This window comes from Psychrobacter sp. CX97 (genome assembly GCF_057396285.1).
Map to the genome: position 1 here is coordinate 1 of NZ_JBXYJE010000004.1, position 57,671 is coordinate 57,671.

44 protein-coding genes (1 of these 44 running past the window's edge) are annotated in these 57,671 nt (G+C 37.3%); 23 read left to right on the plus strand and 21 right to left on the minus strand.

Annotation, left to right across the window (positions count from 1 at the left end; genetic code table 11):
* Positions 1-265: 265 nt before the first annotated feature.
* The 20 genes from AC2SLL_RS04195 to sdhC form a co-directional block, all read right to left on the minus strand.
* A complete protein-coding gene (locus tag AC2SLL_RS04195; RefSeq protein WP_486530433.1) occupies positions 266-3,076 on the minus strand; it encodes an SGNH/GDSL hydrolase family protein in 2,811 nt (936 codons plus the stop codon).
* Positions 3,077-3,095: 19 nt separating this feature from the next.
* Entirely contained in the window at positions 3,096-3,794 is a 699-nt protein-coding gene (locus tag AC2SLL_RS04200; protein WP_486530434.1) for an acylneuraminate cytidylyltransferase family protein, read from the minus strand.
* Positions 3,791-4,846 carry a nucleotidyltransferase family protein gene (locus tag AC2SLL_RS04205; RefSeq protein WP_486530435.1) on the minus strand — a complete coding sequence of 352 codons (1,056 nt, stop codon included), beginning with the start codon at positions 4,844-4,846 and terminating at the stop codon, positions 3,791-3,793. The genes AC2SLL_RS04200 and AC2SLL_RS04205 overlap by 4 nt, the downstream gene beginning before the upstream one ends.
* 2 nt (positions 4,847-4,848) lie before the next feature.
* Positions 4,849-6,006 (minus strand): UDP-N-acetylglucosamine 2-epimerase, encoded by a 1,158-nt coding sequence (gene neuC / locus AC2SLL_RS04210; RefSeq protein WP_486530436.1) that lies wholly within the window; start codon positions 6,004-6,006, stop codon positions 4,849-4,851.
* Between the two features lie 56 nt (positions 6,007-6,062).
* Positions 6,063-6,791: an SDR family NAD(P)-dependent oxidoreductase gene (locus AC2SLL_RS04215; protein ID WP_486530437.1), complete on the minus strand. Its 729-nt coding sequence runs from the start codon at positions 6,789-6,791 to the stop codon at positions 6,063-6,065.
* 2 nt (positions 6,792-6,793) lie between these two features.
* Positions 6,794-8,146 (minus strand): AMP-binding protein, encoded by a 1,353-nt coding sequence (locus AC2SLL_RS04220; protein ID WP_486530438.1) that lies wholly within the window; start codon positions 8,144-8,146, stop codon positions 6,794-6,796.
* 19 nt (positions 8,147-8,165) lie between these two features.
* Positions 8,166-8,423 (minus strand): phosphopantetheine-binding protein, encoded by a 258-nt coding sequence (locus AC2SLL_RS04225; protein ID WP_486530439.1) that lies wholly within the window; start codon positions 8,421-8,423, stop codon positions 8,166-8,168.
* Positions 8,424-8,442: 19 nt separating this feature from the next.
* The gene (gene neuB / locus AC2SLL_RS04230; protein ID WP_486530440.1) at positions 8,443-9,453 is read right to left on the minus strand and encodes an N-acetylneuraminate synthase; all 1,011 of its coding nucleotides are present in this window, start codon (positions 9,451-9,453) and stop codon (positions 8,443-8,445) included.
* Positions 9,450-10,109, minus strand: a complete 660-nt coding sequence (locus AC2SLL_RS04235) for an acetyltransferase (protein ID WP_486530441.1) — start codon at positions 10,107-10,109, stop codon at positions 9,450-9,452. The genes neuB and AC2SLL_RS04235 overlap by 4 nt, the downstream gene beginning before the upstream one ends.
* The gene (locus tag AC2SLL_RS04240; protein WP_486530442.1) at positions 10,106-11,248 is read right to left on the minus strand and encodes a LegC family aminotransferase; all 1,143 of its coding nucleotides are present in this window, start codon (positions 11,246-11,248) and stop codon (positions 10,106-10,108) included. The genes AC2SLL_RS04235 and AC2SLL_RS04240 overlap by 4 nt, the downstream gene beginning before the upstream one ends.
* Complete coding sequence (locus AC2SLL_RS04245) at positions 11,248-12,453, minus strand: UDP-N-acetylglucosamine 4,6-dehydratase (protein ID WP_486530443.1); 1,206 nt, start codon at positions 12,451-12,453, stop codon at positions 11,248-11,250. The genes AC2SLL_RS04240 and AC2SLL_RS04245 overlap by 1 nt, the downstream gene beginning before the upstream one ends.
* Before the next feature lie 126 nt (positions 12,454-12,579).
* Positions 12,580-13,455 (minus strand): succinate--CoA ligase subunit alpha, encoded by an 876-nt coding sequence (gene sucD, locus AC2SLL_RS04250; protein WP_486530444.1) that lies wholly within the window; start codon positions 13,453-13,455, stop codon positions 12,580-12,582.
* A gap of 27 nt (positions 13,456-13,482) precedes the next feature.
* The gene (sucC, locus tag AC2SLL_RS04255) at positions 13,483-14,661 is read right to left on the minus strand and encodes an ADP-forming succinate--CoA ligase subunit beta (RefSeq protein WP_486530445.1); all 1,179 of its coding nucleotides are present in this window, start codon (positions 14,659-14,661) and stop codon (positions 13,483-13,485) included.
* Between the two features lie 171 nt (positions 14,662-14,832).
* A complete protein-coding gene (lpdA, locus tag AC2SLL_RS04260) occupies positions 14,833-16,284 on the minus strand; it encodes a dihydrolipoyl dehydrogenase (protein ID WP_486530446.1) in 1,452 nt (483 codons plus the stop codon).
* A 129-nt stretch (positions 16,285-16,413) separates the two neighbouring features.
* Positions 16,414-17,649 carry a 2-oxoglutarate dehydrogenase complex dihydrolipoyllysine-residue succinyltransferase gene (gene odhB / locus AC2SLL_RS04265; RefSeq protein WP_486530447.1) on the minus strand — a complete coding sequence of 412 codons (1,236 nt, stop codon included), beginning with the start codon at positions 17,647-17,649 and terminating at the stop codon, positions 16,414-16,416.
* Between the two features lie 206 nt (positions 17,650-17,855).
* Positions 17,856-20,723 carry a 2-oxoglutarate dehydrogenase E1 component gene (locus tag AC2SLL_RS04270; RefSeq protein ID WP_486530448.1) on the minus strand — a complete coding sequence of 956 codons (2,868 nt, stop codon included), beginning with the start codon at positions 20,721-20,723 and terminating at the stop codon, positions 17,856-17,858.
* 733 nt (positions 20,724-21,456) lie between these two features.
* Positions 21,457-22,167, minus strand: coding sequence for a succinate dehydrogenase iron-sulfur subunit (locus tag AC2SLL_RS04275; protein ID WP_486530449.1), 711 nt, complete (start codon positions 22,165-22,167; stop codon positions 21,457-21,459).
* A gap of 149 nt (positions 22,168-22,316) precedes the next feature.
* Positions 22,317-24,167 carry a succinate dehydrogenase flavoprotein subunit gene (gene sdhA / locus AC2SLL_RS04280; RefSeq protein ID WP_486530450.1) on the minus strand — a complete coding sequence of 617 codons (1,851 nt, stop codon included), beginning with the start codon at positions 24,165-24,167 and terminating at the stop codon, positions 22,317-22,319.
* Positions 24,168-24,392: 225 nt separating this feature from the next.
* Positions 24,393-24,767, minus strand: coding sequence for a succinate dehydrogenase, hydrophobic membrane anchor protein (sdhD, locus tag AC2SLL_RS04285; protein ID WP_486530451.1), 375 nt, complete (start codon positions 24,765-24,767; stop codon positions 24,393-24,395).
* Positions 24,767-25,144, minus strand: coding sequence for a succinate dehydrogenase, cytochrome b556 subunit (sdhC, locus tag AC2SLL_RS04290; protein WP_486530452.1), 378 nt, complete (start codon positions 25,142-25,144; stop codon positions 24,767-24,769). The genes sdhD and sdhC overlap by 1 nt, the downstream gene beginning before the upstream one ends.
* Positions 25,145-26,216: 1,072 nt before the next feature.
* Here sdhC and gltA point away from each other — a divergent pair.
* Positions 26,217-27,497, plus strand: coding sequence for a citrate synthase (gltA, locus tag AC2SLL_RS04295; RefSeq protein WP_486530453.1), 1,281 nt, complete (start codon positions 26,217-26,219; stop codon positions 27,495-27,497).
* Between the two features lie 504 nt (positions 27,498-28,001).
* On the opposite strand, the gene AC2SLL_RS04300 is transcribed toward gltA, so the two are convergent.
* Positions 28,002-28,502, minus strand: coding sequence for a type IV secretion protein Rhs (locus tag AC2SLL_RS04300; protein ID WP_486530454.1), 501 nt, complete (start codon positions 28,500-28,502; stop codon positions 28,002-28,004).
* A gap of 135 nt (positions 28,503-28,637) precedes the next feature.
* On the opposite strand from AC2SLL_RS04300, the gene AC2SLL_RS04305 reads away from it, so the two are divergent.
* The 22 genes from AC2SLL_RS04305 to AC2SLL_RS04410 all read left to right on the plus strand — a co-directional run.
* On the plus strand, positions 28,638-29,981 hold the full coding sequence (locus tag AC2SLL_RS04305; protein WP_486530455.1) for a replication-associated recombination protein A: 1,344 nt from the start codon (positions 28,638-28,640) through the stop codon (positions 29,979-29,981).
* A 176-nt stretch (positions 29,982-30,157) separates the two neighbouring features.
* The gene (ribBA, locus tag AC2SLL_RS04310; RefSeq protein ID WP_486530456.1) at positions 30,158-31,273 is read left to right on the plus strand and encodes a bifunctional 3,4-dihydroxy-2-butanone-4-phosphate synthase/GTP cyclohydrolase II; all 1,116 of its coding nucleotides are present in this window, start codon (positions 30,158-30,160) and stop codon (positions 31,271-31,273) included.
* Positions 31,274-31,355: 82 nt separating this feature from the next.
* Positions 31,356-32,387, plus strand: a complete 1,032-nt coding sequence (locus AC2SLL_RS04315; RefSeq protein WP_486530457.1) for an alpha/beta fold hydrolase — start codon at positions 31,356-31,358, stop codon at positions 32,385-32,387.
* Between the two features lie 208 nt (positions 32,388-32,595).
* The gene (locus AC2SLL_RS04320) at positions 32,596-34,809 is read left to right on the plus strand and encodes an ATP-dependent helicase (RefSeq protein WP_486530458.1); all 2,214 of its coding nucleotides are present in this window, start codon (positions 32,596-32,598) and stop codon (positions 34,807-34,809) included.
* A gap of 352 nt (positions 34,810-35,161) precedes the next feature.
* Positions 35,162-36,319, plus strand: a complete 1,158-nt coding sequence (locus AC2SLL_RS04325) for a polysaccharide biosynthesis/export family protein (protein ID WP_486530459.1) — start codon at positions 35,162-35,164, stop codon at positions 36,317-36,319.
* A gap of 52 nt (positions 36,320-36,371) precedes the next feature.
* Positions 36,372-36,803, plus strand: a complete 432-nt coding sequence (locus AC2SLL_RS04330; RefSeq protein WP_486530460.1) for a low molecular weight protein-tyrosine-phosphatase — start codon at positions 36,372-36,374, stop codon at positions 36,801-36,803.
* A 62-nt stretch (positions 36,804-36,865) separates the two neighbouring features.
* A complete protein-coding gene (locus AC2SLL_RS04335) occupies positions 36,866-39,118 on the plus strand; it encodes a polysaccharide biosynthesis tyrosine autokinase (protein ID WP_486530461.1) in 2,253 nt (750 codons plus the stop codon).
* Positions 39,119-39,142: 24 nt separating this feature from the next.
* Positions 39,143-41,176: a polysaccharide biosynthesis protein gene (locus AC2SLL_RS04340; RefSeq protein ID WP_486530462.1), complete on the plus strand. Its 2,034-nt coding sequence runs from the start codon at positions 39,143-39,145 to the stop codon at positions 41,174-41,176.
* Between the two features lie 71 nt (positions 41,177-41,247).
* Complete coding sequence (gene tviB, locus AC2SLL_RS04345) at positions 41,248-42,537, plus strand: Vi polysaccharide biosynthesis UDP-N-acetylglucosamine C-6 dehydrogenase TviB (RefSeq protein ID WP_486530463.1); 1,290 nt, start codon at positions 41,248-41,250, stop codon at positions 42,535-42,537.
* 28 nt (positions 42,538-42,565) lie between these two features.
* A complete protein-coding gene (locus tag AC2SLL_RS04350) occupies positions 42,566-43,597 on the plus strand; it encodes an NAD-dependent epimerase/dehydratase family protein (RefSeq protein WP_486530464.1) in 1,032 nt (343 codons plus the stop codon).
* Between the two features lie 29 nt (positions 43,598-43,626).
* Complete coding sequence (locus AC2SLL_RS04355; protein ID WP_486530465.1) at positions 43,627-44,577, plus strand: Gfo/Idh/MocA family protein; 951 nt, start codon at positions 43,627-43,629, stop codon at positions 44,575-44,577.
* Positions 44,578-44,599: 22 nt separating this feature from the next.
* Complete coding sequence (locus AC2SLL_RS04360; RefSeq protein WP_486530466.1) at positions 44,600-45,181, plus strand: acyltransferase; 582 nt, start codon at positions 44,600-44,602, stop codon at positions 45,179-45,181.
* Positions 45,182-45,183: 2 nt separating this feature from the next.
* Positions 45,184-46,278 (plus strand): DegT/DnrJ/EryC1/StrS family aminotransferase, encoded by a 1,095-nt coding sequence (locus tag AC2SLL_RS04365; RefSeq protein WP_486530467.1) that lies wholly within the window; start codon positions 45,184-45,186, stop codon positions 46,276-46,278.
* A gap of 30 nt (positions 46,279-46,308) precedes the next feature.
* Positions 46,309-47,547 carry a lipopolysaccharide biosynthesis protein gene (locus AC2SLL_RS04370; RefSeq protein WP_486530468.1) on the plus strand — a complete coding sequence of 413 codons (1,239 nt, stop codon included), beginning with the start codon at positions 46,309-46,311 and terminating at the stop codon, positions 47,545-47,547.
* Positions 47,548-47,649: 102 nt separating this feature from the next.
* Positions 47,650-48,732, plus strand: a complete 1,083-nt coding sequence (locus AC2SLL_RS04375) for a hypothetical protein (protein ID WP_486530469.1) — start codon at positions 47,650-47,652, stop codon at positions 48,730-48,732.
* A complete protein-coding gene (locus AC2SLL_RS04380; RefSeq protein WP_486530470.1) occupies positions 48,725-49,810 on the plus strand; it encodes a glycosyltransferase in 1,086 nt (361 codons plus the stop codon). Before AC2SLL_RS04375 ends, AC2SLL_RS04380 begins: the two co-directional genes overlap by 8 nt.
* Before the next feature lie 11 nt (positions 49,811-49,821).
* Positions 49,822-50,958, plus strand: coding sequence for a glycosyltransferase family 4 protein (locus AC2SLL_RS04385; protein ID WP_486530471.1), 1,137 nt, complete (start codon positions 49,822-49,824; stop codon positions 50,956-50,958).
* 14 nt (positions 50,959-50,972) lie between these two features.
* Positions 50,973-51,581, plus strand: coding sequence for a sugar transferase (locus AC2SLL_RS04390; RefSeq protein WP_486530472.1), 609 nt, complete (start codon positions 50,973-50,975; stop codon positions 51,579-51,581).
* 4 nt (positions 51,582-51,585) lie between these two features.
* Positions 51,586-52,662 (plus strand): GNAT family N-acetyltransferase, encoded by a 1,077-nt coding sequence (locus tag AC2SLL_RS04395; RefSeq protein WP_486530473.1) that lies wholly within the window; start codon positions 51,586-51,588, stop codon positions 52,660-52,662.
* 384 nt (positions 52,663-53,046) lie between these two features.
* Positions 53,047-53,706, plus strand: a complete 660-nt coding sequence (locus AC2SLL_RS04400) for a NeuD/PglB/VioB family sugar acetyltransferase (RefSeq protein ID WP_486530474.1) — start codon at positions 53,047-53,049, stop codon at positions 53,704-53,706.
* A gap of 100 nt (positions 53,707-53,806) precedes the next feature.
* Positions 53,807-54,877, plus strand: coding sequence for a DUF4184 family protein (locus AC2SLL_RS04405; RefSeq protein WP_486530475.1), 1,071 nt, complete (start codon positions 53,807-53,809; stop codon positions 54,875-54,877).
* A gap of 569 nt (positions 54,878-55,446) precedes the next feature.
* Positions 55,447-57,671: the 5' portion of a right-handed parallel beta-helix repeat-containing protein gene (locus AC2SLL_RS04410; protein ID WP_486530476.1), read on the plus strand. Its footprint extends 400 nt past the window's final position; 2,225 of the gene's 2,625 nt are visible here — the first part of the coding sequence; its start codon is at positions 55,447-55,449; its stop codon lies beyond the right edge, outside the window.

Here is a 57,671-nt window from a genome sequence, read left to right on the forward strand (position 1 = left end):
GGGTAGTCGTCTTTAGCTTCAATTAGCATACGGACGGCTCGCTCTTTTATTTCAGGGGTATAGTTTCGTGTTTTCATTGTCGTATTCTCTCAGAAAGTTAGGTCTCCGACAATCACGGGGCGGTTCAATTTCCAAAATATACTAAAATTTGAATTCAGGTAATCTACTTTTAAAAATAAAATCATTAGTTTAGACCGTACTACCCTATAAAACTATTTCAAATCTTAAACTTTATTATTTATCAAAAATAAAGAACAAAAACTATTTAACCTAATTCATTAGAGACTGACTTCAAGGACTCCAATTTATTGATAATAGCTGCACTTAAGGCTTCATGCCCTCTATCTAATAAATGAAATTTATCAGAAGAGACTAGTTGCTCGTAATTGTAGTTTCTTAATAAATCTTGAAAACTTATTAAGTTAATATTATTTTGTGAATCTACAACAGTATTTATTACATCATTAAAAATAACAAACTTATCATATTGTGATTGAGAATAACCTGATGTAGACCCGAAAGCTTGATGTAAATTAATGAATGTTATGCTAGCTACTTCTTCGCTTTTTAAGCGATCAACAATCATCAATATATTTCTTTTAAAGTTTTCATGATTATTTTCACAATCAATCAACCCTCTATTCATAAGTTCCTTTTTGAAGAAGTCTGCGTGCTTAAGAATTTTATTTCTTACACTTTCTTGAAGTAAGCTCAAACCGATTCTATGAACTTCCAAAAAAATATGTTCAACACATTCAGATGAGCCTAAGTGTATAACTATATGCTTATTCTTCACATTTTTAACAATATCAGCCCAATATTTTAATAGTTTCTGAGTTGTAAAATACCGCTGTAACCAACTTTGCATCGTAAATTTATTATAAGGATTTGTCTTCATTAAATTGTTGAAATGCCAACTTGTAGTTTTCTTAATGTAATTAGGTGAGCTTGGTTTGACATTGTAACGAGGTAATTGGATAGAATCACTTATTAATAATACATTTGCGTCTTCTAAACTAAACTCTTTTCTGAGCTCTCTACTAAAAACTCTAGCCTCGACAGCATGATTATTGTTTTTGACATCTTGTTCGTTAGTCATCAACTCCATAGTAGATAAATATCCACGTAACTCTAAAAACCTATTAAGCGCTTCTTCAAAATCATTATACTTTTTGTAGACTTCTATTTGCTCTAAAAGTTTAGCTACTTGTTGTCTATATTTTTCTATACCATATATATTATCATAACAATAGGGATTGCCATTTGGTTGTTTACTACCACTTAGATGCATAACTTCTTGTAAGAATTCATTAACTGGCCGATGTGAAAAGACGTTAGAGATTAGGATCTTGTCTTTTGAAACAACTTTATCTACGACTATATCAAATTCATTGACACTTCGAATAAAGTCAAAAACATTATCTTTAATCTCTTCCTTAAATACAGAGTATCCAGTTTCAGAAAAAACAATACCTCTAGCACCATAATAAGTACCTTCAAGTGCAAGTGAAGATCCCTCGGAAATTGTAATATCTACGTATTTAAACAACTCACTGATTATTGCACTATCAACCTCATCGCTAATAATCACATCGTGCTTTGTTGAAAAGTCAGAGTGATCAAAAACTTTTCTTTTTGTAGGATGATGTCTAACAATCCATAAGATATCGTGTTTAGTTTCTGTAATAATCTCTTTATACAAACTCGGCAACTGTGATTGATCTCTTAATATTATTAAAGCTACTGTTTTATCAGTCTTTAGTTTTGTTCTAACACTTTTAGATAAGGTATCAGGAAAACTTTTTAATTTATTTAACCATGGGTTGCCCATAAGTATAGGGCTGTGCTTTCTAGTTCTTTTAAAATTTCTTTCTATTTGTTTATACTCTTTTATTCCCCATACAGCAAATAGATCAGGGTATGCTTGATAACCATCAAATGGTATTTCTTGGTGGTTATTATATAGAACTCCATTATTACCGTAGACACCATGTTGTACATCCACAGTCAGTATGCCTAACTCATGTGCTGCAGAGATTAAAGCACCCCAGTAGTGATAGCAGGCTACAAAAATAACTTTGGGGTTTAGCTGTTTAAGCATATCCTTCATCCAATCTCTTGAGTGTAATTCAAAATCGATTACCTCTTTGACTAATTCAGGAGAAGGTGTATTTAAGCTAACTAGATTTGATTCATATTTCTCAAAAAAAAGTTTATCAAGCTTTAAGTTTTTGGAGTAGCCTGTAACGCCTACATCAGGTGCTAAAACGAAAAGGCTTGGGTATCGAAGTTTATGCCATGTATTAAGAAATTCAAAGTTTTTTCCTGCTTGAAGAATCTCGATTTTTTTGGAAGGTATGCCTATTCTAATTGTTTCTTCATATAAAGAGTCAAAAAGCCTGTGATAAATGAAGTCTTCAATCTTTACTCTCCCAAAACCGTTGTTTTGAACAAAAAACAATATATCAGCAGACTCATTTCCTAAGTCATTATAATCCTTAGCATGAAACTCGCTTTTCATTTTTTGTCTGAAGGTTAATGGAAGGTTTGAATGGTACCAAGTATTAACAGACCGAGGATTAAGTGTATTAAATCGGTCTCTTCCCATCCAACTCGAATATAGATCAACTAATAGATGGCTTCTTAAATAAGGCCATATATATTCATTACCTACCTTTAATGAGTTTACAGGATAGCTAGAAACTAAATCGTAAATTTCGCTTTCCGTCTCAAGCAAGGTTTTATTATTTCTAACCCCTATATTAGTATAAGATTTATGTGTTGTATTTATTTTTATCGACTTACGACTCGTCTTATCCTCAGCTTTGCCAACCACTTCAGGTTTCTTAATAACTTCGGAAGGCTCAATAAGACTATCTGGCTTTAAATTATTAAATTTATCAAAAACAATATCTATCCCTTGATGTGTTTTATTACTAAGATCATTTATTTTAGAATTAAAAAAGATATTTTTTGTAATAAACATATTCAGTCTTTTTTCAACTACATCATGACAAAAAAGCCTAGGCTTGTTTTTTAATTTTTTTATATTTCTTCTGAATTTATCGTTGCTCATTAATAATCTCTTCACATATCTAAGAACCTAATGAATGAATATTATTTTCCATTATAAGCTCTGCAAGTTTAAAATCTAGTATAGTGTCAATATCGATTGAATCATGAGGGTGCATTTCGTATGCATATACCTTATCATTGAAAAAAATTTCTTTATTTTTAATGATTTCACTTATCTTTAATACATATATAGAGCCATTTAATCTGTAATATTGTGGTAAATCTTGACTTCTTTTACCTATCAAATTGAGGTCTACAAAATTCGACATATTTCTATCTTGAGGTAATGTATTACACCATAACGGACTATGCTCACATTCACAAACTGACAACACTCCATCAGCCTCCTTATCTATATACATACCTATAGCTTCATTGATATGTTTAGAAGTTCTAAGTGGACTTGTTGGTTGTAATAAAACAGCTGTTTTGTGCTCTTTGAACCTATCAAGAACGTGCATTAATGCATCGAATGAAGACGCTGTATCGCTGGCTAAATCTGCAGGCCTTTTCATAGTTTTGACGGGATAGGCTGATACTATTTCTAGAATTTCATCCGAATCACTACTGACGACCACATCATCAATATACTTACTATTCAGAGCAGCTTCAACAGTCCATAAAATAAGTGGTTTATTGTTCAAGTTTAAAATATTTTTATTTGGAAGTCTTTTGCTTCCCCCTCTCGCTAATATTACACCAACATTACTATTATTCATTCCCCAAAGACCTCTTCGTACTCATCGTTAGCTTGTTGAAACTGTTCTATCCTTCCAATATCTAACCAATATTCATGCACAGGAAATGAAACAGCATTTAGACCTTCAGATATCACATCTTGAAATAAAGTCGGCATATCATAAAACTTATCCTCTGGAATGAAATCAAGCACTTTAGGATCACACATATAAATTCCAGCACTAACAAAAAATTTATGAGTAGGCTTTTCAGTTACTGCTTTAATCTTGTAATGGTCATATATATCTACTACACCAAAGGGTACTTCAAAGTTAAACTCTCTCACGCACATTGTTGCTACTGCTTTAAAGTCTGTATGATAATTTAATAGATTTTTTAAGTTAATATTAGTTAATAAATCACCATTCATAACAAAAAAGGGTTCTGTTAATTTATTCTTAATCATGCTTAGCGAACCCGCGGTTCCCATTCTTTTCTGTTCTTTTATATACTCAATCTTTAAACCAAAATTCTTACCATCACCAAAATAATCTTCAATTACTTCAGATTTATAATTCACACATAAAATAATATCCGTAAAGCCATGTTTCTTAAACTGGTATAGAATAGTTTCCAGAATCGGTCTATCACCAACCTTTAGCATAGGCTTCGGGGTTTTATCCGTCAAAGGACGTAGCCTTGTACCTAGTCCACCCACCATTAATACCACTTTATTGCTTTTAGTCTTACTTTCAATAAAATCCTCAATACGCTTTATATCAATAACATGTAGATGCTGATCTACAACAGGGAGTTGATAAACTTTATTACGAATAGCTATTTCCTTAGCTTCTTCCTCACCGGTGTTAACACCAATATAAATAGGTTTTAATGACATTATTTCGGAAACGGGTCTATCTAAAGGTATGCTTTTTAGCAACGCTCTTCTAATATCACCATCTGAAACCGTGCCAATCAACTTATCATCTTCATCTATTACCAAAGCCAAATGCATTGCCCCATCCTCAATAACCTTGAGGGCTGCTTGAATACTACTCTTACCTTCAATTTTGATTTTCTCGGCTTGGTTCATAACTAAACTTCCATATTATAAAAACTTTTCTTAAGGAGATTTTTACCAAAGTTTGGGTTTTTCAACTTCTCTATAATCTTTTTACTGGCGAATCCATCAGATTCGTATGGATTTCTAGAAGTTTCCAAAACCTTTTTAAATGTATCAGAATATAAAAAATTGAGACTTCTAGATATATCTGAAGTAGTGGGCTTACAATCAATAACACTTAAAGACTTCAAGCGACCTTTTTGACGGTCACCTATATTGATGGTACCTATATTAAAGCTCGGGGCTTCTGAAATACCACTAGAACTATTACCAACGACTGCATCAACAAACTTTAAACAACTTAGAAAACGAAGTTGACCTAATGATACAAATCCAGCAGCTTTACTGCCATTATTGGATACATACTCATCTATCATTGAATTAATCAATCTTCCATCAGTATCGCTGTTGGCTTTAGTGAAAATCAATCTAGTGTTTTCAAGAGCATCCAGTGCTTGTAATAACTCCATAAATTGATCTGCGGCACTATTTTGCTCAAGAGTCACAGGGTGGAAAGTCACTAATAAATTTTTCTGAAGAAACTTAAATCCTAATTGTTCTTGTAACTGCTCTTTATCAAGAAGCTTCATGCGTTTTATATTTTCAATACCCATCCCGCCAACATTAAATACAGTTTGAGGATTTTCTCCCAATTGAATTACCCTATTCCTGTATTCTTCTGCCGCAGTAAAATGCAAATGACTCATCTTGGTAATTGCATGCCTTATTGACTCATCAAAAGCACCCTCTGTTGTTTCACCGCCATGCAAATGCACGATTGGTATATTAGCAATCATTGCTGCAATAGCAGCAGACAGTATTTCATATCGATCACCTAAAAGAACAACAAAATCTGGCGCTAATTCATCGTATGCTTCAGCAAATGAGATTTGAGCTAATCCTGTAGATTTTGTAACTCCTACTGAAGTATCACTAGAGAGTAAAATCTCAATCTTTTTATTTATCTTAAAATTAATTTCTTTATATGTTAAACCGAACTCTGGGCTAAGGTGGGCACCTGTTGCTATCACTTGCAATTCAAGATCAATATCTTCTGATATTTCTTTCATTAACCAATACAGCAATCCATACTCAGCTCGAGTGCCAGTCACAACACATATTCTTCTCATGAGACCTTCTTAATTATATACTTAGTTTTTTCCGATTTAAGTCATACACTACATATTTAAGCCGTACTACCAGCATCTACTGTAAATGTTGTACCGGTAATATTTTTTGCATCATCTGAAAGTAAATATGAGACCGTTCCTGCAACATCATTAACTGTTGCTAATTGCCCTAAACAGCTTCTACGTTTAATACTTTCTAACTTTGACCCTTGAAGACCACTAGTCATAGCTGTCTGCATATAACCAGGTGCAACTGTATTTACGGTTATTTTTGCTTTACCAAGCTCTCTTGCTAAAGAACGTGTAAACCCACCCATTGCAGACTTAGTTGCTCCATATACTGATAGGCCATTAAATCCTGTTGACCCAATAATTGAGCCAATGTTTATGATACGTCCCTTCATTTTCATCAGCATTGAGCGGCTAATATATTTGGTCAATAATATCGGTGCTTCAACATTAACTCTTATTAGCTCTGCTATTTGACTGTCATGCATAGTACTTAATACACCATCATGACCTAAAGCAGCATTATTTACTAAACCATAAATAGCACCATGCTCTTTAGTTATTGATTTAACCAAGTCATGAATACCATCTAAGTTATTAAAGTCATAACTATAAAAAAATATACTGCCCTCAAAAGAAGCTTCAAGCTCTTTGAACTCATCTGTTTGTTTTCTGCTGATACCAACTACTTTATATCCATCATTTAATAAACGACCAGTGATTGCTAAACCCAGTCCTTGAGAAACACCAGTAACAATAACCAAACCCTTACTCATACTTAGCCTCTTTTTATTTTTCCACTCTGTGTAATTTCAATTTGTTCAACGAACTTTATAATTGCAGGTACTTTATATGGTTCAAGACTACGCTTGCATTGAGAAATAATGTCTTGCTTTATAGATTTCTTATCTTGTGTGGAATCTTTTAGCACAACATTTGCACATACTAGAGACCCTAGCATTGAGCTTGATTTTCCATAAACAACAACTTGGTTTACCAACCCTGTTTCTAAGATACAATGTTCTACCTCTTCTGGTTGAACTTTACTACCTCCAACATTTATTGCTCCAGACTCACGCCCTAGGAAAACAACTCTATCGCCTACTACCTCTACCAGATCACCCGTTTTAATATACCCATCTTTTTCGTACATTAGCATACCAGACATGTAATGCTGACTCTTTTTATTCGGTTTGATGCAAAGCTCACCAGATTCATCAAGTTTTAAACTAACTCCCGACTCCGTTGAGTTTAAGTAACTTAGGGGAAAACCCGCTTTACAGTCATTAACAGAGAATCCTACCCCAGCTTCAGTTGATGCATAGATATGTCGAATTTTAGCCTGTGGAAATTGCTGTTGTAAGGATTTAAGTATTTGATTGTCAGCAATCTCACCGCCCAAAGTCAGGTTTAATAACTTCAAATCTTTAATAACTGGAGACATTAAAGCTTTACGCCAGAATGAAGGGGTGGCAGATATAGTGTTGCAGTTACTTTGTGCAAAGAATGATAGCATTGAGCTCATAATCATATCAGACTCTGGTATAGCTAAAGCAGAACCGCCTAGCAGTGCTTGTAAATATACTTGAATACCTGCAAAACGATAAATATCGTATACTAAGCCCCACGTAAACTTTTTACCTACCTCGGCATTTAATTTAATAGTCCTTGTTAAACTATCTAAATTATGAGCTACTAATTTGGGGATGTTAGTAGTACCTGAAGTTGGAATAATCCAGCTTGTTTGGTGATAATTAGCTAACTTAGTAGAACCATTACTATCGATAGATTTGACTGGAGTTAATAGAAGACCCTTTTGATTATCGTATTCTACCTCAAATTCAATATTGACCTGATCAATATACTTTTTATATAGGTCTTTATTTATATCTGTCGGTAAAAAAAGAATATCTGAAGCCGTGCCATCTAAAAGGTAAAGTAATAATGCAAACTCTTTTCGTGACCTTCCATAAATGACAACTTTTCTACCTTGTAATTGGTTGAGAACTTCGCCATGTTCGTCTTTACGACTCCTAAGCATACCATGGGTAATATTAGGCTCAGAAGGAAGAATAAACGCCGTTTGTTCAGCTGGTATCTTTTTAGTAAGGCTTTGTAAAGTATTATGCATATCATTAATCTATTATTAGTTATGAATTGGGATTCATTTTTTCGTAAATAGCAACAAATTCGCCAAAAGTAGTAGGGTAGACAGGCTCATCCATCATTGTAAATGGATCAAAATCTAATTTTTCTTCCAGAGTCGCAACTAAAATTGCGAACCCTAAAGAACTCAACCCACTTTCAAGTAAAACCGTGTCATCGTTGATCCCATCAACTGATAGTTCAGAATCAGTTTGCTCTAAAATTTCAAAATACGTATCAATAATAACTTGTCTAATGCTCATAATTACTCCTAAACTCTATTTACAGCTCAATTAACTCATCTGGTTGGTAGTTTTTCTTAGCGATTTGCCCAACCACATTATCCCATTTCATAGGCGATATACCAGTAGCTGGCCTTTTAACAGTCAAGTTATCTTCTGTCAAAGTTTCGCCCTTTTTTATAACACATTTACTTACAATGCTTTTTCGTGCCATCTGAATATTTTTCTTCTCAGATGCCGAAGGTTCTTTTAATCCGCTACCACTAATTGCCAATTCAATGTTTCTTATAGATCGAACCATTGCTTTTAACTCATCAGGCTCCAAGGAGGCAGCATGGTCTGGACCAGCCATTTCTCTGCTTAAAGTAAAATGTTTCTCTATGACGGTAGCGCCAAGAGCAACTGCTGCTGTCGGCACTTCAATTCCTAGTGTATGGTCGGAATAACCTATATTTACCTTAAAAATATCTTTAATATGCATCATGGCATAAAGATTTACATCGCTCATAGGAGTGGGGTACTCTGTATTACAATGTAATACCGTAAGCTTCTCTTTACTTACACCCTCTTTTGTAAGAACATCTACTGCTTCTTTAATCTCCTCAATGCTAGCCATTCCGGTAGACATAATCACTTCATCAAAACAGTTAGCAATCTTGCGAAGGTATGGCAGGTTTGTTATTTCTCCTGACGGTATCTTAGCTAAATTAAACCCTAATGATTTTAAATAGTCCAAACTATCCAAATCAAAACCTGTGGAAAAGAACATGATGTCTTTTTGCTTACAATACTTAATTAACTCCTCATGATCTTCATGAGATAACTCAAGCTTTTTTAACATTTCAAACTGGCTATCACTTGACCCAGTTTGGCAAATCTGATAGTCAGCTTTTGGTGCCGTTTTAACTACACAATTTTCAGTAACAAATGTTTGGAATTTAACTGCATCAACACCTGCGGAGGCAGCAGCATCAATCAATCTTTTAGCAACTTCGATTGAACCGTTATGATTAACACCAGCTTCGGCAATGATAAATACGGGCTTAATCATTTATACATCTCCATTGTTTTTATTTTTTGCATTGAAAAAACAATTGAATTATTTTTTATATTTTTGGTTATTAACAAACCTGCTTGGATTTTATTATTATCTCCTATGACTATAGATGGCATCGTTCCAGTGGAAACACCAAAAAAATTATTGCTCCCTATCTTAGTATAACCAGTAACGTGCACATTAGGTGAAAATACATTTTTATCACCTAATTCACAGTTATGGGGTACAGCACATTGATAGTTAATTAAATTATAGCTACCGACTTTAGTCATAGGACCAATTATACTGTATGGACAAATAATAGTACCTTTGCCAATATCGCTACTAGACGCTATAACGCATGAGTGATGGGTAAAGCTGACAATATTTGCAGGTGTAGTTTCTAAATAGTCAATTACCTTATTTCTAGTATCTAAGTCCCCAATTGCAATCAAGACGTTATCCCGTGGAGTGAAGTTGAAATCGCGCTCCGATCCCAAATAAGGCGCATTAAATTCATTAGAATTATACGACTCATCATCAATATCAAAAAAACCTTCAATAATGATTTGATTCTCAAGGTGACGATTATTATCATCTATATATTCAGCTAGTTCCATTGCGAAACCACCAGCTCCAATAATTTTTACTCTCATATTTTCAATACTCATAACTTTACACTACTCGGTAAGTTAACTAATCTTTGGGCAAACCACCTGCTATTATCTAGGTTAGTTTTGATAGAATCAGAATACATTGGTAAGTCACTCATTAATTCCCATACTGGGCGTGTCATAACACCATTTTTATTTGTATATTCTAATAAGCTATCTCGTGCCGCCATATCTTCACAGACTATTGCATTTAGCCAATAATTTGAACGTGCATATTTAGGTTCTTTAACAAATTCATACGGCGAGTTGCTAAATAATTGCGCATAGTCATTCGCAAGCGCTCTTTTGTTCTCCACAAACATAGAAAGTTTTTCAAGTTGGGCACAGCCCAATGCAGCATTTAAATTTGGCAGTCTAAAGTTGAAACCCGCCTTATCATGGAAAAATTTGTACGGATGGGGCTGTTTAGCGGTCGTGGTAATGTACTTTAAATCCTTACAATCTTCTTCTGAGCGGCATAAAACTGCACCTCCGCCACCAGTCGTTATAATTTTATTACCATTAAAACTAAGTACCCCATAACGACCAAAAGTTCCGGTGTGCTGATCCTTATAATATGATCCTAGTGACTCAGCGGCATCTTCGACTAAATTTAAATGCCATTTGTCACATATCTTAGAGATAGCATTAATTTCAACCGGATGCCCAAATGTATGCATTGGGACAACCGCCTTAATCTGCTGACCCGTTCGTTTTAAATAGCAGTCTCCATCATCATTTAATATAGCATTGCCATCTAAGAACTCATCCAATGAATCAGGACACATACCCAATGTATCTTTAGCAACATCTACAAAAACACATTTTGCATGCAATTGATTAACAGCATTAGCAGTTGCAACAAAGGTTAATGCTTGGGTAATCACAATATCATTAATGCCCACACCACAATGATAAAGCGCTGCATATAGGGAACTCGTGCCATTTACTACTGCGATTACTTTGGTAGCATTTGTATAATCTTTGAGCCCATATTCAAATTCGTCTACATATTTGCCAACACTTGAAACAAATGTACTTTTAATAGTATTTAGGACAAGCTCTTCTTCCCTATGATCAAATCTAGGCTCATGTAATGGAATAAATTCATTTGTTTTATAATGCTCTCTAACAAACTCAATAATATGATCCTGCATTACATTTTTCCATCTAAGTATTTGCCAGTTTCTTTATGACCGAACTCAGGCAACATGTAAAGGAATAACTTCACAATTTCATCTTTTGTCCAAGTGAGTGAAGATTGCATTCGATTAATTTCATTTGTGAAATGATCGAGCTTATCTGTTAAATCCTTATTCACATTATCAGTATTCTTGATGACACCGAGGTTATGAAAGGTGTTAAAGTCTAGAACTTCTTTTTCTGTATAGAATTCTTCGAAATCTTTTTCGCCAGTCGTATCACTTTCAGTGAATAAGCAGGGCCAAGTATTGCCGTTTAACTGAGTATGGCTGCCAAAATAGTCTCTAGCCTCATCTTCAGATTTACATAGATGTGGCGTCAGACCTTTACTATGCAAATACTTAATTGCAATGTCAGAAAAGGTAATCAAATGAAGCTCTTCACTTAATTTTGGAAAGAAAATATCTCCCTTTTTACCAAAAATACATGACATCAAACACAACTCACCGGATTCTTGAGGTGTTACAAAATAGCGTCTAATATCAGAAGGAGCAACAATAGGCTGATTTTTCTTGATTCTTTGATCAAAACCATGAAGTAGCGATCCATCACTGAAAGCAACATTAGCAAATCTAGCCGTTGAAATCTCAATCTGCTCTGAGTATTTCAACAAAAACATTTCCATAATGCGCTTACTAGCACCCATCATGTTAACTGGATTCGCAGCTTTATCCGTCGATACGCAAAAATATTTCTTAGTACCCTTTTTAATGGCCTGCTTAATTGTTTTTTCAGTATTAAATATATTCACATTAATCATTCTCATTAATGTGAAAGGATCTTTTTCACTACGCACATGCTTAAGAGCAGATAAATTTAAAACATAGTCGTATTTACCATCACTTTCTATAAAGGCATCGTACTCAAGCGAACCGATATCTAGAGCAAATGTTTGAAAGTCCCCATCGATATAGCCATAACTACTACGTAAGTCTCTAACCAGCTCTACTAAATTATTTTCACTAATATCGACAACATGAAGTTTTTTTGGTTGTCTTTTAAAAATCTCTTTAGTCACTGCTTGACCGATAGATCCTGCGCCACCAATAACCAAAAAAGTTGAATTATTAATCGTTGAGGTTAGTTCTGCTTCATGATCACTAATATCTTTATCGAAAAGCCTAGCTTGTCGTCCAATTAAATTCAAAATATTTGTCATAAATTTTTCTACTTTGTTAATAAAAAACACCCCATTATAGGGGTGTTTTTGTCACAATATCAAGATAATTTGACATTTTAGACGGAAAATACTACCGTTCATCATCTCAGAGAGTCAATAGTATCACTACCAGCCAGTAACTTCCTTAACCATCTCACCAATCTTAGAGGGATCACGGGTATAAGCAATACCTGCATCTTCGAATGCTTTAAACTTCTCTTCTGCAGTCCCTTTACCGCCCGAAATGATGGCACCTGCATGACCCATACGTTTACCTTTAGGGGCAGTAACCCCAGCAATATAGCCGATAACAGGTTTAGTAACATGATCTTTGATGTAAGCAGCAGCGGCTTCTTCAGCGGTACCGCCGATTTCACCAATAAGCACAATAGCTTCAGTCTGTGGGTCATCTTGGAACATTTTCAAGCAATCGATTTGGTTCATGCCTGGAATAGGGTCGCCACCAATACCGATACACGTCGACTGACCGAAGCCAAGCTTAGTGGTTTGTGCAACCGCCTCATAGGTTAGTGTACCAGAGCGTGAGATGATACCCACTTTACCGGGCTGATGAATATGACCGGGCATGATACCAATTTTACATTCGCCTGGTGTGATAACGCCTGGGCAGTTTGGACCGACCATTTTTACATCACCTGCTTGCTCGATGTAACGCTTCGCTTTAAGCATGTCTAAAGTAGGTACACCTTCAGTAATAACAACGATCAGCTTGACACCTGAATCTACTGCTTCGACAATTGAATCTAGTACAAATGGCGCTGGCACATATATAACAGAAGCGTCCGCATTCGTCGCTTCCATAGCTTCTTTCATCGTATTGAAAACAGGCAAACCTAAGTGAGTTTGGCCGCCTTTACCAGGTGTTACCCCACCAACAACTTTAGTACCATATTCAATAGCTTGTTTAGAATGGAAAGTACCATTGTTGCCCGTAAAACCTTGCACCAATACTTTGGTGTCTTTATTGATTAATACACTCATTATATACTCCTGATTATGATCACTTATTTAGTCAACAATGTTGGTTCCAACCGCAGAAACAATCTTTTGCGCAGCGTCTGATAAACCTTGAGCTGAAGTCAGCTTAACATCAGACTCTTCTAGTAACTGGGCACCTTTTTCAGCGTTATTACCTTCTAAGCGAACTACAACAGGCACGGTAACATTGACTTCTTTCACAGCAGCAATAATGGCTTCTGCAATCATGTCGCAGCGCACAATCCCACCAAAGATGTTAATTAACACACCTTCAACACTGTCATCCTCTAAAATGATTTTAAACGCTTCAACAACACGGTCTTTAGTTGCCCCGCCGCCAACATCTAAGAAGTTGGCTGGTTTACCGCCATATAGTTTAATGATATCCATTGTGGCCATAGCAAGACCCGCACCATTAACCATACATCCAATATTACCTTCAAGGGCAACATAGTTTAGATCAAACTCAGCAGCTTTTAACTCACGCTCATTTTCTTGCGAAGGGTCATGCAACTCAGCAATTTTTGGTTGACGGAACAGGGCATTTGAATCAACACCAATCTTTCCATCAACACACGCTAACTCACCGTTTTCACGCACAGCTAATGGATTAATCTCAATCATTTCGAAGTCATTTTCTACAAATGCTTTATATGCACCGGTCATAAGCTTGACAAACTGACTCACTTGCTTACCTTCTAAACCCAGTTTAAAAGCAACTTCTCGGGCTTGATAAGGCATCAATCCGACTAATGGATCAACGGTAATATTAAAGATTTTCTCAGGCGTTTCAGCGGCTACTTTCTCAATTTCAACACCACCTTCTGTAGATGCCATGAAAGTGATACGGCGGGTTGCACGATCAACTACTGCACCAAGATAAAGCTCCGTGCGTACTGGATACATGTCTTCAGCAACCAAGACAAAGTTGACTGGTTGACCATCGCTATCGGTTTGATACGTAACTAAATTTTTACCAATTAGCTCTTCTGCTACCGCTTTAGCTTCTTCACGAGTCTTAACCAGCTTAACCCCGCCAGCCTTACCGCGACCACCAGCGTGAACCTGAGCTTTAATGACTGCGATATCCGTTGGGTTCTTATCAAATGCAGCAGCAGCTTCATCTCCATTATAAGCAATGGTTCCTTTTTGGATAGGCAAGCCATAGCTGGCTAGTAGTTCTTTTGCTTGATATTCATGTAAATTCATGAAGTTTCCCCTTTTAGGTTAGTCCAGATCACAAAATGACCCTGATTAAGATGTTGTCGTTTTTATCCTATTAAACCAAGGTCTTTGTAATGCGTATGACATATAAAAACAACGAAAATAGCTAAACTCTATTTACTCTACTATTTTTAAAGTACTGTCTATTTTAATGTGCTATTTACGTTTTTTACGTTGGATAGCATGAATAGCGCGGCCATCAGCAGAAAGAGCGGCTTCATGTACAGCTTCGCTAATCGTTGGATGAGCAAACGTCATGAGTTGTAAGTCTTCAATACTAGATACAAACTCCATCGCAATCATACCCTGATGAACAATATCACCGGCACCAGCAGAAATAGCGTGCATACCTAGCAGGCGGTCAGTTTTAGCGTCAGCCACTACTTTGATGGAGCCTTGACCTTCGCCTTGCGCTAAAGCACGACCGTTAGCTGCTAAGTTGAATGAACCAGTCTTAACGTCATAGCCCTGATTCTTAGCCTCTTGCTCAGTCAAACCAACCCATGCAATTTCGGGATGAGTATAGATAACATTAATAATGGTGTCATAGTTAACTTGCGCTTTTTCGCCATGAATGCGCTCAACTGCCATCATACCCTCTTCCATAGCTTTATGAGCCAGCATTGGACCACGCACTAAGTCGCCAATGGCATATACGCCATCAAGGTTAGTTTTACATTGGTCATCAACTTCAACCAACCCACGTTCTGTTAACTTGATACCGCAGTCCTCAGCTAATAATTTTTCAGAATAGGCACGGCGACCGACACAAACGATTAGCTTATCAAAGGTCTCCTCAGAAGATTCGCCACCTTTTTCACTAGTGACCACGACTTGACCCTCTTTTACTTCAGCATTGGTAACCTTGGTATCCACGCGAATATCTAGACCTTGCTTTTTAAGTAGCTTGCCAGCTTCTTTAGCAATGTCTTTATCAGCGGCTGCTAAGAACTCTGGTAAAGCCTCATAGATAGTGACTTTTGAACCTAAACGACGCCATACAGATCCAAGCTCAAGGCCGATAACACCGGCACCAATGACACCTAAACGCTTAGGTACTACAGTAAAGTCAAGCGCACCAGTGGAGTCAACGATATATTCCTCGTCAATTTTTGCAACTGGAATTTCGATAGGGACGGAGCCTGCCGCTAAAATAACATGCTTAGCGGTAATGGTCGTTTCTGATTCATCTTCAAGTGCCGTAAACTTAACTTTTTTCTCGTCACCTTTTCCGTCAACTAAAGTACCCCAGCCTTGTAACCAATCAACCCCATTGCCTTTAAGTAGCATAGCAATACCACCAGTTAACTGCTTAACAATGCCCTCTTTACGCTCGATCATTTTTTCTACATCAATGCTTACATCACCAGTGGTAATGCCATGATCTGCTAATTCATGCTTAGTTGCCTCATAGCGATGCGATGAGTCAAGTAAAGCTTTTGAAGGAATACAACCTACGTTCAAACACGTTCCACCTAATGCAGGCTCGCCTTTATAAACACGTTTTTCGATACACGCAACAGTCATACCCAGTTGACCTGCACGAATGGCCGCTTCGTAACCGCCTGGACCACCACCTATCACGACTAAATCATAATTATTTTTCATTTTTTATTCCGTTAGTTAAATAATGTCAAGTGTCATTGTTTTTATGTTTTAGATTATAAAATGATGGTTAATCATCACATCATAATGAAAAAAGCTTGTATCAGATTGTCCGATACAAGCCTGTTGACCTTACAGATCTAATAGTAACATTGCTGGGTCTTCTACAAGCTCTTTGATAGTGACTAAGAACTGTACTGCATCCTTACCATCTATCATACGATGGTCGTAGGATAATGCTAGATACATCATTGGTAGAATTTCAACTTTACCATCTACTGCCATAGGACGATCGTTAATAGCATGCATACCCAAAATAGCAGTTTGTGGTGGATTCAAGATAGGCGTTGACATTAAAGATCCAAATACACCACCATTAGTGATAGTGAATGTACCTCCAGTCATCTCTTCTAAAGACAACTTACCATCGCGTGCCTTCCCAGCAAATTCACGAATACCAGCTTCTACATCAGCCATGCTCATTCGATCAGTGTCACGTAGAACAGGAACCACCAGACCACGATCTGAAGATACGGCAACCCCAATATCATAATAGCCATGATAAATAATATCATCTCCATCAATCGAAGCATTAACCGCTGGGAAACGTTTTAAAGCTTCGGTTGCAGCTTTTACAAACATAGACATAAAACCTAGGCGCGTGCCGTGGCGTTTCTCAAATGCTTCTTTGTACTTAGTACGCAGATCCATTAATGGTTTCATGTTTACTTCATTGAACGTCGTTAACATTGCCGTTTCTTGTGTCGCTGATAATAGACGTTCAGCCACACGCTTGCGTAGACGTGTCATTGGCACACGCTTTTCAGTGCGCTCACCAACTGACTCAGCAACAGGACGACCACTGTCAGATTTAACAGAACTGTCTGCTTTAAGTGTTGGGCTAGACATGTCTTGTTTGGTTACACGACCCCCGCGACCACTGCCTTCAACCTGTTTCGGATCAATTCCTGACTCTTTGGCAGCTTTACGTACTGCTGGACTTTGATCTTTTAAATCTTTTTCCTCTACTTCAGCCTGTTGCGGCTCACCACCATCAGATGCAGGCTTTTCTTGTACAGGGGCAGCAGGTTGATCGGGGTCGACAGCAGGCTCAGAATCGGTATTGCCACTAGCACCCGCCTCAAACTCACCAATCAATTCATCTGAAAGAACTGTATCATCGACTTGTTTAACGATTTTAGTAACCACACCATCATCAGGTGCAACCACTTCTAATACCACTTTATCTGTTTCAATTTCAGCTAAAATGTCATCACGGTTTACTTGATCGCCCTCACTTACATGCCATTCAACAATAGTGCCGTCAGCGACTGACTCTGGGAATACTGGCGCTTTAATATCTGCCATGGGAATTGCTCCTGTTATATTAATATGGTGTTATTTATGACTATTTATGTTTTTAAAGATAAGTACATTGTTTATTATGCTTGCAGACAAATTACTTACTCTTAACCTTAAATCTTTCAACTTTGACGAATAAAACTTAACTAGGTTTGGATGATTTCTGTAGATTTGAAGGTCTAATCAGTTGCCTGCTTAGACCTTTTACTCCTTTACTTCAACTGCTCTACATCTATGCCTAGGCCCCCAGCAACCAGCTCATTTTGTTGACGAGCATGAATAGAAGGTAGACCTGTCGCTGGGGCTGCAGAAGCAGGACGGGCGACAGGGTCAACTATTTTAGCTTTAGTCACGCGTGGTTCATTGTCGCCTTGTGGACCAAAAATACGGTACATATGAGGTGCCAAGTAATACCAAGCGCCCTGATTAAGTGGCTCTTCTTGACACCAGACAATTTGTTCAAGATTGCTGTACTTATTAACCTCTTGAACCATTCTTTGCTCTGGAAGTGGATAAAGTTGCTCTATACGCACGATAGCGACATGATCCAGACCAAGCTCTCGGCGCTGTTGTAACAAGTCATAGTAAACCTTACCCCCACACATAACCAAACGAGTTACTTTATCATTATCGAGCTTATCCAGTTCAGGCAGAACCGTTTCAAATTTGCCATTGGCCAGCTCATCTAATTTAGAAGTGGCCAGTTTATGACGTAATAAGCTCTTAGGAGACATCACTATCAAAGGTTTACGAATTGGCCTTAATACCTGACGACGCAGAGCATGGAATATCTGAGCAGGCGTTGTAGGTGTGATAACTTGCATATTATCTTCTGCACACAATTGTAAGAAGCGCTCAAGACGGGCAGATGAATGCTCAGGCCCCTGACCTTCAAAGCCATGGGGTAACAACATGGTCAGACCACAAACCCGTTGCCATTTGGTCTCGCCACTTGAGATGAATTGGTCAATAACAACCTGCGCGCCGTTGACAAAATCTCCAAACTGCGCTTCCCAAATAATCAAGGCTTTAGGCACAGTGGTCGCATAGCCATATTCGAATGCTAATACTGCCTCTTCTGATAGTAGCGAATTAAAGGTTGCAAAACGAGCTTGTGTATCACTAAGGTGAGCTAATGGGACATACATATCACCATTTTCTATATTAAAGAGCTCAGAATGTCGATGTGAAAATGTACCACGACCAACATCTTCACCTGTAATACGAACCAAATAGTCTTCTTCAACTAAAGTGGCATAGGCTAGAGTTTCAGCAGCGCCCCAGTTTAGCGGCTCTTCACCCGTTTGCATGGCAAGACGCTGCTCGACAACCTTTTTAACTTGGCGTTGAAGTTTAAAACCCTCTGGCAACGTTGCCATACGACGACCGTATTCTTTGAGTTTCTCAATATCAACACTTGTATCGTAGTCATCTACTAGGTCATGACCTAAATAAGGCTTCCAATCAACAAATAACTCTTCATTTGGTTCACGTACTAAAGAGTTAACAACGTAATCACCTTTATCAAGCGCTTCGCGATATTCATCCTCAAGTGCTTTTTCTTCCTCAGCTGTAATTATGCCCTCTTCAATCAATTGTTTGGCATAAATCGTACGAGTTGTTGGTAGCTTCTTAATAACTGAATACATTAGCGGCTGAGTGGCTGAAGGTTCATCTGCTTCATTATGTCCATTACGACGATAGCAGAATAAATCAATGACAATATCTTTATGAAATTCATGACGATAATCTAACGCCATTTGTGCGGCAAAGACGACTGCTTCAGGATCATCGCCATTGACATGTAAGATTGGCGCATGCACCATTTTGGCAATATCAGTACAATATTCAGTTGAACGTGCATCTTCTTTACGGCTGGTAGTAAAGCCCACTTGGTTATTAATCACAATATGAACAGTACCACCAGTTGTGTAGGCACGCGTTTGAGACATTTGGAAAGTTTCTTGTACCACCCCTTGGCCTGCGATTGCTGCATCCCCATGGACAACCAGCGGTAGTACTAGATTACCATCGGTATCAAATCGACGTGCTTGACGTGCACGAACTGACCCCTCCAACACAGGCGACACGATTTCAAGATGCGACGGGTTAAATGCCAACGCTAAATGAGCCTCTCCGCCGGGTGTCATTACATTTGATGAATAACCATTATGATATTTAACATCTCCTGAACCTTTTTCAGGCATTACTTTACCATCAAATTCATCGAACAAATCAGCAGGGTTTTTACCTAAAATGTTCACTAGCAGGTTCAAGCGTCCACGATGCGCCATACCAATAACAATTTCTTTGGTACCATATCCACCTGCACGTTGAATAATTTCATGGACGGCAGGAATAAAGCTTTCACCACCTTCAAGTCCAAAACGTTTTACCCCTGTATATTTTCGAGCCAAGTATTTTTCTAGGCCTTCGGCAGCAGTTAAACGTTCTAATATTGAGCGGCGTTTTTCTGTATCAAACTCAATATGGCCTAAATTACTTTCCATATAATTTTCAAACCAGCGTTTTTCAGTACTGGTGGTAACGTGCATATATTCAATACCAATATGATTGCAATAAACACGTTCCATAATCTCCACAATTTCACGTAGAGTAGATTCTGATTTACCAATATTTAAATCACTTGTGGGATATACAGTATCTAAGTCCGCCTCAGATAAACCATGAAAACTAAGTGATAAATCTTCAACCTTATCTCTGACAGTCAAGTTGAGGGGATCAAGCTGTGCACGGCGATGACCACGACGACGATAGGCTGAAATAAGCTTCTGAACACCCATTTGTTTTGGATCTAAACATCCACTAACTTCAGTGTTGGAAGTTACAGGCGAACCAACGTATTTAGAATTCGATTGATTACGAGCAAGTAGCAAGAATTGCTCTTGAATACTTTGATGCTGAGCATCATTGCCTGTATTGTATTGTTTAAAATAGTCTTGCCATTCATTATCTACATTGTCTGGATTTTGTAGATAATGCTCATAAAGAGCCTCAATATAACTTGCATTATCCCCTGCAAGCTCAGTTGCATCAGATGATATATTACCTTTAGTCATAGTATTCACAGCCATTTCATTTTTGTTTTAGAGTTTAATTGTTAATGAATTTACCTTGTAAGCTACAGTAATAGATAGGTCGATAGTTACATTAATCGCTACGTTGTTATAAATACATTTGATATGAGTTAGTACGTTGATATAATTAGTAAGCTAATATAGATAGTTATAATTCATGGATTTCCTAATATTATCGCTCCTATCTTGTATTACTACTTTTAATTCCTTTATCGCCATTATTAATATAATTTATCACTCTAGAGGCGACAAAATAGATGCGTATTAAAAATTACTTTAAGAATGCTTGCAGGTTGAACCATTATTTATCTATATAGAAGAAACGCTTTGCAATCGTAAATCATTTAATAATTATAAACTTATAAATGTCTTGCGCATTCATCATACTTTAAAAAGTGGTTTATTTTATTATACAGGCTATTTGGTTAAAAATATCCCCACTGGTTCAGCATAATGGCATACATGAGACAATCATAGACAACCCCTAAAAGCCTCATTATTATAAGGGGTTTGGAAGTCTTTTATATGGTTAATGTAAGAGTAACATGTAACCGCTTATGAGGTCGATTCTTTGTTCAAATGTCATTATTTTATAAATTATTTTATAAATAAATATTAGTTATCAATGTGCTAATCTTATCAAAAAAAGACCTCTATTAACAAATAGAGGCCTGTACTAATCACGTAATTATAACTAAAAATATTTTCAAGCTCTTTAGCCCGCCTGATCAAGTAGAAGGTTACGCAGATGGCCAATTGCCTTAGTGGGATTCAGACCTTTAGGACAAACCGCTACACAGTTCATAATTCCTCTACAACGGAATAAGCTGAACGGATCATCAAGGCGCGATAAACGTGCTCGCGTATCAGTATCACGGCTATCAGCCACAAAACGATAGCCATTTAATAATGCTGATGGGCCTAGGAATTTATCAGGATTCCACCAGAAAGATGGGCAGCTCGTTGAGCAGCAAGCACATAAAATACACTCATATAGACCATTTAACTTTTCACGTTCTTCCGGGGATTGAAGACGTTCGGTTGGCGGTGCAGGCTGATCATTAATTAAGTAAGGATGAACTTTTTCATACTGCTCATAGAACTGGTTCATATCTACCACTAAATCACGTACAACAGGCAAACCCGGTAAGGGGCGTATGGTAATTTTCTCAGGTAGGGTGTTCATATTTATTAAACACGCTAAACCATTTTTACCATTAATGTTCATGCCATCAGAACCGCATATACCTTCACGACAAGAACGTCTGAAGGTAATGGATTCATCCTGCTTTTTTAAACGTAACAATACATCAAGCAACATACGATCAGAGTCTAAAAGCTCAATCGTATAAGTTTGCATGTAAGGGGCTGCGTCCTTATCAGGGTCGTAGCGGTATAACTCAATGGTGCGACTACCTCTGCTCATAGTGCTAACTCCACACGGTGTAAAACTGCTCAATCAATTAAAATTAAAAAAGTTATTTTGAATCGACAGCTCTACTAAATCAAAAATTAAATTTAACTGATGCTAATAAATGTATACGATACATTTCATATAAATAAGAGTGCAAAAGCTTAGTAAACACGTACTTTTGGTTCTACATAATCAACAGTTAAAGGCACTTTGCGAACTGGCTTATAAATAATCTTGTTGTCTTCTGAGTACCAAAGCGTATGTTTCATCCACTCGTTATCATTACGACCGTTCGGGGCAACTGCGTCATCTTCTGGGCGGTCATAATCTAATACCGTATGTGCGCCGCGACATTCATGACGATTAGCAGCAGACAACATAGTCGCTTTTGCTACCTCATAAAGGTTAGCCACTTCTAAGGCTTCAATGCGAGCAGTATTAAACACTTGGGACTTATCATCAAGATGAATATTGTCTACTTTTTCTTTCAAGGCCAGAAGCTTTTCAACGCCTTCATCCATAAGTGCTTGGGTCCGGAATACACTAGCATGCTTCTGCATTAGCGCTCGAATCTCATCAGCCACTTCCTGTGCGTTATAACCTTCTGTCGAACTTTGTAGCTTGTGTAAACGGCCCATTGTGTAGTCTAATACACGTGGATCAATTGGCTTATAGGTACGTTCTGTCGTGTGGAACTCGTCAATAATATGTTTACCTGCTGCACGACCAAATACAACAAGGTCCAGCAATGAGTTAGTGCCTAGACGGTTTGCACCATGGACACTAACACAAGCACATTCGCCAATGGCGTATAAGCCTTTAACGATTTTACCTTCAGTATATAAACCCTCATCATCAGTTCCAGCATCAATATCTGGTACAACAACCTGACCATGAATAGTAGTGGGAATGCCACCCATCATATAGTGAATGGTTGGAATGACTGGAATAGGCTCTTTAGTAATATCAACATTAGCGAAGTTTCTACCGATTTCAAACACTGAGGGTAGACGCTTCATAATTGTTTCCACACCTAAATGGGTCATATCCATGACAATATGATCAGCATTAGGACCACAACCACGACCCTCTTTAATCTCTTGGTCCATCGAACGTGACACTAAATCACGTGGTGCCAAGTCTTTAACCGTTGGCGCATAGCGCTCCATGAATGCTTCGCCATCTTTATTACGTAAGATAGCACCTTCACCACGACAACCTTCTGTTAATAAGACACCAGCGCCATGAACACCTGTGGGGTGGAACTGCCAGAACTCCATATCCTGTAATGGAATGCCTGCACGAACAGCCATACCCAAGCCATCACCTGTATTAATATAAGCATTTGTAGATGCAGTAAAGATACGACCTGCACCACCTGTTGCTAATACGGTGTTTGTCGCTTGGAATACAGCAACTCTACCTGTTTCTTGTTCAAGGGCAACCACACCATTAATATTGCCTGCTTTATCTTTGATTAAATCAAGCGCAATCCACTCAATGAAAAACTCTGTACCGGCTTCAAGATTCTTTTGATAAAGCGTATGCAATAAGGCGTGACCCGTACGGTCGGCAGCAGCACATGCACGTTGAACTGCTTTTTCACCGTAATTTGAGGTGTGACCACCGAATGGACGCTGATAAATAGTACCATCTTCATTTCTATCAAATGGCATACCCATGTGCTCAAGCTCATAAACCACTTTAGGTGCTTCACGGCACATATACTCAATAGCATCCTGGTCGCCTAACCAGTCAGACCCTTTAACTGTGTCATAAAAGTGGAAATGCCAGTTATCATCACTCATGTTACCTAGGCTAGCACCAATACCACCTTGAGCAGCTACAGTATGAGAGCGCGTTGGAAACACTTTGGTAAGCACAGCTACTTTCATGCCACCTTCTGCTAACTGTAAGGCTGCACGCATACCCGAGCCACCGCCGCCTACAATGACAGAATCATAATTAAGGTGTTGAATATTGCTAATTGTATTATCTTGTCTAGTTGCCATTACGTTTTCCTAATGAATACGTTAGTCGTCATACAAGCTGGCTCAGGAAGCTAAAAAAATGAGTATATTTAACTACGCATCACCAGACAGGCTCACTTTAATTTAAAATTGTATTAAATCGATCTGTAGACCGGATAAAACACCAAGTATTGCAAATTAGACTAATCTCTATAAGTAATATCTTTGAAGTTATTCCAATAGCATACTCTTTTTAGGCGTTAGAGATTAGACTCTAAAACCTAAGCTAAAGAAAATCATAAATCCCCAGAAGAGAAATATTAAAATTGCCGTAATAATCAGGGTTTGTAACACAATACGCATCCCTGTAGATTTAACATAATCCGTTAGTACAATCCACATACCAACCCATGCATGGGCAACCAATGCAAGAATCGCTAACATACTAAGAAGGCGCATTGGCAAGCTCATCATAAAGCTAACCCAATCATTATAGCTAACGTTACCATGTGTTAAGAAAAAACCAACTAACACAATAGCGTACACTGCTAAAATAACAGCACTAATACGTTGCATAATCCAATCGCGAGAACCTGAACCCGTAAGGCCGGTTGCACTTTTAATCCCAGAATCATTTCTCATTAGAACATCACCCATATAAATGATAGCACTATCAATATAGCGGCAATTACAAAACTAATTATTGCAGCAGTTCTTCCAGAGTTGAGCTCTTCGTTCAATCCTATGTCTGCAAATAAATGCTTCACACCCATCACGAAATGGAAGGCAGTGGCGGCAACAAAAATCCACGCAACAAAGCGCAGGAGTACGTTGTCAAAAACAGCTTCAAACTGTTGTGGAGATGCTAAAGAAGATTGCAATATCCATAGCATAACTGGAATCAATAAAAACAAAATGATCCCAGAGGCACGATGCATTATCGAAGCTCTTGCTATTGGTGATTTGTTGACGCTAATCACTTGACTTAAAGGCAAATCAATCGGTCGGTTGCTTTTCACAGCGGCGTCCTTTTGCAGTTGACACTCGTGCTTTTTTGAATAACGCGGTAACTCTCTGATAGGCGTTCAAAATTTAACGTCATAAGTAGTCCTACGTATTACAAATACACGAGACGGATAAATTAAGGAGTTGCTAACTAACTATTATCAAGTTTCAAAACCCCAGAAGCTTTCGACAACCAGAAGCTTTAGACAGATAGTTAATTAATTCAATAGAATTAGGATATATAGATTCGATGCTATAGCTTACGCTGAACTCAATAATAAAATAGAGTAACCATAATATTGAGTAAATAGCGCTGGCGACTTGCTACATCTCCCTAAGATGGTTTTTTATCGGGTTTAGGTCTATAGAAGTATTTTCTCTCAAATAGATCTAGATGATAATAACGGTTCAACATCTAAGGTGTATTTTAATGCAAGCCAGCATCCACTTATATTGATTATAAAGTTTGTTGCTACCAATTACAAATGAAATACTTAAAATTAGTACACCGTTAAGACTTTGCAATTTCTGTTAAATTTTGAGTGCCAACTTTTTTCTGTTATCAGCTCATAACTCATCAACCTTTATTTAATTAAATTGCAACAATATATGTCAAAGAAAAATATCGATTGCATCAGACCGCTTATAGATCAAGTGGTAATGTCAAATTGATACCACTTAAAAATAGTGATGAAGATTGACTGATGGGTAGGTATTGCGTTATAAATGCTATGATGACTTGTTATATTACGAATCGTTTTATATATAAACAAAAGTTTACTGAGTTTATCTAAAAAAAGGGTATTAAAGCGCTTAAATATAATTGCTAATTATAGTAAAGAGCTATATTTATTACTTTTAATATTAAATTTAATTATTTATTTAAGAATTTCTACCCATTTAATTATATAGATATATTAATCTATCTGTAGATTAGGATAATAATATCTTTAAAACTGAAGCTCCTTATTAATTAATTCTATAATTATGTCTTATTAATTATGAGGGGTAATATATCTCAACCTGTTAAGTATTTAACTTAAATCACAGGTTTTACCCTGTTTTATCAACTACTAAGAGGACTTTATGGCTAACGATAAAGCTTATTTAAAAGTAAATGGAGAAGAATACGAACTTCCCATGTTGGAAGGTACTTTAGGACGTCCGGTACTTGATGTGGCAGCCTTTCAAACTGCTGGGTACTGGACTTATGATCCTGGCTTTAAAGTTACGGCACCAGTTGAATCAAAAATTACATTCATTAATGGCGAAAAAGGTGAATTATTACACCGTGGCTACCCTATCGACCAGTTAGCCGATAATGCTGAGTATTTAGAAGTTTGCTATGCTTTATTACATGGCGATTTACCAAATGCTGAACAAAAAGCTGACTTCTATGAAAAGGTACGTTCTCATACAGGAGTTCATGAGCAACTACGCAAATTCTTTGATGGATTCCGCCGTGATGCACATCCAATGGCTGTTATGGTTGGTGTAGTAGGTGCTCTATCTGCCTTCTATCATGACAACTTAGACGTTACTGATGAAAAACAGCGTGATATTACTGCCATTCGCCTAATCGCTAAAATGCCAACGCTTGCTGCAATGAGTTATAAGTACACGAAGGGTGAACCTTTTATGTACCCACGTAATGACTTTAGCTATGCAGAAAACTTTTTATATATGATGTTTGCTACGCCAGCTGATATAGATTACAAAGTGGATCCTATTATTGCTAAAGCAATGGACAAAATTTTCACACTGCATGCAGATCATGAGCAAAATGCCTCTACCTCTACTGTACGTTTGACTGCTTCTACTGGTGCTAATCCTTATGCGTGTATCGCAGCAGGTATCGTTGCACTTTGGGGCCCATCACATGGTGGTGCTAATGAAGCAGTACTACAGATGCTTGATGAAATCGGTTCAGTTGAAAACGTTGATGACTTCATGGAAAAAGTGAAACGCAAAGAAGTGAAGCTTATGGGCTTTGGTCATCGCGTTTATAAAAACTTTGACCCACGCGCTAAAGTTATGAAAGAAACTTGCGATGAAGTTTTAGGTGCTCTAGGTATCTCAGATCCTAAACTTGAGCTGGCTATGAAGCTTGAAAAGATAGCACTAGAAGACGAATACTTTGTAAAACGTAACCTGTATCCTAACGTTGACTTCTACTCTGGCATTATCTTAAAAGCAATTGGTATCCCAACTTCAATGTTTACGGTTATCTTTGCCCTAGCACGTACATCTGGTTGGATCAGCCATTTACTAGAAATGCACAGTGCACCATTTAAAATTGGTCGCCCTCGTCAATTATACACCGGCGAAACCAAGCGTGACTTTGTAAAAATTGAAGACCGTAAATAATTAGCCCCCTCCTAACACTAATTACAGACTCGTAGAAGACACCGCCAATTTAAGTAATTGGCGGTGTCTTTGTTGTTTAGGTGTCTTTATTCTCTGCTAGTTATAGCCAAAGAAGTCTAAAATGGTTACAAGGCAACCGAGTGCAAGTACTACTAGAGTAGGCTTAACGAGGTTAACACTGTAACCGTTTAGTAGTTCGCTGACTATAATTAGATGGATTGGCTATTGAATAACTCCCGTGTATTTCTTGAACCGTTACTGCATAACTTGCACAATACTTTCTCACTTACACCATTTTACACATTAAAGACAAAACGCAGCTTTAAGCATTATTAGTAGATTCAATTAACTCTCTGTACTTAATATACTTAATATACTTAATTAGCTTAGTAAGCCTTCTGGGATGTTTAATCAAAGCTAGCTTTTATCCCCCTGCTCTACAATTACCTACTTTTTTAAGATATTGATGGTAAGCAGGTAGACTTACCCATATTACAGAGTTGATTATTTTGTACTATCTGACACTTCTAAAAATGGAATGCATGCCTGCCACGGCCGACAGTCACGTCCAAGCTCTCTCTGTATAAAGTAATCTTGTACCATACGTGCCTGTTGTTCAATGCCATATTTAAAAAAAGACTTACCTTCAGTCAATACGTAGCGATAACGGCGATTTATGATGGCACCTCGCACTACTTTTAAACCTTGTTGAAGTTGCCACACATGAGTCAGCTCATGTATTAACCAACTTCGTTTACCTAACGATTCATGAGTAAAGTCTTCAGACCAATCCTGCTTATTAAAATACACATTTCCGTTAGGGCTAATAGCATATCCTTTTAGCACCCAACGTGCTGTTTTGATTTTGACATTAGTCAAATCCAATGCATTGCCAAATACTGACTTAACCATTATGGCTTCAGCCGATGTCAACGCTCTTGACTTGCTTGCTCCACATATAGCATTTAGCATGTTATTAACTTTTGAGAATGTTTTTATTGTCATGCCTGTATCTCTTATTAAACCAATTCGCTAAATATACGAATAAACACCTCATGTTAGCAATTTTTATCTTATGATTACGTTATATTTCATGGTTATACCCTTGCAATTGTGTGCAATTTAAGCTGTAATCCTCTCATGTCTAATGTAAATTCAACCAAACCTCTGCACTCTGATACACCACTTGCTCAACGTCTCAGACCAAAATCGCTTAATGAGGTGATCGGTCAAACACATCTATTGGCAGAAGGTGCTCCTATCCGCCGTTTTGTCGAGCATGGTCACCTGCCCTCATTAATATTGCATGGTGAAGCTGGTATAGGAAAAACAACCATTGCTATGCTACTTGCCGATGCCGTTGGACGACCCTTTTATCCTCTGTCTGCTATAAACACTGGCGTGAAACAGCTTCGAGAAATTTTGGATGCGGGTACATCTAAGCGACCCTCAAGTAAAGGACAATCAAGCCAATCAGGTTTAGAGTTTGCTGCACCTGTGGTATTTATTGATGAGATTCATCGCTTTAACAAGTCCCAACAAGATGCTTTGCTAGGCGCTGTTGAGTCTGGCGATATTACTCTAATTGGCGCAACCACTGAAAACCCTTCTTTTAGCGTTAATAATGCCTTACTCTCTCGCTGTCAAGTGTATCGTCTACAGCCGCTTAATGACTCGCAAATCCATGCTTTACTTGAACGAGCGGTTATTGAAGATACCATTTTATCTAAAATTGATATAGAGCTTAGCGCTACGCCCGAAATTGCAAAGTTGGCACAAGGGGATGCACGTAAAGCACTGAACCTACTTGAGATGGCCGTTCAGGCATCCAACCATCAACAGCAACCCATCATTATTGATAATAAACTGATCGCTAGTGTTGCGCAAACGGCGCTACAGCGCTATGACAAAAATGGGGATCAACATTACGACATTATATCGGCAATGATTAAATCGGTTAGAGGTTCTGACCCAGATGCCGCATTATACTGGATGGCTCGCATGCTTGTATCAGGTGAACCTCCCGAGTTTATTGCCCGTCGTTTAGTCATTCTCGCCAGTGAAGATATTGGGAATGCCAATCCAAACGCTCTATTGTTAGCAGATGCCGCTTTACGTAGCGTGAAGTTGATTGGTATGCCTGAAGCAAGAATTATTCTAGGTCAAGTGGTTGTTTATTTAGCGACTTCTGCTAAAAGTAATAGTACTTACAAGGCGATTAACTCAGCCATGCAACTCGCTCAAAAAGACCAATCGCCTGTGCCGTTACACCTACGTAATGGCGTAACCGATCTTATGAAATCGCAAGGCTACGGGCACAATTATATCTATCCCCATGATTATCCTAACCACTTTATGCCGCAGCAATACCTACCTGACAGCTTGGTTGGCACACAGTTTTACGACTATGCAGATAACCAACGGGAACAACACAGTAAACAGTTCATAGCGTGGCTAAAATCGCAAGCCGCAGCGAATGAATAGGGTGTATATTTAGCATTGAATTAATATAAAAACTCTCAGTCAGACCTTAAAGTAAAACTAAGCATTCATGGCACTTACCCTGTGTAAGGGTTACAATAGTGATATTTTATCAACGCTGATTATAAACACTCACTCTTAACGATTGACTTTATTACCTATATTTATTTGAGATTCTTATGGCATTAGATAACATCACTGACATCATCGACGATATTCGTGCAGGAAAAATGGTTATTCTTATGGATGACGAAGATCGCGAAAATGAAGGCGACCTCATTATTGCTGCCACGCATGTACGTCCAGAAGACATTAACTTTATGATTACTCATGCGCGCGGATTGGTGTGTCTGACTTTAAGTGAAGCACGCTGTAAACAATTAGAGCTACCACTGATGAGTGATCGAAATGGTGCAAAATTCAGCACAAATTTCACAGTTTCAATTGAAGCGGCTGAAGGAGTTACTACAGGTATTTCAGCTGCCGATAGAGCGCGTACTGTTCATGCCGCTGTTGCCTCATCTGCAAAACCTGATGACATCGTTCAACCTGGACATATTTTTCCTATCATGGCTCAAAACGGTGGGGTTTTGCACCGTGCCGGGCATACGGAAGCAGGCTGTGATTTGGCCCGTCTTGCTGGACTTGAGCCTGCAGCTGTTATTGTGGAAATCATTAATCCTGATGGCACCATGGCTCGTCGCGATGATTTAGAAGTGTTTGCCGCTGAACATAATTTAAAAATTGGCACGATTGCCGACCTTATTAACTATCGCATTTCTAATGAGCAAACTGTCGAAGAGATAAGTCAACGTCAGTTTGAAACAGACTTTGGCACTTTCATGCTGCACCAATTCCAAGAAATTGGCAGTAAACAGACTCACATCGCCCTTGTTAAAGGAAACCTTGTCGAAGGCGTGAGCACGGTACGTGTGCATGGCTTTCACCCATTGCGAGATTTATTTTCTGCTAAAAATGATGAAACGGGTCGTAGCGGTTGGAGTGTACAAAACTCACTTAAAGAGATTAGCAAAGCAGAGCGTGGAGTGTTGGTCTGGATAGGAAATAACGATCCTGTTGATTTAGGCGACGTACTTGAACGATCTAGCAAAAATCAGTCAGTCTCTGCATTGTCCAATCGACCCTACCTTAGCATAGGCGTTGGCGCTCAAATTTTACGTCATCTCGGGGTTCGTGATATGCGCTTACTCTCTAGTCCTCTTAAATTTAATGCGCTTTCTGGGTTTGAGCTTAATGTTGTTGAATGTATAGAGTTTCCTGATCAAGAGGCCTAGCCGAATGTCTATTTAAGATGAATGCGCTTCATTACAATTACCTATAAGCTTAATTAACTATAAGACCTTAACCACCTATAAGATGCAGCCTTTAAATATTGTTGAAAAATTAACGCCTAACCTATTGCAGTCATTAAAGACTCGGCTGCAATATGTTAAATGTATTGATGGGTTTGAGCTACCTGTTACTATTATTGGTCAAGGTCAGCCAGTGTTACTTTTACATGCCTTTGGCATGGATGCCCGTCAATTTATACCTTTTATATTGCCTTTGGCTAAAAATTTCTGCTTCTATCTACCGCATTTTCGCGGCTTTGGTTTATCAGCCAACACTCCAACGACTCAATTTGATTTTATTGAGCAATATGCTGATGATGTTGAACAGCTTCTCACTTATATCTGTATCAATCACAAAACGGATGCGGTTGATGTCGCCGCAATCTCGATGGGGGCTTTGGTTATGTGGGCGTACTTTAATCGTCAACAATCAACCTCTTCCTCTCTCGGTCAAATGACCAAACCAATTAACAAGGTAAGGCGTTATCTGAATATCGATCAATCTCCTATTGTTCATAACCAACCTGATTGGCAAGGTGGCGTTTTTGGTACTAAACAAGATGACGTATTTGCTCAATTCAAAGAGGTTATGGCGGTCGCACTTCCTTATTTTAATTCTCAAAATGCGCCTCAATTTACCCATCTCCCCTACTCAGTTAAACGAAAAATTACAGAAATGGAGCGCGCCTTTTCGTTGATGTCAGTTGGACGTAAACATTCACAGTGGCTTGTGAATGCCACAAGTTATAAGCCTGCACGCAAGTTGGCATTTTACCAGCACAGCACTTGGCAACAAAAACTACGAGGCGTTCAGGCCTACATAGACCTACCTTACGATTACAGGTCCGCACTACCCAATCTTAAGACACCTATTACGATGCTAATTGGCGGACAATCGCAGTTATACGATCCCAAATGGCAATATAAAATATGTAATATGTTACCCAATGCACAAGCGATTGAAATATCTAATTCTGGACACGCCATTCCTATGGATGCGCCTCTTGCATTTATCCAAGAGTTGAAGTCGTTTTTGCATGACTATAACTATGCTTGACTATAGCGAATAGCTAGAAAGTAGCGAATAGTTAGAAAGTATTGAACCCAACGTTTGATATACTCCTACTTCCTTACCTCGTCAACAGTGCTATAAGTCACTTTATTTAAATCAATCCCCTTTTTAATCTTATTATTAGCCTAGATATGCTATTAATACTACCGTGACCGCCTATAAAAATATAAATGCAGAAAGGAGTGAGCCTATCATGTCGACGGATACATTATTTACAACAGATGACTACAACTACCCGTTATTAACTCAAGACGTCAGAGATAAGATTTCACACCTACGTCACTCGATTAAAAAACTAGAAGGCAACTTAGTTACCCCCAATGCGGATAGCAAAGCGCTTAATGAAAAGTTAACCCATAAGTTTAAAATTGACTACATTAGTGAATTAAACCCCAGTCAACTTTTAGCAACCACAACTATTTCAGGAAAGGCTTTGGTCATTGCGGGTGCGGGCTCAGGTAAAACCAAAACTTTGACTTATCGCACCAGTTATCTTATCGAAAATGGCGTATCCGCGAGTAGTATTCTTCTCCTTACTTTTACACGAAAAGCGGCCAATGAAATTAAAAACCGTGCTCAAAAACTGTTGGCAGATACCTATACCTATAGCAAAAATAGCACCAACACCAGTGGCAACACTATAAGTACGAATGATAACCTCGTCGATATGAGTCATTTCAGTCAATTAACCAGTGGCACTTTCCATTCATTTTGTAATATGCTGTTGCGTCGCTACTCAGGATTACTAGGTATTAACCCTAAATTTACAATTTTAGACACTGCTGACAGTGAAGATGCTATTGATCTAATTTGTAAAGAGAATAACTATGCCGCGAAAAATGCAAAGCAGGCATTTCCGCGTAAAAAGACATTACAAACTATCATTTCAACGTCAAGAAATCGCCGAATTCTTATTCGTCATTTAGTTGAAAATGACTACCCTGATATTGCCATCCATATTCCAGTTATTGAAAAGCTTGCCGAGGAATTTCATAAATACAAGCGTGCCCACCACCTTTACGATTTTGATGACATTATCAGCCAAGTAGTCACTCACTTAAAAAGCAATAAATCCTTCAAAAAAGCGGTGCAGGATACCTATCGTCATGTCATGGTGGATGAATATCAAGATACCAACATTCCTCAAAAACAGCTAATTGATTTAATCTGTAAGACTGATACTCCTTATAAAGACAGCTCATTAATGGTTGTAGGCGACGATAATCAAAGCATTTATGCCTTTCGAGGGGCCAACTACAAAAACATACTGCTATTTGGCGACACTTATCCCGATGCCAAGTTAATAAAACTTGAGCAAAATTATCGAAGTACGCCTGCCGTACTTGACTATATCAATGCGCTGTCAGAACAAATTACCTTAGGTTATCAAAAGAAGCTTTTTTCAGATCTACCAATTGCCGGCCACAAGCCAGTATTTTGCCGACAAAGTAACGAAGCAGCAGAAGCTAAGTTTATAGCCGACACTCTCATTGAGCTAAAACCCGAACTCGACTATAACGACTTTGCCGTGCTTTGCCGTACCTCTTTTCAGTCCAACCACATTCAGCTTGAGTTTATGGAAAGAGGTATTCCTTTTATCGTTGTCGGAGGTATTAAATTTATTGAAAAACGTCATATTAAAGACGTATTGGCTTTTGTAAAAATACTGTACAATCCAAATGACACCATTTCATGGCACCGTATCTTAACTATATTTAAAGGTGTTGGTCTAGTGACCGCAACGAGATTAACAAACGCTATTAATGCTAGTAATAACTCTCTTGAACCACTACTTGATCCTACATTCAATAAAAAAAATGAGCAATTGAGTGACTTGTATCACATCCTTACCAAAGCCAGTCAATCCGAAACAGTTTTAGTAACCATCGAACAAATTATTGACTTTTACGTTCCTATTTTAAAAACCTTAGAAGAGAATTGGCGTGAACGTGCTGAGGATTTCCGTGTGTTAAAGAATCTTGCCGCAGAGCACGTCAGTATGGATAACTTTTTAGAGCACTTAGCACTCGATCCACCTAATGATTCTGTAGCAACGCTGGATAAACCGGCGTTAGAAAACGAAGATTCGGTTACCATATCCACCATTCACAGCGCTAAAGGTCTTGAATGGTCTGTGGTATTTCTAAATGCGTTAGTCGATGGCCTAATGCCTCATTATCGCTCGTCAGATGACTTTGAGGCAATGGAGGAGGAGCGTAAGTTATTTTATGTGGCATGTAGCCGTGCGAAATTTCGATTGTACCTCACTGCCCCAGACTACTTTGCAAGCTATTCTGGATACTTTGATAAGGTATCGCGATTTGTTGCTGAAGTGCCCGCAGATAAAGTGATTTACAGGGAGACGAAAAAAAGCGTTACGCCAGAAAATAAACCACAATGGTGGTAGCCTATTTAGGTTATCAAACAATTCAGAAGCCCCTAAAAACCGTTTGTCGGAAAATAAACTTATGCCATCTGTTTTTAAGCAGAGTTGGCATGCCGTGTCATATTCTAATGACCAATTAAAACTTATACTCGAAATATATCAATAAGTTTACCTATTTATGTTTAACCCTTTCAATTGCTTAATTTCTGCATACTTATTAAAGGATCAGACTTTCATTCAATTATACAAATATACTTCTTAAATTTGTTAGACAACCTAAATGTTAGCAAGAGAACACGTTATAAAAGGTAAACAGTCTTTTGAATTTTTGAGTATAGCTCCAAATCGTTAACAATAATAATAGAGAGCTAACATGAGCTTAATAATAAAACAGCCTCCATTCATAACTAAAATCAGTTGCATCTTAGTTATTGGTCTATCGTCAGGATGCGCAAGTATAAACTCTGGCTTAGACTCCGGCGACTTACCACCTTATGGTGCTTTTGTTGCTGATAATGGTATGCAATTTAATGTACAACCGCTCACTGCAACTAACTTACCAAGTGTTGACTCTATAAGTGGCACATACAGCAGCTCTCAAGCGACCTATAATTCAGAAGGTCACGCAAGCCGTTCGCAAGTGCAAGATTTGTTAAGAACATCGAAATCTTTCAATTATAGTATCAGTCCAGGGGATGTGCTAGATATTAAGCTCCTTAGCTACCCTGAAATAATGTCAAACTCTTATCCTAACTCTAATAATCCTTATGCTTCTGGATATCCAGTTGACCAACAGGGCTATATTCAGTTTCCACTAATTGGACGTATCAAAGCAAGTGGGCTTAGCGTCTCTCAGTTTACTACTAATTTACGTACGAGATTACAACGCTATCTAAAGTATCCTGATCCGCAAGTTAAAATCTTAAATTACCGCGGTAATAAGTTTTTTATTGATGGTGAGGTAAAAAACCCGGGCGAATTTAGCATTGCAGACACCCCTGTCTCCCTTTATAGCGCAATATCTTTAGCGGGCGGGGCAAACCCATCTGGAGATGCCAATAATATTGAGCTTATTCGACAAGGTGTCCGATATAAGTTAGGGCTGCGAGACCTTCAAAAGATGGGCGTGTCTGCCAGTCAAATTTATTTGCAAGATGGCGACTCTATTCACATTAATAACAAAGACCGTAATAAAGTATATGTACTTGGCGAGTTTGGTAACGTTGAACCTCTAGAAATACCTGATCAAGGCATTAGCCTAGCTCAAGTAATTGGCGAAGCAAAGGGATTGGACTCTCGTACAGCTAACGCGGCAAAAGTTTATGTGGTCCGTGATCACGGAAGGTCTGCTTACACCGATATCTACTACGTTGATTTACAGCAAGTGACCAATTTGGCGCTCGCAAATCGATTCGAGATGCAGTCTAATGATATCGTTTATGTTGACCCAACCGGTTTAACCCGTTGGTCACGATTTATTAGTTCGATATTACCTTCGGCCTCAACCATTTCCATTTTGTCAGGTTTATAACCACTTTATCTGATTTCTTACGTATTTAAAAAGGTGACAGGTTACTATTGCCATGGCTTTGAATAACATTTTAGTAGTTTGCGTGGGCAATATCTGTCGTAGTCCAATGGCAAAAGCGATACTGCAATCACGGTATCCAAACAAAAAAATAGATTCAGCTGGAATTTCAGCAGTTATTGGCCATCCAGCTGACCCAAATGCCATTAAATTAATGGCAGATAGCAGTATTGATATTACCGATCATATCGCTAAACAGATTAATGAAGACATGGTTTTAAATTCAGATTTGATTTTAACAATGACAGACAGTCAAACCAAATGGATTGTGTCCAAATGGCCTTATTGCCGTGGTAAAACTTTCAGATTGGGGGTATGGCGTGACAAGGATATTGCAGACCCATATAGACGTGGAGAAAGCGCTTTTGAAAAAGCCTATCATGATATCACTGAAAGTTTAGCAGACTGGCAGGATAGACTTAATTAATCCTTAATCTCAAATATTTTGAGCATTTAATTATTTTGACCATTTAATATTAGTGATAATTTATGAGTATCAACGAATCAAAGCCGACTAATACGTCAAAAAACACATCCAATCACAATGAAGACAACAAAGAAGTTGATCTTCTATTGCTACTTTCGTTCATCATACGTGGCTGGAAAACCGTCCTTATTTGTGCATTGTTAGGCTTACTGTTGGGTATTATTTATAGCCGTTATGTGCAGCCGACTTATCAAACTGATGCCTTGGTACAAATTGATGAGAAGTCAAAGGGCATTACAGGTCTGGGGGCTAATATTTCAGACTTAGTCGGTGAAGATGTTAGCCCAGCACAAACGGAGCGTGAGTTAATTAACTCTAGAATGGTTCTACAACCGGTTGTTGATGCTTTGCAATTAGATATTTCCCTTAGCGACCCAAATATAGGGTTTATCGATCGCATACAAAGTGGTAGTGTGCCCACCCAAATTAATACTGAAAATAACGTTACCCTTGACACCGTTAGTGGCCCAGTCAGTGTGAGCGCTTTTGAAGTTCCTCAAGCCTATATTGGTAAAGAGTTTCAATTAACTTCTACAGAAACGGGTTTTCAATTAAGCCATGGCACTGATAAATTTAACGGACAAATCGGCAAGCCAACAACGTTTAGTACTAAAAATGGCGAGATACATATTCATGTGCAGTCTTTACCCACTAACCCATATCCAATCAATATATCTAAACAGTCTGTTAAAGCAGTAACGGATGCTCTCAATAGTGCTTTATCAGTTTCAGAGCGTGGTAATCAAACGGGCATTATTCAGTTAACACTCACTGGGCCTAATCAAGACCAAGTAACCAACATACTTGAACATATTGTTACCTCATATGTCAACAAAAACCAAGATCGAGGCTCACAACAGACCACGACAACTATTGAGTTCATGGAAAGTCAAATACCTGAGCTTAGAAAAACGCTTGAAGAATCAGAGGCAGCCTTTAATGAGTTCCGTGAAAAATATGGCACGATTGACGTCTCCAAAGAAGCTGAATTATTGCTTACAGAAAACTCGCGTATTGACACCCAACTCAATCAACTTAACTTGAAAAAAGCCGAGTTAGAGACTTTTTACACCTCTGAACACCCCCTTGTTACTCAGATTAAAGAGCAGCTTGATGTGCTGAACCAACGAAAACAAGAAATTCAAAAAACCACAGCTCAATTACCTGAAATTCAGCGCCAATTTATGCAACTCTCTGAAGACATGGGGATAAATCGTGAAATATATCTCACTATGCTCAAAAACTACGAGCAGCTAAAGATTGCACGAGCTGGCGAGATTGGTTATGTGAGTGTTATCGATAGGCCTATTAGTACCTTTCAACCCATTGCGCCAAAAAAACAGCAGATTTGGATTTTAGCATTATTGATAGGCACGATTTTAGGAAATGCTATTGTATTACTTAAAAACTTAATGCGCAACACAGTTAATGATCCAGAAATTATTGAGGCTAAAACCGGTGTACCGGTCATTGCCACAATCCCCCGCTCTAAGGCAACTCAACGCCTAGGAAAACATAAAAAAGGGGGAGATCGTTTGCTGGCGATGGTTGACCATAATAGCTTGAGTTATGAGGGTATCAAAAGCCTTAGAACTTATCTAATGTATGGTATGCCCAATGCTAATCCAGCGGGGAAACCAACTTCTAATACCCCACAAGGCCAAGTGATCTTAATTAGTGGTGAAAGTCCTGATATTGGAAAATCTTTTATAACCGCAAACCTAACAGAAACATTCTCGCAATTGGACAAGAAAATCTTGCTCATTGATGGTGATATGCGCTTAGGAGAACTGCATAAAACGTTTAGCGTATCTGAAAATACTGGGTTATCTGATTACCTATTAGCCGATAACGCTCAGCCCAAAGGTTACATACAGAAGACGAGTTTTGAGAATATCGACTTCATGCCGCGTGGTAGCCACCCGCACAACCCTTCATCTCTACTGTCTACTGATCGTCTTGAAGTCCTCATGTTACAGCTGGTTTCAATGTACGATTATATTATTATAGACTCTCCGCCTGTGTTGGCTGCAACTGATGCCATTATTATTGCACAGTATGCTGATAAAGTGCTTATGGTCACAAGATATGGTCAGTCTATACAAGGACAGTTAGCGTATGCTATTAAACAGATGAATAAAGGCAATATAACTGTTGATGGTATTGTTCTCAATGACATGACAAAAAGCCTGATGGATAAATACAGCTACCATTACTCATACGCTTACACACCCAATAACGCTACTAAAAAATAGCTTTTAAACATAAGTAACGTAGATATGACGACTCAGCATAAAGCAAAGCAAACAATGACACACGAAAATAAGAGTACTCAGCATTCGGCTGGCGCTTTTAGTGTGACTAATAGTGCAGGTATCTCATTACATAACATAAACCATTTGGTTGGATGGTTTTTAGCGTTACCGCGTAATGTTAAGCAAGCCATCTTAATTATCTCAGATTATATAGCATCGATATTCTGCTTATTTATAGCATTATCACTTCGGTATGATAGCTTCGCCTTTCATATCAGCCCTATAAAATTAGCGGCCTATGCATTAATTCCTATTATTGGCCTGTACGCTATTCGTTTCTATAAAGGGGTATCACGCGTATTCTTTGATACGGATATGCGTCGGGTGTTAATGCTTTTTGTTGGTTTATTAATTGTATTTGCTTTTACTAATATTGCAGGTTGGTCAAAAGATATACCTCGTTCTGTACCTTTGATTCACTTATTTTTATTGCTTATTTGGGTATGGTCTAGTCGTTTGACACTGTATGTATTGTTAACAAAATCACAAGGTAAAAGCCTAAAGAATAGTGGTAATAGCGATCATCTTGATAATGTGATTATCTATGGCGCTGGTTCATCGGGTAAAGAATTATTTGAAGCGCTGCAAGTTTCAAACCGTTATAACGTTGTGGCTTTTGTCGATGATGACTCAAGGTTGACAGGTGGACGTATATTAGGTAAGCAAATCTACCTTGCATCCGATTTAAAGGCATTGGTAAAAGACCTTAAAGTGTCACAAGTATTTCTGGCAATGCCCTCTATACCCCGAGCGAGAAGACGCGAGATTATTGATGGTTTGACCGATATTTCTATAAAGATTAAAGAGCTGCCAAGCTTGCAAGAAATTGCAGAGGGAAAAGTTACTGTCAGCACTATGCGACGTGTCGACATACTAGATGTACTTGACCGCCAAACCGTAGAACCTGACACTCAGTTATTGCATCAAGACATAAAAGATAAAAGTGTGGTGGTAACTGGTGCTGGCGGCTCTATTGGCAGTGAGCTTTGTCGGCAAATCTTGAAGAATCAGCCACGCTGTTTGGTGCTTTATGAACTATCTGAATACGCTCTATATTCTATTCATCAAGAGTTAATGGTGCAACAAAAAGATATACCATTAGCCGAGCAAATACAAATTGTCGCTCTGATTGGTAATGTTACCAACGAAGATAAGTTAAGAGATGTCTTTGACACATATCACGTTGATACTGTTTATCATGCCGCAGCTTACAAACACGTACCTATCGTTGAGCATAACCCTTTTGAAGGAGCTATAAATAATACAAAAGGGACTTATCATTGTGTAAAAGCCGCTATTGAGGCACATGTTGCTACGTTTGTGCTTATCTCTACTGATAAAGCTGTACGCCCTACTAATATTATGGGGGCATCAAAACGCTTGGCTGAACTGGTATGCCAAGGGTTTAGTAACGAGTTGTTGAAAAATAGCGATTCTCAGAAGTCCCCTACTCGTATCAGCATGGTGCGATTTGGCAATGTATTAGGGTCATCAGGTTCGGTAGTGCCATTATTTACCCGTCAAATCGAACAAGGTGGACCAATAACTGTTACACACTCTGATGTGACTCGCTACTTTATGACCATACCCGAAGCCGCTAATTTAGTCATTCAAGCGGGTGCTATGGCGAAAGGTGGCGAGGTTTTCGTATTGGATATGGGTAAACCAGTAAAAATTGTGGACTTAGCCCGTCGTATGATTCACTTGAGCGGATTTAATGTAAAAGAGGATAGTAATCCTGAAGGAGATATCGAGATTGTATTCACGGGTCTACGTCCTGGCGAAAAGTTATATGAAGAGCTTATCATTGGTGAGGACAATGTAGAGACTACTCATCATCCTCTAATCATGCAGGCTATTGAGCACAGCTTTCCACTTAGTAGTATTGAGAATACTATTAACGAATTTGCCATAAGAGCACAAAAACACGATATAGAGTGGCTTAAACAGCAATTTAAACATTACGTAGAAGGCTATCAAGAAAACACGACTACTTAAGAGTGGCAATACCATAATAAAAATTGAATCACAATTAACTCCATAATCATTATTAGTAAAGGATAATTTTAATGAACACTTTAAGCATTGATAACCTCCGGATTGCAGTAATTGGACTAGGCTATGTTGGCCTTCCCTTGGCTGTGGAGTTTGGTAAAAAGCTACCAGTAACTGGCTTCGATATTAATGATGTACGTATTAAAGAATTGAACTCCGGTACAGATCATACATTAGAAGTAAGTGATGCTGAACTCGCAGACTCAAAACAGTTGAAATTTAGCTCTAATATCAACGACTTAAAAGATTGTAACTTTTTTATTGTTACGGTACCAACGCCTATAGATGCCCATAAACAACCAGATTTAACCCCTCTTGTTAAAGCTTCTACAGCAATTGGCAGTGTGTTAAGCAAAGGTGATATTGTCGTATATGAATCTACAGTATATCCAGGAGCTACTGAGGAGGTCTGCATACCAGAGTTAGAACGCTCATCAAAGCTTAAATTTAACCAAGATTTTTATGCAGGATACAGTCCAGAGCGCATTAACCCAGGTGATAAAGAGCACCGTGTAACAAATATTTTAAAGGTCACTGCGGGTTCGACCCCAGAAGTAGCAGACTTTATAGATGACGTTTATAACTTAATTATCAAAGCGGGAACACATAAAGCAGAATCAATAAAGGTTGCTGAGGCCGCTAAAGTCATTGAAAACACTCAGCGCGATGTAAATATTGCATTGATTAACGAGTTAGCAGTTATATTTAATAAAATGGGTATCGATACAGAAGCTGTATTAACAGCAGCGGGAACCAAATGGAATTTTTTACCCTTCCGCCCTGGTCTAGTTGGTGGACATTGTATCGGGGTTGACCCTTACTATTTAACTCATAAAGCACAAGCCATTGGTTACAACCCAGAAATTATTTTAGCAGGAAGACGTCTTAATGACAGTATGGGTGAATACGTCGTTACCCAGCTTATAAAAATAATGCTAAAAAGACGCATTCATGTCGATGGCGCTAAAGTTTTAATTATGGGGCTTAGCTTTAAAGAAAACTGCCCTGATGTGCGTAATACCAAGGTAATTGATATCGTGCATGAACTACAAGAATATAATATTCAAGTAGATGTTGTGGACCCGTGGGTAGACCCAAGTGAGGCTGAACATGAATATGGAATTAAGCCAATAAATGACATCTCTATGCTATCCAACGATTACGACGGAATTATCATGGCAGTGGCCCACCAAGAGTTTAAAGAAATGGGAGTTGATAAAGTAAGATCGTTAGGCAAATCTGAGCATGTCCTTTATGATCTGAAATATGTATTTGATAAAGACCACAGTGATCTTCGCCTTTAACTAAGTTAATAACCTTGGAATATATATCATGACACAATTTGATAATACCAAAAAAACACTAATGGAACATCCAAAAACTTGGTTAGTAACCGGGGTTGCAGGGTTTATTGGCTCAAACTTATTAGAGACACTGTTAAAGCTGAATCAGACTGTGGTTGGTTTAGATAACTTTGCAACAGGGTATCAAAAAAATTTAGACGAAGTTCAAAATCTGGTATCTCATGAACAATGGCAACGCTTTAGATTTATTGAAGGCGATATCAGAGACTTCAAGACCTGTACAAACGCTTGCTCTGGGGTCGATTATGTATTGCATCAAGCCGCACTAGGTTCTGTACCTCGCTCAATTAAAGATCCGATAACCACCAATGATGTTAATATTTCCGGTTTCTTAAATATGCTTACCGCTGCTCGAGATGCGGAGGTTGAAAGTTTTACATACGCGGCAAGTAGCTCGACTTATGGAGACCATCCTGGATTACCGAAAGTAGAAGAGACCATTGGTAAGCCACTGTCTCCTTATGCCGTCACTAAGTATGTCAACGAGCTATATGCCAATGTATTTGCAACTGTCTACGGTTTTAACAGCATAGGGCTACGTTATTTTAATGTTTTTGGTAAGCGTCAAGATCCTGGCGGTGCCTATGCTGCTGTTATCCCTAAATGGACCGCTGCAATGATTATCGGTGATCCTGTCTATGTAAACGGTGATGGCGAAACTAGCCGAGACTTTTGCTATATAGATAATACCGTGCAAATGAATATTTTAGCAGCCACGACTCAGAATGCGGATGCCAAAAATCAAATCTATAACGTAGCCGTAGGCGATAGAACGACGCTTAACGAGCTATTCAATGCCATTAAATCTGCACTGGATGATAATGCAATTACTTATAAAGATGAACCAGTCTATCGCGACTTTAGAGAAGGCGACGTTAGGCATAGTCAAGCAGACATTAGTAAAGCCATAAACATGCTTGGATATAGGCCAATATTCAATATTAATAAAGGTATAGATGAAGCAATTGCTTGGTTTGTTAAGCATAAACACGTTCTTTAAATTAATTTAAAAATAAGAGGTATACATCAATGAAAAATTTTGCGCTAATTGGGGCCTCGGGATATATTGCACCCCGCCACATGAAAGCTATAAACAATACTCATAATAACCTTATTGCAGCTTATGACCCTAACGACTCTGTAGGGATAATTGATAGTTATTTCCCAGAGGCTCATTTTTTTACGGAGTTTGAGAGATTTGATAGGCATATTGATAAGTTAAGCAGGCATCCGAACAATCAAAAGATTGATTACATGTCTATATGTTCACCAAACTATTTACATGATTCGCACATGCGATTTGCTTTAAGAAATGGAGCAGATGCCATTTGTGAAAAGCCATTAGTACTTAATCCTTGGAACATCGATGGTTTAGTAGATATTGAAAAAAGTACAGGACATAAAATCAACACTATATTACAGTTAAGACTTCACCCTTCTATTATAGATTTAAAACAGAGGGTTCAAAGCAAAAGTATTTCTAAAAAATATGAAGTAGATTTAACATATATAACAGCTCGAGGACGTTGGTATTTACAATCATGGAAAGGAGATTCAAAAAAGTCTGGTGGTATAGCTACTAATATTGGGGTTCATTTCTTTGACATGTTGCATTTCATCTTTGGTAAGTTACAAGATAATATTGTTCATTTCTCTTCTGAAACTACTGCTGGTGGATATTTGGAGTATGAAAATGCTCGTGTCCGTTGGTTCCTGTCAATAGATGTTAAAGATATACCTGAAGAGATTCTTTCTACGGGGCAAAGAACTTTTCGTTCTATCACTGTAGATGGTAAAGAAATCGAGTTTTCAGGAGGATTTACTGATTTACACGATCGCAGTTATAAAGAAATTCTTAAAGGTAATGGTTTTGGCCTAGAAGAAAATAGAACCGCTATAAATACGGTTGCTCATATTCGGGATGCAAAAAGTATTGGATTAAAAGGTGAGTACCACCCCTTTTTAAAAAATAAAATCTAAAATAAATATACAAGGTATAAAAATGAGTAATTTCTATCGACATCCTACTGCAATTATTGATGACGGTGCTTCAATTGGTGAAGAAAGTAAGGTTTGGCACTTTGTGCATATATGTGCTGGTGCTGTCATCGGTAAAAAATGCTCTATGGGTCAAAATGTTTTTATAGGTAATAAAGTTATCATTGGTAATGACTGTAAAATACAAAATAATGTTTCTATCTATGACAACGTTACTCTTGAAGATGGTGTTTTTTGTGGACCCAGCATGGTATTCACCAATGTTTATAACCCGCGCTCATTTGTAGATAGAAAGTCAGAATATATGAGCACATTTGTTAAAAAAGGAGCAACCTTAGGAGCTAATTGTACAATAGTATGTGGAATAACTATTGGTGAGTTTGCATTTATCGGCGCTGGCTCTTTAGTCAATAAAGATGTGCCTGATTATGCTCTACTAGTTGGTGTACCGGCTAAACAAATTGGATGGATGAGCGAATTTGGCGAACGTTTAAACCTACCAGTTAAAGGTAATGGAGAAGCCATTTGTACCCATACAGGTACTAAATATATTCTTAATGATAGTAAGTTGACTAAGGAGATATAGACATGAAATTTATTGACTTAGCTGCTCAACAGGAACGCATAGGCGATAAAATCCAAGCTAATATCCAAAAAGTGTTAACACATGGCCAATATATATTAGGCCCTGAAGTAGATGAGCTTGAAGAAAAGCTATGCGAGTATAATGGGGCCAAATATTGTATTACTTGTGCTAATGGTACAGATGCTTTGCAAATTTCTTTAATGGCATTGGGTGTAGGGCCCGGAGACGAAGTAATAACCCCTGGATTTACCTATATTGCTACAGCTGAAACAGTTGCCTTATTAGGTGCAACCCCTATATATGTAGATATTGATGCAAAGACCTATAACATAGACGCCACGCTTTTAGAAGCTGCTATTACCTCTCGTACTAAAGCAATTATTCCAGTTAGCTTATACGGTCAATGTGCAGATTTTGACGCTATCAATGCCATAGCAGATAAACATAATTTACCTGTTATTGAGGATGGTGCTCAAAGTTTTGGAGCAACTTATAAAGGTAAAAAATCTTGTAATTTAACAACTATAGGTTGCACAAGCTTTTTTCCTAGCAAACCTTTAGGTTGCTATGGGGATGGGGGTGCTATATTTACTAATAACGAAGACTTAGCAACTATTATTCGGCAAATTGCACGTCATGGGCAAGATCGAAGATATCATCACATACGTATTGGTGTGAATAGTCGTCTAGATACACTACAGGCTGCTATTTTATTACCAAAATTAGAAATCCTTGATGATGAAATAAAAGCGAAACAAAAACTTTCTAGCACCTATACAGAACAATTAAATAATTTCGGTATTACCACAACGCCACTAATTAGACCCTATAATGAAAGTGCCTGGGCGCAATATACAATACAAACTGAAAATCGTGATGTTTTGCAATCGGAATTGAAAAAGCAAAACATCCCCACTGCAGTGCACTACCCTATCCCTCTTAATAAACAACCCGCTGTTTCTGATAGTTCTAGTAAATTGCCAGTTGGTAATTTGGTTTCAAAAAAAGTCGTTAGTTTGCCGATGCATCCCTATTTGAGTGAGGAAGATCTGTGTACTATAGTTAATCAAATAAAAAGTTTAACTCCGGAACTTTAAAACTTATGATAAAGAAAGAATGATTCAAATATGAATATATTTTGGCAAAGAGTATTAACTGTAGCCTCTGGAACAGGAATAGCTCAACTAATACTATTAGCAGTTTTACCTATCTTAACTAGAGAAATAAATAAAGAGATTATGGGTGGTTACTTCTATGGTATTAGTGTTGCTACTATTTTTGTAGTAATAGGAAATCTTAGACTAGATATGGCTATCTTTATTGAAGATTCCATTAAAGGCAGTTTGGAGGTGTTAAGAACATCAATACTTGTTGCAGTTTTAACCAGTTTAATTTTTGCACTTATTACTATAATACTAAATTATTTTGAAGTCTTAGAGTATAGTATTTATTTTTGGCTGTCAGTATCTATTATACTATTTGCATTAAGCTTTAACTCTGTATTGCAATCCATTTATATACAGAATACTGAATATAAGAAACTAAGTCTTAATAAAATATTTCAAGCACTATTAATAAGTGTTGGTTTACTACTATGTGCTAAAGTCTCGCCTTCTGGAGAAAATCTTTTAGCATTCCATGCCCTAGGTTTGATCTCCTCATGTGCTTTATTAATACTACTTTTACCTACTTTAAAGGAATCCAAGTTATTTCATGTAAATTTGGAAAAGTCTAAAGAAGTTCTTATTAAGCATAAGAACTTCCCACTAATTTCAATGCCCGCAGGTTTAATAAACAGCTTAGCTATACAGTTGCCAATTATTATTATAGGTTTTAAGTTTGGGACAAGTGCAGTAGCTATTTATGCGTTAATGTCTAGAGTAATGCTAGCCCCCATATCTTTAATCGGAGGCTCCATACTTTCTGTTTTTAAAGAAAAAGCAGCTACCGAATTTAGACTTACAGGACAATGCACTAAAAGTTATGTAGAGACTTTTAAATCTTTGTTTTCAATTTCAATAATACCTTTAATAGTCGCTATATTATTTATAGAACAAATTTTTATTTTTATTTTTGGTGCGAATTGGGCTGATTCAGGGGCCTTAGCGCAAATAATGCTTCCAATGTTTTTTTTAAAATTCATTTCAAGTCCATTAAGCTATACTTTTTTTATTAGCAATGGTCAGAAGTATGATTTAATCTGGCAAATTTCACTCTTAACTTTTACCTTGATTTCTTTTTTAACCACTGATGATATTTTCTCTGCTGTTAAGCTATACTCAATCATATATTCATTTCACTATATCGTGTATTTAGCTATGTCTTATACCCTTTCAAAAGCTAAAACAGCTAGGACTATTAATTAATATGTGGATACACTAATGCAGTTAAAAAACCTCCAAATTTACATCTTTACTGTATTTGTATTCTTCTCTTTTCAACCATTTTTTGTGTGGGAAAGATCATGGATGTTTACCTTAGTCTCAGCGGCATTTGTTGCGACATGCTTATTTACTAAGCCGAAAACAAGTTTAGATGTAAGAGTGCTTTTTTATATTATTTTTGTAGCAATGTTTTTTACCTATTTAATGATGCCTTTCAGACAGTATGACTTTTTTAGTCTTAAACATATTTTATATATGTCAATGCTTATACTAGGAGTTCTATGGCTGAATAAAGATTTAATAAGAGTATGGAATAACGTCAAATATATTATATTTATAATTACCTTGCTAAGCATCATATCTATTATATTATTTTACTTAAAAGCGCCATTCCCAGATTATCAAATACCACAAGAAACACGTTTAAAATCTACAGATGTATACAAAATATACTATGGAATGGCATATTTAAATACCCAGCTATACAATATTAGCGGCATTAATATCATTAGAAATATTGGTTGGTTTGGTGAGCCTGGCCATTTTGGTTTATACCTGTGTATCCTTTTAGCTGCAGAGAAAGAACCTTTCAAAGGTAAAATAAATAAAACGTTAGTCCTTGGTATCATTTCTACTTTTTCAGCGGCCGCATATTTCATATTTCTATTAATTCTATTAATAAAGTCAAACAAAACCAATTTCTTGATTAGGACAATTTTTCTTTCTCCGATAATTATCCTGTTATTTTTTAATGAAAGTTTTTTAAAAATACTTAACTTTATGACCTCAAAATTCCAAGGTGATGACTTATTGGATGAAAGGTCTCAACTAGATATGTCTGCTTTCAATCTTGATAATTTTGACATTATATTTGGTTTAGGCAATAAAGTTCTTGAGCACTATAATATGTTTTCTTCCGATATTAGAGCATTCTTATTAAAGTATGGTTATTTATCAATTATCTTTTTCATAATAGGAATTACCCCTACTATTCTACAGATTTTAAAAACTAAGGAATTCAAAACACTTGGAGTTTTTTCATTCCTAATATTTGCCTTAGCTATTCATCGTTCATGGATGTTAGATACTTTCTACGTATGGTTCTTCATCTTAATAATATTACTCAAAAGTATATATATAAACCCAAGAGGTTCTTATAATGTGTAGCAGACCTAAGTATATTGTTTTGGTTTCTATGGATATAGGTGGCGCTGAAAAAAGATTTGTTGATATCTTCAAATCGTTATTGCACAAAGATAATAATATTTTTTTAGTTATTAGCGCCAAACTTTACAGCAAATTAGATTTTGAAAATGAAGATAACATTGTAATTATTGGTAAACCAAATGATAGTTTCCTAACTTTTATATCAAACTATTATGCATGGTTGAAAAACCTTAAAAATATTAAAGCAAATTTTCACTATCCGATGAATTGCCTGTTTTTTTTGCATTGGTTTAAGCCCCATAATATAACCATGTCTCTAACTAATTGCTATTATGCTCCATCTTTAAAAACTTTTAACCGTTCAAGAGTTCGTCAATTTATATCCCTTTTTTTTGTTTCAAAAGTCGACATCCTTAATCCTGATATTTTTAACAAAGTATCTAGTTACAAATTAATAAAAAGCTCTAAACTTTTTCTAACACCTAATGGTACCTATGTTTATCCGAAAGCTATTGAATTACAAACCAAGAAACCGCTATATGGCTATATCGGTAGATTAATTAATGGCAAAGGCGTAGAAAAGCTACTTGATATTATTCCTGACATATGGAATCTTATAAAGTTAGAAGTGACAGAAGACTTTAGTTTTTTTATTGCCGGCTATGGCCCCTTAGAAGATTCAGTCAAGTATAAAGTCAAACTATTAGAAGAGTTAGGTATACCAATTATATTTTATGGATACGTACCTGCTGAGCAAATACTTAGTAAAGCTAGACTGGTTTTTTCTCTTCAGGAAATAACAAATTATCCGTCACGAGTTGTCGCTGAGGCTATATTGAATGGTTGTAGTGTGTTAGTAAGTGATACTGGAGATTCTCGTAACTTTGGTAATTTCGAAAATGGTTTAGATTATATATCTCCTAACCTATCCGCATCAGAAATAGCAGAATTAATTATTGAGACCGAACATAACTATAACGATAACACTCAATTTAACTCTATAGTCAGTGAGGCTGGCTTACAAAGGTTTTCAAGCCCCAAAGTTATAGATTACTTCCATCGTATGCTTCAAAAATAGAGATATGAACTATGAAGTTTCTAATTATCGCAAGCTATCCTGTCTCACTCCTTAAATTCCGTGGTGCATTGATCAATGCCCTTCATAACCAAGGTTTTGAGATTCATATAGCAGCACCTGAGTTTGACAACTTTCCGAAGGAGTTCCAGAAGCTTCAAGCACTTGGTTATATAGTGCACAATATACCAATGCAGCGTACTGGTACTAATCCTATTAATGATGCCAAAACATTAGCCGCATTATATTTTTTAGCAAAGAAAATTAAACCCGACTATGTAATGAGCTATACCATAAAACCTGTTATTTATGGAACGATCGCATCGTGGCTTGCTAAAGTACCAAACCGCTTCGCATTAATCACTGGACTCGGTTACGCATTCCAACAAGTAGAAGAAACTGCAAAACGTAGTAAGTTACAAAAGCTGATACATAGTCTTTATAAACAAGCGTTATCTAAAGCTGATAAAGTGTTTTTCCAGAACCCTGACGATTTGCAGCTTTTTAAGAACCTAAATTTAATTTCATCAACTACCTCTGTCGCACTTGTTAATGGATCAGGAGTTGATGTTATGGAATATGATATTGCACCGCTTCCATTAAAAGATGATAAACCTAAGATTAGGTTTTTATTAATAGCTCGACTGCTCGGCGACAAAGGTGTTAGAGAGTATGCTGAAGCATCTAAAATTATTAAATCTAAATATCCGCAAACCCAATTTGACTTAGTAGGCTGGATAGATGAAAACCCTGATGCTATACAGCAGCATGAGCTCGATAGCTGGGTAGACAATAAGATATTTAATTTTTGGGGTAAGTTAGATGATGTAAAACCAGCCATTGCAGCTAGCTCAGTTTATGTATTACCTTCATACCGAGAGGGTACTCCTCGCACAGTCCTAGAAGCTATGTCCATGGGTCGCCCTATTATTACCACTGATGCACCGGGTTGTCGAGAGACTGTTATAAATGGCTATAATGGCTATCTCGTTGCTATTAAATCTGTAGATCAATTAGCGATAGCAATGGAGCAGTTTATAAAGCATCCAGATTTAATAATTTCAATGGGAAAAGCCTCTCGTCAATTAGCAGAAAAAAAGTTTGACGTGCATAACGTGAATAAATCTATGCTTACTGAAATGGGATTATAATAATAGGTAACTCTATGCTAAAACGCCTCTTTGATATTACTGCCAGTTCGGCAGCTCTTGTACTGCTCGCTCCTGTATATACGGTAATCGCATACAAAGTTAAGAAAAATCTCGGCTCGCCCGTTTTATTTCGCCAAACTCGTCCAGGTTTGCACGGTGAGCCTTTTGAAATGATTAAGTTTCGCACCATGAGAGACGCAACAGACGATCAAGGACACCCCTTACCTGACAGCGAGCGTTTGACCGAATTTGGGAAAAAGCTACGCGCTACAAGTTTAGATGAGCTGCCTGAGTTTTGGAACGTGCTAAAAGGAGATATGAGCTTAGTAGGCCCTCGTCCCCTACTTATGCAATATGTGCCTCTTTATAATAAAGAACAAGCACGCCGGCATGAGGTGCGTCCTGGTATAACAGGCTATGCTCAAGTAAATGGTCGTAATGCTATTAGTTGGGAAGAAAAGTTTAAATTAGATACCTGGTATGTCGACAATCAATCATTATGGTTGGATCTAAAAATACTGGTTAAAACCATAAAAAAAGTAATTGTTAAGGATGGTATTAATCCCGAAGGAGAAGATGAGAATCTTCATTTTTTTACTGGTAGTAATTCTGAGGATGAATAAATAAATGATTGAAGATGTATTAGTAGACTTTATACCCATTGGTGATATGTGGGACAAACAAATCCAACAATACTCTTTTGATGTTTATCATTTATCAGGATGGTTGCTGGCTTCCTCCCTAATCGATAAGGGAACTCCTAAAGGGATTAAAGCTGAGTATAGGGGCAAAAAAATCCTTATGCCTTTTATAGCAAGAGATCTTGGGAATGGCTACTGGGATGCGACCTCTAGCTATGGTTATGGCGGTCCAATAATCGATGACTCACTCACGTATGACGAGATAAATATAATTTTAGAGCAGATACAGTCCTTTTTGTTTAATGAAGGCTGCATTTCATTATTTAAAAGACTACATCCACTGCTTAATAAGCAATGGAATGATAACATTACTGTAGGTCAAACATTGACCCATGGCCAAACATTAATCTCTGACTTAACAAAATCAGAGGAAGAGCATGAGAGTGAAACTTCAAGAAGGCATAGACGAGGTATAAAAAAAGCAATTAAGAATAATGTAGTATCTACAATAGAACAGTTTTCAGAAGAGAATATCCCAATATTTTCTCAAATATACTTAGAGACCATGGACAATGCGAATGCCTCAGAGTATTACTATTTTGACAATAAGTATTACTACTCCCTTAAAGATAGCCTTCACGATAGACTAAAGCTATTTATGGCATATCATGAAGGCAAGGCAATAGCAGCTTTACTTTGTACACATTGTAAAGAAAATGGAATCATTCAAGCCCATTTAGGTGGTACATTAAACGAATATAAATACCTCGAACCCTACAAGTTGCTTATATATCAAGCAAGAGCTTGGGGACGTGAAAATAATTACAAGGTACTACATTTTGGTGGTGGCGTGGGTGCACAAAAAGACTCAATATATGACTTTAAAAAAGGGTTCAGCTCTCAGGAGTATGAGCTGTATTTTAAGACATATAGGCTAATTATTAACCCAATGAAATATGATGATTTAGTTCAATGTGCCAACCTTACATCAACGTCAGAAAATTTAAACTACTTTCCTTTATACAGATCGGAAAAAGCCAATATTAAATTGGAAGAAACCTAAGATAAAACCTTACTTTATAGTTGCTAAAAACTGATTGCCTTAGTCACAGAATACTTTTATTTATTTTTCAGTGATTATTGGGTTTGATATTAAAATAATAACTTATTGATGGTTTTTCATACGTATAACGTCAACTCTTTAAATCATATTTAATTTTTTATTAGTAATCAATTAATATTCTCGGATTTTACTCATGTTGTACACAGATTACTATCAATTAGACTATAACATTAACACAACTAAAACCAAATTAATGTAATAGGGAATTAAAAGTTAATTAGGCTAAGACCTTAGGATTAAATAAATTGATACATATATCTAATAATGGTAAACAATTGATTCATTACGGAATTTCATTTTTATTATCAAATATGCAGACAAGCCATGAATAATATATTTGCTTTATACGGTGCTGCTGGTTGTGGTCGTAGCTTAATGCCTTCGGCCATTAAACAGCTTAAGCTTTCGGGCAATTACCATGAAAATAAGATTATCTTTATTGACGATGCTTATAAGGAAATAACGGTTGTTAACGGATATTTGACTATGAACTATGCTATGTTTGCAGCTTTAGATACACCTAACAAATCAGTCCTTATTGCCATTTCAAATAGTCTAATACGCCAGAAGCTGGCTGAAAAATTACTTAAAGACAATATATCAATGTGGACGGTTATCGATGATACTGCTATCGTGATGGATGAGGTAAATATCTCATCAGGTGCTGCACTCAGTCCATATGTAACGATCGGCTCTAATGTTAGCATTGGCAAATGCTTCCATGCCAACCTATATAGCTATGTAGAGCATGACTGCATAATTGGCGATTTTGTTACCTTTGCACCAAGAGTAAATTGTAATGGAAATATCCATATCCATGATCATGCTTATATAGGTACTGGTGCAATTATTAAAAATGGAAAACCTGATCAACCAATCATTATTGGAAGAGGCGCTATTGTAGGTATGGGTGCGGTTGTGACTAAAAATGTACCAGCAGGTGCTGTTGTCGTAGGCAACCCTGCCCGTCCATTAATTAAATAACCCTCAATTAAAGAAATAGTAATAGCTTATATTTTCGATTATTTAGCTATCACAAAAGCTTAATTTCTATTTCTTCTACAATTTCATAAAAAAGAGATTTATGGCATATACACTCGCTCACATGGCTACTGCTTTGCCTTTTTATCGTAAAAATACGCCAACCCATAGTCTACGTTGGCTAAACTTCGAAGCCATGTTAATAGGCTCTATGATGCCAGATGTGCCTTACTATGTTGGTAACTTGTTTATAAATTTTGCTAGTGATGAGAAGGCATGGGTAACCTCGCATGATTGGATAAGCTTATTAACTTATTGCTTACCATGGGGATTGGCGTTATTTGCTTTATGGCAGTGGTGGCTTAAACCGGCACTATTGGGGCTCATAAACCCTTTTTTATACCCCTCTTTTATTTCGCAATCTTTAGTTATTAAAGAACCCACTAAGCAAAATATTACTAATATCCAGCAGAGTCGCGAATGCAACATCGATTTTTTGCCTGTGAATAATACGAATATTAAAGTAGGCAGCAGGCCTAAAACAACGCATAGTATAAATATTCAGGAAGCTCAACCTATTATTCTGAGGGCTTTGTATTGGTTAAGCCATCATTTTTTGCCCGTTGCTACCGCCCTCGTCTTCGGGGCAGCTACACATTTAATATGGGATGGTATTACCCATCCTGATGGATTTATCGCCAACCGCTTTGATTGGCTACAGATTTGGATAAGTATACCTCTATTAGATAATATCCAGCTGGCTCGTTTTTTGCAGTTTTTTACCTCAGTAATTGGAATAGCTGCTTTAATACGGTTTACTAGTATTCTTTTTTTAAAACAGCGAAAAAAGAACTTATCTACGCTTAACTCTTTAAACAAAGTAGTTAATAACAGTACCTCAAATCCTAACTTAAAACAATTGCAGCGATTTAACCCTCCGCATCTACTACTTAGTAAAACCCAAAGCTTATTAATTATTGGGTTTATAGCTATAACTTCTATTATTATAGGGCTTCGAGAATCACTTAGGTTTTATCCCCTTTTTGTCAGTCAGCCTTATTCGTTTGCCGCACAAGTACTCATACGTTGGTTACCTAAAACCGCAGTAATAGTGTTTTTTTACACCCTACTTTTTCATATAATATATTGGTTTAATCACTACCGCCGAATTTAAGCCGAAATTCACAGTCGCAAAGTCTTGCACCGCTAATACAGTCTCCTAAAGTTTTGTAGAATGCTTCTCATTACAAAATATAAATTGGCTAAATGTGTACTCTAGCGAGATCTCTACAATAGTGAGGCGCTCATCTAGAGTACAAACCATTTAGGTATGACTAAATGTTGATTTTTTCATGACGAATTCTCCTGCTATAGTTCTATCAGTGAGTGTCTACTTTTATTATAGTACTCATTGATACTGAATATTAACAAAAATACCAAATACGTCATCTAGAGTAGTAATAGAGATAGAAATTGAAAATACAATAGGTCTAAGTTTTTAAATTATATAGGCATGTCATCACTCTAAATTATTTAGAATATCAACAGTGAGTTAAATAGACTAAGTCTAAAATAATAATTTATCTTATAGTTAATCAAGCCATGAATAAAACTGAAAACAAACCTGTTTTATATTTAACTGTCATTATTAAGTATTAAGTATACTTTATACTTTAATAAACATTTATAACAAACATATTAAATGGTTAAAATAATGCGAGCATTATCAGACAAGGAAATTATATGATCCCGCCTATCTTAGACATCATTCCCCCTAATCAAAAAACCCCTTTGGTTATACAGGTTGGTAAAATACAAACTATACCGGTACAGAAAAACTCTAAATTTTTTATCCCTGAGGACTTAGACCTTTTTTCTAAAAAAAGGAATTCTGTACGTGAAGATGATGATCTGCTAATATATAAAGATGATGAAGTTGTTTTCCGTTTACAAGATTACTTTAACCAAACTGAAAACTCTGAAGACTCAGTATCATTAACTGGTGTTGATGCTAACGGTCAATTTTATAATTTTCTAGTAGATGAGACTGGGTTAATATCAGAAGCACCAAGTACTGAGTCCATAGAGTCCCTAGAAACTACTAGCTATACACCCTGGGTATTTTCTGGGGCGGCCGCCGCCATTGGTACATATAGCTTAACAACTGTTAGTGGTGACGATAATGATGATGCTGTTGTCATCCCCGAACCTAGCAAACCTGTTCCTGTTGATACTGTTAAACCTCCTACCAATGAAGATCCTAGAGTAAACAACGACGACACCCCTAAAGTCATTACGGACAATGACACTACCAACGATACTACGCCTGATAAAATTACAGATATCTATGACGATGAACTGGCGCCTGTTGTTCCTGTTGTTAAAGATGAGGAAAAAATAGCAACGGATAGTGACGATAATGATGATGCTGTTGTCATCCCCGAACCTAGTAAACCTGTTCCTGTCGATACTGTTAAACCTCCTACCAATGAAGATCCTAAAGTAAACAACGACGACACCCCTAAAGTCATTACGGACAATGACACTACCAACGATACTACGCCTGATAAAATTACAGATATCTATGACGATGAACTAGCGCCTGTTGTTCCTGTTGTTAAAGATGAGGAAAAAATAGCAACGGATAGTGACGATAATGCTGTTGTCATCCCCGAACCTAGCAAACCTGTTCCTGTCGATACTGTTAAACCTCCTACCAATGAAGATCCTAAAGTAAACAACGATGATGTAATAAGTTATATTCCTGAACCCCCAACTGATCTCATTATTGATGTGAAAGCCTCAGAATATGGTGCAAAAGGAGATGGTAAAACAGACGATACCAAAGCAATTCAGAAAGCAATTGACTATGTAGCAGAGCTTGGAGGTGGTACGGTTGTGATTCCAGATGGTCATTATATGGTTAATGCTGACTCTATGCTAAATATGCGTAGCAATGTAACTGTTAAAATGAATGATAATACGATCCTTGAAGTAATACCCAATGGTTCTGATAGATATAGTTTATTTTCATTCTATCTTGTAGAAAATGCTCATATTAGTGGTGGTACTCTTGTTGGTGACCGTGATACTCATCTTGGCACCACTGGGGAGTGGGGAATGGGGGTACGAATACTATCCTCAAAAAATGTGGTAGTTGAAAATGTTACTGCTAAAGATTTTTGGGGCGATGGTTATTATATAGGCTGGGGAGGAGTGACTAAAGGATCTAGTGAGAATATTGTCTTATATAATGTTGTTGCAGATCATAATCGTCGTCAAGGAATCAGTATTACAGAAGGTAATGATATTAAAATATTAAATTCAACTTTTAAAAATAATAGAGGCACGGCACCTGCAGCTGGTATTGATATTGAGCCAAACGATAACCAAACTGTAACCAATGTAGACATTATTGGATCTACGTTTATTGATAACGCTGGAACTGGTATATATCTTACTGAAGGTGCTCTACGAACCAATGTGGAAATTAGTAATATTCGTATTGAAGGAAATATTTCTAAAGGTAATGCAAAAGGTAGCCTTATATTATACGGTGTAAGTGACAGTCAAATTACTAATAACTTTCTCTATGCTGAAGACAGCAAACCAGTTGGTATTAGAATTAATAAACAAGGTAAAAGAATATTTATTAGCGACAATCTAGTTGTTAATGGTTTAATTGATGATCATTCTGGAGTTAATACCATAAATATTATTAAAAATAACACTGTGCTTTCTAAAGAAGCATATTACTCGACTTTGTATGATTCAATTGAATCAAATCTAAAAAGCTCGAACAATACTATTGATAACTTTAATGCGGCTATTCTATCTGATAAAGATTATTACGTGTCAGATAATGATATATTTACTATTGAAAATCATTCTTTAGATAAAAATATGTTGAATCTTTATCTAATGGGTAAAGATAAAGCTATAAAGGCTATTGGTAATGATGAAGATAA

What these genes read in the sequence shown, in the direction of transcription:
- AC2SLL_RS04240 (WP_486530442.1), bottom strand. Translation starts at nt 11,248, where the DNA reads ATGCAGGATCATATTATTGAGTTTGTTAGAGAGCATTATAAAACAAAT.
- AC2SLL_RS04370 (WP_486530468.1), top strand. Translation starts at nt 46,309, where the DNA reads ATGAATATATTTTGGCAAAGAGTATTAACTGTAGCCTCTGGAACAGGA.
- AC2SLL_RS04275 (WP_486530449.1), bottom strand. Translation starts at nt 22,167, where the DNA reads ATGAGCAGAGGTAGTCGCACCATTGAGTTATACCGCTACGACCCTGAT.
- AC2SLL_RS04375 (WP_486530469.1), top strand. Translation starts at nt 47,650, where the DNA reads ATGTTTACCTTAGTCTCAGCGGCATTTGTTGCGACATGCTTATTTACT.
- AC2SLL_RS04395 (WP_486530473.1), top strand. Translation starts at nt 51,586, where the DNA reads ATGATTGAAGATGTATTAGTAGACTTTATACCCATTGGTGATATGTGG.
- AC2SLL_RS04405 (WP_486530475.1), top strand. Translation starts at nt 53,807, where the DNA reads ATGGCATATACACTCGCTCACATGGCTACTGCTTTGCCTTTTTATCGT.
- sdhA (WP_486530450.1), bottom strand. Translation starts at nt 24,167, where the DNA reads ATGGCAACTAGACAAGATAATACAATTAGCAATATTCAACACCTTAAT.
- neuC (WP_486530436.1), bottom strand. Translation starts at nt 6,006, where the DNA reads ATGAGAAGAATATGTGTTGTGACTGGCACTCGAGCTGAGTATGGATTG.
- AC2SLL_RS04365 (WP_486530467.1), top strand. Translation starts at nt 45,184, where the DNA reads ATGAAATTTATTGACTTAGCTGCTCAACAGGAACGCATAGGCGATAAA.
- AC2SLL_RS04380 (WP_486530470.1), top strand. Translation starts at nt 48,725, where the DNA reads ATGTGTAGCAGACCTAAGTATATTGTTTTGGTTTCTATGGATATAGGT.
- AC2SLL_RS04305 (WP_486530455.1), top strand. Translation starts at nt 28,638, where the DNA reads ATGTCTAATGTAAATTCAACCAAACCTCTGCACTCTGATACACCACTT.
- AC2SLL_RS04340 (WP_486530462.1), top strand. Translation starts at nt 39,143, where the DNA reads ATGACGACTCAGCATAAAGCAAAGCAAACAATGACACACGAAAATAAG.
- AC2SLL_RS04270 (WP_486530448.1), bottom strand. Translation starts at nt 20,723, where the DNA reads ATGACTAAAGGTAATATATCATCTGATGCAACTGAGCTTGCAGGGGAT.
- lpdA (WP_486530446.1), bottom strand. Translation starts at nt 16,284, where the DNA reads ATGAAAAATAATTATGATTTAGTCGTGATAGGTGGTGGTCCAGGCGGT.
- sdhD (WP_486530451.1), bottom strand. Translation starts at nt 24,767, where the DNA reads ATGAGAAATGATTCTGGGATTAAAAGTGCAACCGGCCTTACGGGTTCA.
- AC2SLL_RS04385 (WP_486530471.1), top strand. Translation starts at nt 49,822, where the DNA reads ATGAAGTTTCTAATTATCGCAAGCTATCCTGTCTCACTCCTTAAATTC.
- AC2SLL_RS04215 (WP_486530437.1), bottom strand. Translation starts at nt 6,791, where the DNA reads ATGAGTAAGGGTTTGGTTATTGTTACTGGTGTTTCTCAAGGACTGGGT.
- AC2SLL_RS04320 (WP_486530458.1), top strand. Translation starts at nt 32,596, where the DNA reads ATGTCGACGGATACATTATTTACAACAGATGACTACAACTACCCGTTA.
- AC2SLL_RS04350 (WP_486530464.1), top strand. Translation starts at nt 42,566, where the DNA reads ATGACACAATTTGATAATACCAAAAAAACACTAATGGAACATCCAAAA.
- AC2SLL_RS04325 (WP_486530459.1), top strand. Translation starts at nt 35,162, where the DNA reads ATGAGCTTAATAATAAAACAGCCTCCATTCATAACTAAAATCAGTTGC.
- sucD (WP_486530444.1), bottom strand. Translation starts at nt 13,455, where the DNA reads ATGAGTGTATTAATCAATAAAGACACCAAAGTATTGGTGCAAGGTTTT.
- AC2SLL_RS04220 (WP_486530438.1), bottom strand. Translation starts at nt 8,146, where the DNA reads ATGCATAATACTTTACAAAGCCTTACTAAAAAGATACCAGCTGAACAA.
- AC2SLL_RS04225 (WP_486530439.1), bottom strand. Translation starts at nt 8,423, where the DNA reads ATGAGCATTAGACAAGTTATTATTGATACGTATTTTGAAATTTTAGAG.
- AC2SLL_RS04400 (WP_486530474.1), top strand. Translation starts at nt 53,047, where the DNA reads ATGAATAATATATTTGCTTTATACGGTGCTGCTGGTTGTGGTCGTAGC.
- AC2SLL_RS04335 (WP_486530461.1), top strand. Translation starts at nt 36,866, where the DNA reads ATGAGTATCAACGAATCAAAGCCGACTAATACGTCAAAAAACACATCC.
- odhB (WP_486530447.1), bottom strand. Translation starts at nt 17,649, where the DNA reads ATGGCAGATATTAAAGCGCCAGTATTCCCAGAGTCAGTCGCTGACGGC.
- sucC (WP_486530445.1), bottom strand. Translation starts at nt 14,661, where the DNA reads ATGAATTTACATGAATATCAAGCAAAAGAACTACTAGCCAGCTATGGC.
- AC2SLL_RS04315 (WP_486530457.1), top strand. Translation starts at nt 31,356, where the DNA reads ATGCAGCCTTTAAATATTGTTGAAAAATTAACGCCTAACCTATTGCAG.
- tviB (WP_486530463.1), top strand. Translation starts at nt 41,248, where the DNA reads ATGAACACTTTAAGCATTGATAACCTCCGGATTGCAGTAATTGGACTA.
- AC2SLL_RS04235 (WP_486530441.1), bottom strand. Translation starts at nt 10,109, where the DNA reads ATGAGTATTGAAAATATGAGAGTAAAAATTATTGGAGCTGGTGGTTTC.
- AC2SLL_RS04355 (WP_486530465.1), top strand. Translation starts at nt 43,627, where the DNA reads ATGAAAAATTTTGCGCTAATTGGGGCCTCGGGATATATTGCACCCCGC.
- AC2SLL_RS04330 (WP_486530460.1), top strand. Translation starts at nt 36,372, where the DNA reads ATGGCTTTGAATAACATTTTAGTAGTTTGCGTGGGCAATATCTGTCGT.
- AC2SLL_RS04390 (WP_486530472.1), top strand. Translation starts at nt 50,973, where the DNA reads ATGCTAAAACGCCTCTTTGATATTACTGCCAGTTCGGCAGCTCTTGTA.
- AC2SLL_RS04360 (WP_486530466.1), top strand. Translation starts at nt 44,600, where the DNA reads ATGAGTAATTTCTATCGACATCCTACTGCAATTATTGATGACGGTGCT.
- AC2SLL_RS04245 (WP_486530443.1), bottom strand. Translation starts at nt 12,453, where the DNA reads ATGACAAATATTTTGAATTTAATTGGACGACAAGCTAGGCTTTTCGAT.
- AC2SLL_RS04205 (WP_486530435.1), bottom strand. Translation starts at nt 4,846, where the DNA reads ATGAACCAAGCCGAGAAAATCAAAATTGAAGGTAAGAGTAGTATTCAA.
- ribBA (WP_486530456.1), top strand. Translation starts at nt 30,158, where the DNA reads ATGGCATTAGATAACATCACTGACATCATCGACGATATTCGTGCAGGA.
- AC2SLL_RS04200 (WP_486530434.1), bottom strand. Translation starts at nt 3,794, where the DNA reads ATGAATAATAGTAATGTTGGTGTAATATTAGCGAGAGGGGGAAGCAAA.
- neuB (WP_486530440.1), bottom strand. Translation starts at nt 9,453, where the DNA reads ATGATTAAGCCCGTATTTATCATTGCCGAAGCTGGTGTTAATCATAAC.
- AC2SLL_RS04195 (WP_486530433.1), bottom strand. Translation starts at nt 3,076, where the DNA reads ATGAGCAACGATAAATTCAGAAGAAATATAAAAAAATTAAAAAACAAG.
- AC2SLL_RS04300 (WP_486530454.1), bottom strand. Translation starts at nt 28,502, where the DNA reads ATGACAATAAAAACATTCTCAAAAGTTAATAACATGCTAAATGCTATA.
- gltA (WP_486530453.1), top strand. Translation starts at nt 26,217, where the DNA reads ATGGCTAACGATAAAGCTTATTTAAAAGTAAATGGAGAAGAATACGAA.